The 57,671-nt window shown below is 49.7% G+C and carries 51 protein-coding genes and 1 tRNA gene (2 of these 52 cut by a window edge); 28 read left to right on the top strand and 24 right to left on the bottom strand.

The genetic code is table 11. From position 1 onward, the window contains the following. From sodB to PHH59_RS05190, 3 genes are all read left to right on the top strand, one after another. Nucleotides 1–551, top strand: the 3' portion of a protein-coding gene (gene sodB / locus PHH59_RS05200) for a superoxide dismutase [Fe] (protein WP_300012261.1). It extends 31 nt beyond the left edge of the window; only the last 551 of its 582 coding nucleotides appear in the window; its start codon lies off the left edge, out of view; it ends in the stop codon at nucleotides 549–551. A 70-nt stretch (nucleotides 552–621) separates the two neighbouring features. Further along, nucleotides 622–1,317 (top strand): SDR family oxidoreductase, encoded by a 696-nt coding sequence (locus PHH59_RS05195; protein WP_300012259.1) that lies wholly within the window; start codon nucleotides 622–624, stop codon nucleotides 1,315–1,317. A gap of 5 nt (nucleotides 1,318–1,322) precedes the next feature. After that, a complete protein-coding gene (locus PHH59_RS05190) occupies nucleotides 1,323–1,823 on the top strand; it encodes a DUF3455 domain-containing protein (RefSeq protein WP_300012257.1) in 501 nt (166 codons plus the stop codon). A 5-nt stretch (nucleotides 1,824–1,828) separates the two neighbouring features. On the opposite strand, the gene PHH59_RS05185 is transcribed toward PHH59_RS05190, so the two are convergent. The 4 genes from PHH59_RS05185 to wrbA form a co-directional block, all read right to left on the bottom strand. Further along, nucleotides 1,829–1,984 carry a ketopantoate reductase C-terminal domain-containing protein gene (locus PHH59_RS05185; RefSeq protein WP_300012255.1) on the bottom strand — a complete coding sequence of 52 codons (156 nt, stop codon included), beginning with the start codon at nucleotides 1,982–1,984 and terminating at the stop codon, nucleotides 1,829–1,831. Between the two features lie 67 nt (nucleotides 1,985–2,051). Next, entirely contained in the window at nucleotides 2,052–2,753 is a 702-nt protein-coding gene (gene hda, locus PHH59_RS05180; protein WP_300012253.1) for a DnaA regulatory inactivator Hda, read from the bottom strand. A 2-nt stretch (nucleotides 2,754–2,755) separates the two neighbouring features. Beyond that, nucleotides 2,756–3,109, bottom strand: coding sequence for a DUF2069 domain-containing protein (locus PHH59_RS05175; protein ID WP_300012251.1), 354 nt, complete (start codon nucleotides 3,107–3,109; stop codon nucleotides 2,756–2,758). Between the two features lie 18 nt (nucleotides 3,110–3,127). Then, nucleotides 3,128–3,721 carry an NAD(P)H:quinone oxidoreductase gene (gene wrbA, locus PHH59_RS05170; protein ID WP_300012249.1) on the bottom strand — a complete coding sequence of 198 codons (594 nt, stop codon included), beginning with the start codon at nucleotides 3,719–3,721 and terminating at the stop codon, nucleotides 3,128–3,130. Between the two features lie 204 nt (nucleotides 3,722–3,925). Between wrbA and ubiA the strand changes: the two genes are divergently transcribed. The 4 genes from ubiA to PHH59_RS05150 all read left to right on the top strand — a co-directional run bounded on the left by ubiA (nucleotide 3,926) and on the right by PHH59_RS05150 (nucleotide 8,614). Beyond that, entirely contained in the window at nucleotides 3,926–4,777 is an 852-nt protein-coding gene (ubiA, locus tag PHH59_RS05165; protein WP_300012247.1) for a 4-hydroxybenzoate octaprenyltransferase, read from the top strand. 18 nt (nucleotides 4,778–4,795) lie between these two features. After that, nucleotides 4,796–5,365, top strand: a complete 570-nt coding sequence (locus tag PHH59_RS05160) for a Uma2 family endonuclease (RefSeq protein WP_300012245.1) — start codon at nucleotides 4,796–4,798, stop codon at nucleotides 5,363–5,365. A 265-nt stretch (nucleotides 5,366–5,630) separates the two neighbouring features. Next, nucleotides 5,631–6,992, top strand: a complete 1,362-nt coding sequence (gene trkA, locus PHH59_RS05155; RefSeq protein WP_300012243.1) for a Trk system potassium transporter TrkA — start codon at nucleotides 5,631–5,633, stop codon at nucleotides 6,990–6,992. A gap of 164 nt (nucleotides 6,993–7,156) precedes the next feature. Next, nucleotides 7,157–8,614: a potassium transporter TrkG gene (locus PHH59_RS05150; protein ID WP_300012241.1), complete on the top strand. Its 1,458-nt coding sequence runs from the start codon at nucleotides 7,157–7,159 to the stop codon at nucleotides 8,612–8,614. Nucleotides 8,615–8,646: 32 nt separating this feature from the next. Here PHH59_RS05150 and xseA read toward each other — a convergent pair whose 3' ends face one another. Further along, nucleotides 8,647–10,020, bottom strand: coding sequence for an exodeoxyribonuclease VII large subunit (gene xseA / locus PHH59_RS05145; protein WP_300012239.1), 1,374 nt, complete (start codon nucleotides 10,018–10,020; stop codon nucleotides 8,647–8,649). 299 nt (nucleotides 10,021–10,319) lie between these two features. Between xseA and PHH59_RS05140 the strand changes: the two genes are divergently transcribed. The 5 genes from PHH59_RS05140 to thrC all read left to right on the top strand — a co-directional run bounded on the left by PHH59_RS05140 (nucleotide 10,320) and on the right by thrC (nucleotide 13,764). Further along, nucleotides 10,320–10,532 (top strand): DUF1289 domain-containing protein, encoded by a 213-nt coding sequence (locus PHH59_RS05140; protein ID WP_300012237.1) that lies wholly within the window; start codon nucleotides 10,320–10,322, stop codon nucleotides 10,530–10,532. A 114-nt stretch (nucleotides 10,533–10,646) separates the two neighbouring features. Then, nucleotides 10,647–11,957, top strand: coding sequence for a homoserine dehydrogenase (locus PHH59_RS05135; protein ID WP_300012235.1), 1,311 nt, complete (start codon nucleotides 10,647–10,649; stop codon nucleotides 11,955–11,957). A 30-nt stretch (nucleotides 11,958–11,987) separates the two neighbouring features. Next, nucleotides 11,988–12,212 carry a hypothetical protein gene (locus tag PHH59_RS05130; protein ID WP_019867197.1) on the top strand — a complete coding sequence of 75 codons (225 nt, stop codon included), beginning with the start codon at nucleotides 11,988–11,990 and terminating at the stop codon, nucleotides 12,210–12,212. A 239-nt stretch (nucleotides 12,213–12,451) separates the two neighbouring features. After that, nucleotides 12,452–12,610 (top strand): PIN domain-containing protein, encoded by a 159-nt coding sequence (locus tag PHH59_RS16905; protein ID WP_366145465.1) that lies wholly within the window; start codon nucleotides 12,452–12,454, stop codon nucleotides 12,608–12,610. 68 nt (nucleotides 12,611–12,678) lie between these two features. Beyond that, nucleotides 12,679–13,764 (top strand): threonine synthase, encoded by a 1,086-nt coding sequence (gene thrC / locus PHH59_RS05125; protein ID WP_300247392.1) that lies wholly within the window; start codon nucleotides 12,679–12,681, stop codon nucleotides 13,762–13,764. Between the two features lie 74 nt (nucleotides 13,765–13,838). Here the strand turns inward: thrC and PHH59_RS05120 are convergent, their stop codons facing one another. After that, nucleotides 13,839–14,201: a hypothetical protein gene (locus tag PHH59_RS05120; protein ID WP_300012229.1), complete on the bottom strand. Its 363-nt coding sequence runs from the start codon at nucleotides 14,199–14,201 to the stop codon at nucleotides 13,839–13,841. 91 nt (nucleotides 14,202–14,292) lie between these two features. Then, nucleotides 14,293–14,829, bottom strand: coding sequence for a cob(I)yrinic acid a,c-diamide adenosyltransferase (cobO, locus tag PHH59_RS05115; protein WP_300012227.1), 537 nt, complete (start codon nucleotides 14,827–14,829; stop codon nucleotides 14,293–14,295). Nucleotides 14,830–15,106: 277 nt separating this feature from the next. Between cobO and hemL the strand changes: the two genes are divergently transcribed. Further along, nucleotides 15,107–16,387, top strand: a complete 1,281-nt coding sequence (hemL, locus tag PHH59_RS05110) for a glutamate-1-semialdehyde 2,1-aminomutase (RefSeq protein ID WP_300012225.1) — start codon at nucleotides 15,107–15,109, stop codon at nucleotides 16,385–16,387. Nucleotides 16,388–16,544: 157 nt separating this feature from the next. After that, entirely contained in the window at nucleotides 16,545–16,991 is a 447-nt protein-coding gene (locus tag PHH59_RS05105) for an HIT domain-containing protein (protein WP_300012223.1), read from the top strand. 7 nt (nucleotides 16,992–16,998) lie between these two features. On the opposite strand, the gene PHH59_RS05100 is transcribed toward PHH59_RS05105, so the two are convergent. The 3 genes from PHH59_RS05100 to PHH59_RS05090 form a co-directional block, all read right to left on the bottom strand. Further along, nucleotides 16,999–17,331, bottom strand: coding sequence for a BrnA antitoxin family protein (locus tag PHH59_RS05100; protein WP_300012221.1), 333 nt, complete (start codon nucleotides 17,329–17,331; stop codon nucleotides 16,999–17,001). Further along, nucleotides 17,294–17,566 (bottom strand): BrnT family toxin, encoded by a 273-nt coding sequence (locus PHH59_RS05095; protein ID WP_300012219.1) that lies wholly within the window; start codon nucleotides 17,564–17,566, stop codon nucleotides 17,294–17,296. Before PHH59_RS05095 ends, PHH59_RS05100 begins: the two co-directional genes overlap by 38 nt. A gap of 210 nt (nucleotides 17,567–17,776) precedes the next feature. After that, entirely contained in the window at nucleotides 17,777–18,655 is an 879-nt protein-coding gene (locus PHH59_RS05090; RefSeq protein WP_300012216.1) for a carbohydrate kinase, read from the bottom strand. A 201-nt stretch (nucleotides 18,656–18,856) separates the two neighbouring features. Here PHH59_RS05090 and recA point away from each other — a divergent pair, with 201 nt between their 5' ends. From recA to dcm, 5 genes are read left to right on the top strand one after another with little or no spacing between them, the layout of a single operon-like run. After that, nucleotides 18,857–19,903, top strand: a complete 1,047-nt coding sequence (gene recA / locus PHH59_RS05085; RefSeq protein WP_300012214.1) for a recombinase RecA — start codon at nucleotides 18,857–18,859, stop codon at nucleotides 19,901–19,903. A 2-nt stretch (nucleotides 19,904–19,905) separates the two neighbouring features. Beyond that, complete coding sequence (locus tag PHH59_RS05080; protein WP_300012212.1) at nucleotides 19,906–20,379, top strand: regulatory protein RecX; 474 nt, start codon at nucleotides 19,906–19,908, stop codon at nucleotides 20,377–20,379. Nucleotides 20,380–20,393: 14 nt separating this feature from the next. Beyond that, on the top strand, nucleotides 20,394–23,003 hold the full coding sequence (alaS, locus tag PHH59_RS05075) for an alanine--tRNA ligase (protein ID WP_300012210.1): 2,610 nt from the start codon (nucleotides 20,394–20,396) through the stop codon (nucleotides 23,001–23,003). A 1-nt stretch (nucleotide 23,004) separates the two neighbouring features. Continuing rightward, complete coding sequence (locus tag PHH59_RS05070) at nucleotides 23,005–24,135, top strand: hypothetical protein (RefSeq protein ID WP_300012208.1); 1,131 nt, start codon at nucleotides 23,005–23,007, stop codon at nucleotides 24,133–24,135. Further along, a complete protein-coding gene (dcm, locus tag PHH59_RS05065) occupies nucleotides 24,132–25,202 on the top strand; it encodes a DNA (cytosine-5-)-methyltransferase (RefSeq protein WP_300012206.1) in 1,071 nt (356 codons plus the stop codon). Before PHH59_RS05070 ends, dcm begins: the two co-directional genes overlap by 4 nt. A 394-nt stretch (nucleotides 25,203–25,596) precedes the next feature. On the opposite strand, the gene glgA is transcribed toward dcm, so the two are convergent. Then, a complete protein-coding gene (glgA, locus tag PHH59_RS05060; RefSeq protein WP_300012204.1) occupies nucleotides 25,597–27,033 on the bottom strand; it encodes a glycogen synthase GlgA in 1,437 nt (478 codons plus the stop codon). Between the two features lie 141 nt (nucleotides 27,034–27,174). After that, entirely contained in the window at nucleotides 27,175–29,349 is a 2,175-nt protein-coding gene (gene glgB / locus PHH59_RS05055) for a 1,4-alpha-glucan branching protein GlgB (protein WP_300012201.1), read from the bottom strand. A gap of 91 nt (nucleotides 29,350–29,440) precedes the next feature. On the opposite strand from glgB, the gene glgC reads away from it, so the two are divergent. The 5 genes from glgC (at nucleotide 29,441) to PHH59_RS05030 (ending at nucleotide 35,960) form a co-directional block, all read left to right on the top strand. After that, the gene (gene glgC / locus PHH59_RS05050; protein ID WP_300012198.1) at nucleotides 29,441–30,721 is read left to right on the top strand and encodes a glucose-1-phosphate adenylyltransferase; all 1,281 of its coding nucleotides are present in this window, start codon (nucleotides 29,441–29,443) and stop codon (nucleotides 30,719–30,721) included. Between the two features lie 346 nt (nucleotides 30,722–31,067). After that, on the top strand, nucleotides 31,068–32,717 hold the full coding sequence (locus tag PHH59_RS05045; protein ID WP_300012394.1) for a glycoside hydrolase family 57 protein: 1,650 nt from the start codon (nucleotides 31,068–31,070) through the stop codon (nucleotides 32,715–32,717). Between the two features lie 30 nt (nucleotides 32,718–32,747). Then, a complete protein-coding gene (gene malQ, locus PHH59_RS05040) occupies nucleotides 32,748–34,235 on the top strand; it encodes a 4-alpha-glucanotransferase (RefSeq protein ID WP_300012195.1) in 1,488 nt (495 codons plus the stop codon). 30 nt (nucleotides 34,236–34,265) lie between these two features. After that, entirely contained in the window at nucleotides 34,266–35,003 is a 738-nt protein-coding gene (gene cmoA, locus PHH59_RS05035; protein ID WP_300012192.1) for a carboxy-S-adenosyl-L-methionine synthase CmoA, read from the top strand. 300 nt (nucleotides 35,004–35,303) lie between these two features. Then, nucleotides 35,304–35,960 carry a pyridoxamine 5'-phosphate oxidase family protein gene (locus PHH59_RS05030; RefSeq protein WP_300012189.1) on the top strand — a complete coding sequence of 219 codons (657 nt, stop codon included), beginning with the start codon at nucleotides 35,304–35,306 and terminating at the stop codon, nucleotides 35,958–35,960. A gap of 76 nt (nucleotides 35,961–36,036) precedes the next feature. Here PHH59_RS05030 and PHH59_RS05025 read toward each other — a convergent pair whose 3' ends face one another. The 3 genes from PHH59_RS05025 to PHH59_RS05015 form a co-directional block, all read right to left on the bottom strand. Continuing rightward, a complete protein-coding gene (locus PHH59_RS05025) occupies nucleotides 36,037–37,350 on the bottom strand; it encodes a TRZ/ATZ family hydrolase (RefSeq protein WP_300012186.1) in 1,314 nt (437 codons plus the stop codon). A 341-nt stretch (nucleotides 37,351–37,691) separates the two neighbouring features. Next, nucleotides 37,692–38,387 carry an NAD-binding protein gene (locus PHH59_RS05020; protein ID WP_300012183.1) on the bottom strand — a complete coding sequence of 232 codons (696 nt, stop codon included), beginning with the start codon at nucleotides 38,385–38,387 and terminating at the stop codon, nucleotides 37,692–37,694. After that, nucleotides 38,384–39,979 carry a potassium channel protein gene (locus PHH59_RS05015; protein WP_300012180.1) on the bottom strand — a complete coding sequence of 532 codons (1,596 nt, stop codon included), beginning with the start codon at nucleotides 39,977–39,979 and terminating at the stop codon, nucleotides 38,384–38,386. Before PHH59_RS05015 ends, PHH59_RS05020 begins: the two co-directional genes overlap by 4 nt. 660 nt (nucleotides 39,980–40,639) lie before the next feature. On the opposite strand from PHH59_RS05015, the gene PHH59_RS05010 reads away from it, so the two are divergent. Then, the gene (locus PHH59_RS05010) at nucleotides 40,640–42,049 is read left to right on the top strand and encodes an FAD/NAD(P)-binding protein (protein WP_300012177.1); all 1,410 of its coding nucleotides are present in this window, start codon (nucleotides 40,640–40,642) and stop codon (nucleotides 42,047–42,049) included. Between the two features lie 259 nt (nucleotides 42,050–42,308). Here PHH59_RS05010 and rep read toward each other — a convergent pair whose 3' ends face one another. Continuing rightward, nucleotides 42,309–44,315 (bottom strand): DNA helicase Rep, encoded by a 2,007-nt coding sequence (rep, locus tag PHH59_RS05005; protein WP_300012175.1) that lies wholly within the window; start codon nucleotides 44,313–44,315, stop codon nucleotides 42,309–42,311. Between the two features lie 361 nt (nucleotides 44,316–44,676). On the opposite strand from rep, the gene PHH59_RS05000 reads away from it, so the two are divergent. Beyond that, nucleotides 44,677–48,819, top strand: a complete 4,143-nt coding sequence (locus PHH59_RS05000; RefSeq protein ID WP_300012172.1) for a bacteriohemerythrin — start codon at nucleotides 44,677–44,679, stop codon at nucleotides 48,817–48,819. A gap of 205 nt (nucleotides 48,820–49,024) precedes the next feature. On the opposite strand, the gene PHH59_RS04995 is transcribed toward PHH59_RS05000, so the two are convergent. After that, nucleotides 49,025–49,834, bottom strand: a complete 810-nt coding sequence (locus PHH59_RS04995; RefSeq protein ID WP_300012169.1) for a symmetrical bis(5'-nucleosyl)-tetraphosphatase — start codon at nucleotides 49,832–49,834, stop codon at nucleotides 49,025–49,027. 373 nt (nucleotides 49,835–50,207) lie between these two features. Between PHH59_RS04995 and PHH59_RS04990 the strand changes: the two genes are divergently transcribed. Then, entirely contained in the window at nucleotides 50,208–50,834 is a 627-nt protein-coding gene (locus PHH59_RS04990; RefSeq protein ID WP_300012166.1) for a class I SAM-dependent methyltransferase, read from the top strand. A gap of 4 nt (nucleotides 50,835–50,838) precedes the next feature. Here PHH59_RS04990 and PHH59_RS04985 read toward each other — a convergent pair whose 3' ends face one another. From PHH59_RS04985 to PHH59_RS04970, 4 genes are read right to left on the bottom strand one after another with little or no spacing between them, the layout of a single operon-like run. Beyond that, the gene (locus PHH59_RS04985) at nucleotides 50,839–51,426 is read right to left on the bottom strand and encodes an alpha-ketoglutarate-dependent dioxygenase AlkB (protein WP_300012163.1); all 588 of its coding nucleotides are present in this window, start codon (nucleotides 51,424–51,426) and stop codon (nucleotides 50,839–50,841) included. A gap of 12 nt (nucleotides 51,427–51,438) precedes the next feature. Then, on the bottom strand, nucleotides 51,439–51,834 hold the full coding sequence (locus tag PHH59_RS04980) for a hemerythrin domain-containing protein (RefSeq protein WP_300012159.1): 396 nt from the start codon (nucleotides 51,832–51,834) through the stop codon (nucleotides 51,439–51,441). A 45-nt stretch (nucleotides 51,835–51,879) separates the two neighbouring features. Further along, entirely contained in the window at nucleotides 51,880–52,500 is a 621-nt protein-coding gene (locus PHH59_RS04975) for a glutathione S-transferase (protein WP_300012156.1), read from the bottom strand. A 29-nt stretch (nucleotides 52,501–52,529) separates the two neighbouring features. Next, a complete protein-coding gene (locus tag PHH59_RS04970; RefSeq protein WP_300012153.1) occupies nucleotides 52,530–52,991 on the bottom strand; it encodes an amine oxidase in 462 nt (153 codons plus the stop codon). Nucleotides 52,992–53,709: 718 nt separating this feature from the next. On the opposite strand from PHH59_RS04970, the gene PHH59_RS04965 reads away from it, so the two are divergent. Next, nucleotides 53,710–53,786, top strand: a tRNA-Arg gene (locus tag PHH59_RS04965). A gap of 28 nt (nucleotides 53,787–53,814) precedes the next feature. On the opposite strand, the gene PHH59_RS04960 is transcribed toward PHH59_RS04965, so the two are convergent. From PHH59_RS04960 to recJ, 3 genes are all read right to left on the bottom strand, one after another. Then, the gene (locus PHH59_RS04960) at nucleotides 53,815–53,964 is read right to left on the bottom strand and encodes a recombinase family protein (RefSeq protein ID WP_300012149.1); all 150 of its coding nucleotides are present in this window, start codon (nucleotides 53,962–53,964) and stop codon (nucleotides 53,815–53,817) included. Nucleotides 53,965–54,043: 79 nt separating this feature from the next. Continuing rightward, nucleotides 54,044–55,684, bottom strand: a complete 1,641-nt coding sequence (locus PHH59_RS04955) for an NAD+ synthase (RefSeq protein WP_300012146.1) — start codon at nucleotides 55,682–55,684, stop codon at nucleotides 54,044–54,046. 330 nt (nucleotides 55,685–56,014) lie between these two features. Then, nucleotides 56,015–57,671: the 3' portion of a single-stranded-DNA-specific exonuclease RecJ gene (gene recJ / locus PHH59_RS04950; RefSeq protein WP_300012391.1), read on the bottom strand. 89 nt of this gene lie beyond the right edge of the window; 1,657 of the gene's 1,746 nt are visible here — the last part of the coding sequence; its start codon lies off the right edge, out of view; it ends in the stop codon at nucleotides 56,015–56,017.

The raw sequence follows: 57,671 nt of genomic DNA, 5'->3' as shown, positions 1-57,671 counted from the left end.
CAAACAATAGATTGGTCCCTTACATCTCCGAAGAAACTTTGGAATTCCATTATGGTAAACATCACCAAACTTATGTGACTAACTTGAACAATTTGGTTCCTGGCACCGAATTTGAAGGGATGTCTTTGGAAGAAATCGTTACGAAATCTTCAGGCCCTATCTTCAACAATGCCGCCCAAGTTTGGAACCACACTTTTTACTGGAATAGCTTGGCTCCTAACGCAGGTGGCGAACCTACCGGTGCTTTGGCTGATGCGATTAACGCCACTTTTGGTTCTTTTGAGAAATTTAAAGAAGAATTTACTAAATGCGCCGTCGGAACGTTTGGTTCAGGTTGGGCTTGGTTGGTCAAAAATGCTGACGGCGGTTTGGCATTGGTCAGCACCAGCAACGCTGGCTGCCCATTGGCTACGGGCCAAACACCTTTGTTGACTTGCGACGTTTGGGAACACGCTTATTACATTGATTACCGCAATGCCCGTCCAAAATACTTGGAAGCTTTCTGGGCCTTGGTCAACTGGGAATTTGCGGCGGCCAATTTCGCGGCTTAAGCTATTTTGGGTTTGTCAGGCCAAGCCTTCTGTGTCTTTGATGCAGAAGGCTTTTTTATGGGAGAGAAAGATGGGTATTGTTTTAATAACTGGAGCGAACCGGGGGTTAGGTTTGGAGTTTTGCCGCCAATATGCGGCGGATGGTTGGCAGGTGATCGCTTGTTGCCGTCATCCGGCACAGGCGGAAGCCTTACAAACCTTAGCGGGGCAGTATGGCAACATCCAATTGGAAACACTGGATGTTATGGATTTTGGGTCGATAGAGTATTTGTCGGCAAAATTGGCGGATAGCCGCATTGATGTGTTGCTGAACAATGCCGGCGTTTATCATGACAACAAGACTAACGGTTTCGGCCAGTTAGATTATCCGCTGTGGTTGCAATCGTTTGTCATCAACACCCAAGCCCCAGTGAAAATGGCGGAGGCGTTTTTGCCGCAATTACAACGTGGCGGGCAAAAATTAATCGCCAATGTCAGCAGTTTGATGGGCAGTATGACTGACAACACCAGTGGCGGCAGTCTTTTTTACCGCTCCAGCAAAGCCGCGCTGAATGCGGCGATGAAAAGTTTGGCGATTGAATTAAAGCCGCAGGCCATCGGTGTGTTGACATTGCATCCAGGTTGGGTCAAAACCGACATGGGCGGTCCCAATGCCCTGATTGAAGCGGAAGAAAGCATCAGCGGAATGCGTAAAGTGATGGCGGGATTTACACTGCAACAATCCGGTGATTTTCTTAAATATGACGGAACCTTGATGCCTTGGTGATTAACATGCTGAAAAAAATACTGATTTTATCGATTTTGCTGCAAACGGCGGCTTATGCCAATTGTAAAATTCCTGAGCCGATTAAAGCACCCGAAGGTCAGCAGGCATTTTTATCGGTGCACGCGCAAGGCGAGCAGATTTATCAATGCACACTTAATCAAAACAAGTACGCCTGGGAAGCAAAAGCACCTGATGCGCTGTTGTTTGATGATCATGGGCAAGTGGTCGGCAAACATTACGCCGGGCCGATTTGGGAATATAAAGCGGGTAGCCACGTGGTTGGGCGGGTAGTCAAAAAGCTTGATGTCTCCGATAAGGCGATTGCTTGGTTATTGGTCGAGGTTGTCTCGCATAAGGGCAAGGATTTTTTTGCCGATGCGAAATTTATTAACCGCATCAACACCCAAGGCGGCCTGCCACCCACATCTGGATGCGATGGAAACCATCTTGGCAATGAAAAGCGCGTGGCTTATAAAGCGGATTATGTGTTTTTTAAAGGGCGTTAGTTAATTTACGAATTTTGCAATTTTAAATTCCGCAATTTCAATAGCGCATAAACCGTTGCCCAATATGGGCAACCAACCTTAAGCCGTGTAGCCGTCCGTAGCGCGTTACCGACGATGGCTTCTATTTCCATCGTCTGGACGAGTTCATAATCCGGCAACATGCTTTTGCCAACAATGCGCCGTAGAACGTGCCTATCGCCCCGGCTCCGACAATCAAAACTTTCAAGCTCATGCCGTATGTTCGAGAATCTTTTTGACGAAGGGCAGGGTGAGTTTGCGTTTGGCGGCTAAGGAGGCGCGGTCCAATGTGTCCAACAAATTCCAAAGCGAAGCCAAGTCCCGGTGGTAATGGGTCAGCAAAAAACGTCCTGCCTGCGGGGAGATTTCAAAACCCATTTGTTTGGCTTTAAATATCAATGCCTTGATGCTGTCGTCTTCAGATAGGTGGTTGAGTTTGAGCGTCAAGCCCCAATTCAGGCGGGTTTGCAAATCGGGCAAAATAATCGCGATAGTCGGCGGCGCATAACTGGCGGACAAGATCAGTTTGTGATTGTGGCTGCGATGCAAGTTAAAAAAATTGAAAAATGCCTGTTCCCAAACAGGGTCACCGGCGATGTGTTCAATGTTGTCTACGCAAACCAGATCAAACTGATCCAATCCGGTCAAAATGGCGGGGTCTGGTAAGCTGGTTGGGGAATTCAGGGAAAAATAAAACGCATCCATTGGGTATTGGTGTGCTTGGTGGCAGCAGGCTTGCAACAAATGGCTTTTGCCTAATCCGCTTTCACCCCAGATGAAGATTTGTTGTTCGCCGGTGCCGTCCAGGCATTGTTGCAGGTGCGCTATGATTTCTTGGTTGCCGCCCGCAAAAAAATCCATGAAAGTCTGATTGGCCCGAAATTCAAAATTAACGGGAAGTTGTTCTGCCATAATCAGTCGGGTTTTGTCGCGAAGCGTAAATAAAGCGTCGTGCCGAGAAACAACATCAGGCTAAAGATGACTTCCAACACGGCGTACAGGCGTTCGTCACCATTGCTGTAGGCTTCGGTGGAACCGTGGATAAAATAGAACAAGCTGATATAGCCCATCCATGTGCAGCTTTTGCGATGCCGTGCCAATAAACCGCGCATGGGTATCAATAAAGGGGTGACCGTTGCAAGCAACACCAAGGCGACGGGAAATTGGCTGGATGGAACCAGCACGGTAGGCCACAACATCAACAAGGCGAATAGGCCGAAAAAGCCGGTGAGGGCGGTGGCGTAAAAATAACTGGCGTTGGGTTTCATGAAGTGGTGGACGGATATTTAGGAAGTTTTCAAAGCCTGTGCCGTTTTCGCCAGTCGTAACCCTAAGGCTTTGCACAAGTCTTTTTCGTGGTCAGTCAAACCGGTGTCTTCCAAAGCCACATGGCTAGGGCCATAAGGTGTGCCGCCTGATGTGGTTTCACGCAACGCGGCTTCGGTGTAGGGCAGGCCCATCAGCAACATACCGTGATGCAACAAGGGCAACATCATGCTTAACAAGGTGCTTTCCTGCCCGCCGTGCATACTGCCGGTGGATGTAAACACGCCCGCTGGTTTGCCGACCAATTCCCCAGAAAACCACAATGCGGTCGTACCATCCCAAAAATATTTCAACGGGGCCGCCATGTTGCCAAAATGCGTCGGGCTGCCTAAAGCCAAACCATCACAATTACGCAAATCATCCAAACTTGCGTAAATCGCACCATGTTCAGGGATGCTGTCGGCGGTTTTTTCACATATTGTTGATATATCCGGCACCGTCCTAAGCACCGCTTCCGTACCGACGACAGATTCCACGCCCCGCGCGATATGGTTTGCCATCACCGCCGTCGTGCCGTGGCGGGAAAAGTAAAGGATTAGGATTTTGCATGTCATGGTAACGGCCTGTTTGCAGTCAGTAGGGATGGGGGGGTGCAGCTAGCAGGTTTGGCTACGCACCCTTGCCAGAACACTCATCGTTATACACATCTCGGAGTAGGCCGGAATAAACTTGTGTATAACGATGAGTGCCAGAACAAGGGCTATAATAGCATTTTTACTTACACTCACACGCTGAAAAACTATCAGCAGGTTTTCCGAATGATCATCAAAAAACTAAGACAATACGCAATCCTGGCCCGCTTGCACGGCCCGATTGGCATTCTGATCCTGCTATGGCCGACCTTGTGGGCCTTATGGCTTGCAGGCCACGGCAAACCGGATATTTTGGTGTTTGTCGTGTTCGTACTGGGTGTGGTGCTGATGCGTTCGGCAGGTTGTGTCATCAATGATTACGCCGACCGCAATTTTGACCCGCAGGTTGAACGTACCAAACAGCGCCCTATTGCTACGGGGGAGATTAAGCCCAAAGAGGCATTGGTTTTGTTTGCCGTGTTGTGCCTGATCGCGTTTGCATTGGTGTTGCTGATGAATACGTACACGATTTTGCTGTCGTTTGCGGGGGCGTTCCTCGCCGCCAGTTACCCGTTCATGAAACGCTACACGCAATTGCCGCAAGCGTATTTGGGTATGGCCTTCGGTTGGGCCGTACCGATGGCGTTTGCCGCACAAACCAACGCGATTCCTTTAGTCGCCTGGTTATTGTACATGGCGGTGATGTTATGGGCCTTGGTGTATGACACGATGTATGCAATGGTCGATAAGGATGATGATTTAAAAATCGGGGTCAAATCCACCGCTATCCTGTTCGGCGAGTATGACCGCCATATCATAGCCGTGTTGCAAGCTGTCATTTTGGGTCTGCTGGTAGTGGTGGGGCAATTGGAACAATTACATTGGCCTTATTACTTGGGCTTAGGTGTTGCCGCCGGATTGTCGGCGTACCAGCAAAAATTGATTTTCCATCGTGACAAAGCTTCATGTTTCCAAGCTTTTTTGAATAACAATTGGTATGGCATGGCGGTTTTTGTCGGTTTGGCAATGGCTTATTAGCTTTGATTGGGGGGTAAAATGAGCGCATTAGAAAAACTGGCGCGGATCAGCGAGCAAGATTACTTGGCATTTGAACTGACGGCGGAGTGCCGCCATGAGTATGTTGATGGGTATATTTATGCAATGGCGGGTGCGTCTGAACGCCATAACCGCGTAAGTATGAACCTGGGTTTTCATCTACGGGCGGCGGCGAGGGGTGGCCGTTGCGGGGTGTTTTTAAATGATATGAAGCTGAGCATAGAACAGGGCAGGACTTATTATTACCCCGATGTCATGCTGGTTTGCAATCCTGACGATAACGGGCAGCTATTTAAAGAACAGCCGTGCTTGCTTGCCGAAGTGCTGTCATCCGGCACCGCCGCCATTGATAGGCGTGAAAAACTGATGGCGTATCAAAAAATCCCTAGCCTACGTTACTACCTGATTGTTGCCAGTGATCGGCAACACGTCGATTATTACGTCCGTGACAGCAACGGCGATTGGCAAACGGCGATATTGGAAGCCGATGAAATCTTGGTGGTGGATTGTGATGCCTATCATGCCAAATTGTCGCTAGCCGATATTTATGAAGATGTGGTGTTTGATTGATCGGGAGGTTATTTTCAAGCAAACCATTAGGAATGTGCATGGAATAAATTCGTAGATTAAGACCTTTCAGGTTTTGAAAACCTGAAAGGTCTGGCGGGTAATTGTCAAAACTATTTCATGCCCATTCCTTAGCGTGAATAGTTCACAAGCAAATTGAAACAAAGGCTTATTACCGCTATAATTCGCCGATTTTTTGTGACGGCATTCTCAAAAATTCGGCGGTCGCCCCTGCGGTTCCGCAATGGTCTACAAAAAGGATAACCCATTGAAAATATTGATTCTTGGTGCCGGCGTTACCGGTTCATCGGTGGCGGAAGCACTGGCGAGCGAAGAAAATGACATTGTAGTCGTTGATTTTAAACCCGAATTGCTGGAAGCATTAAAAGAACGGGTGGATATAGCCACAGTCACCGGCAATGCGGCCCACCCCAGCGTCCTCGAACAGGCTGGCGTCCATAACACCGATATTGTCATCGCCGTAACCGACCGCGACGAAACCAATATGCTGGCATGCCTGATCATCAACACGCTTTATAAACGCCCCAAAACCATCGCCCGCGTCCGGGCCCTCGATTACCTCACCCATCCCAATTTATTTTGCCCTACCGGCATTCCTGTCGATTTTGTCATCAGTCCCGAACAGATTGTTATGGAGTCGATACGCAATCTGATCGATTTTCCTGGGGTATTGCACATTTCCGATTTTGCCGGTGGTTTAGTGCGGCTGTTCTCAGTAAAAGTGGTTGCGGGCGGTTTTCTGACCGGCAAGAAAATCAGGGCGTTAAAAGAGCGTTTCGTGGACGGGAAAATTCGTGTCGCCGCCATTTTCAGGCAAGGAGTTCCTGTGGTTGTCAATGGCGAAGCGGTGATTGAAACGGATGACGAGGTATTTTTTGTCGCCCCCCGTAAAGAAGTCCGGCGCGTTTTGAAAGAACTCAATAAAATGGAAGCGCCGTTAAAACGTATCATCATCGCCGGTGGCGGGCACGTCGGCAAACGTTTGGCCTTGGCCCTGGAGAAAGACCATGAAGTCAAAATCATTGAAAAAGACAGCCGCCGCGCCAAAAAAATAGCCAACGACCTTAAAAATACGACGGTGATCTTGGGCGATTGTGCGGATGAAGCGTTATTGATCGAGGAATCCATAGACTCGACCGATTTGTTTTGTGCGATCACCAACAATGACGGGGTCAATATCATTTCCGCATCGTTGGCAAAAAGTTTGGGCGCACGCAAGGCCATTTGTTTGCTGAACCACGTCTCGTACAGCAAATTATTGCCTGGAACCGGCATAGACGTTGCCGTGCTGCCCAACCAGGAAACCCTGGGCAGCATCCTCAAACATGTGCGCCGTGGCGATGTGGCGCAAGTCAATTCTTTGTGCGGCGGTACCGCCGAAGCCATTGAAGCGATTGCCCATCATAATAACGGGGACAATTCCGTGGTCGGGCGGCAAGTCAAAAGTATCAATTTGCCTGAAGGCATCGTCATGGGGGCGTTGATACGTAACCAGCAAGTCATTTCCGTCCATTATGACACCCTGTTTGAAGAAAACGACCATGTCGTGATGTTTGCGATTGATAAAAAACTGGTTTCCAGCATTGAAAAAACCTTTCAACCTATCTGAACCCTATCTATTGATTGGATGTATTAATCGTCTCATAAGTCCGCGCACAATATAGTGAGATTACTGTACGCGGACTTATGAGACGATTAATACAAATCAGCGGTTTTCCGGCTACCCGTGCCGGCCAGCCTATCGCAATTTAATGCCACATGCCCAACACAGCTATGAACAGCCTACCTACCATTTTTCATGTTTTCGGCGTGGTGACGATGGGCTTTAGTGCCTTGATGGCGACTTGCCTGTTCACGTCACTGGCTTTTGATGACGGTGCCACCTTGGCATTTTTTCAAGGCACCGCCATCACGTTGTTGATGGGGTTTTTGATGTTTTTTGTCACCAAGAACGCCCCGAAAAAAATCTCCAAACAAGCGGGTTTTTTGTTGGTGACCTTGTGCTGGACAATGGCTTCCGTATTTTGCACCCTACCACTGATATTGCAATTGCCCGGGCTTAAATTTATCGATGCTTATTTTGAAGTGATTTCGGCGCTGACCACGACCGGTGCGACCGTGTTGAACGGTTTGGATCATTTGCCGATGGCGGTCAATTTATGGCGGCATGAGCTGACCTGGTTCGGCGGTATCGGCATCATCGTTTTTGCCGTCGCGGTGCTGCCGATTTTGGGTGTGGGCGGGATGCAGTTGCTCAAATCGGAATCGCCCGGTTCCGTGAAAGAATCCGACCTGCCGCCGCGTATCGCCCAAGCCGCCAAGTCTTTATGGGGGGCTTATGTGGTCATCACCATCTTCTGCATTTTTTCCTTACATATTGTCGGCATGACGTGGTTCGACGCGGTTTGCCATGCTTTTGCCGCGATGAGTTTGGGCGGTTTTTCTACGCACGACGCCAATGTTGGTTATTTTAATTCTTTGCCCATTGAATTGGTGCTGACTTTTTTCCAATTGCTGGCGGCAATGAATTTTGCCACGCATTTTTTGGCCTTGCGTAAACGCTCCTTTTCGCCGTACAAAAAAGACGTGGAAGTGTGGGGTATGTTAATCGCCGTGCTGGGCAGTTGTGTGTTGGCGGCGGGGGTGCTGTGGCATAACAACACATATCCTGATTTTTGGCTGTGCTTGCGCCATGCCACGTTCAATCTGGTGACGGTGGCGACCACCTCCGGTTTTATGACCCAGGATTTTAACCAGTGGCCGATTTTTGTACCGATGTGGATGTTGTTTTTAAGCAGTATTTCTGTGTCCACCGGTTCTACCGGCGGGGGCATCCGCATGATCCGCACGATTATCCTGATGAAGCAGGCACGTTTGGAAATGTTTAAATTCATCCACCCTAACGCGGTCAAGCCATTAAAAATCGGCGGCAATGTGGTTCACGATAACATCGTCACGTCGGTGACAGGGTTCATTTTCCTCTATTTCATCTGCATTGTGATTTTGGTGTTCCTGTTGTTGTTCAGTGGCTTGGATTTCATCACTTCCTTCACCGCTATTGTCGCCTGTTTCAATAACGCAGGCCCAGGCCTTAATCTCGTCGGCCCTGCCAGCAATTACAGTGTCTTGACTGATTTCCAGACCAGTGTTTGCACTTTTGCCATGCTCTTAGGTCGGGTGCAAATTTTCTCCATCGTCATTTTGTTTGTGCCGGAGTTTTGGCGCAAATAATAAATTTTAAAGGACTTGGCACGGCAACGTGTCTACATCGGCTCAACCGACAAAACCTCGCTGCACACCGCACCTTGCCCAAAGCGCAGCGTCAGTTTATCGCCCACCTGCACCTGTGCGCTGGAACGCACGACACGCCCGGAAACTGCCTCTGTCGCCAAAGCATAGCCGCGGTGTAACGTCGCCAATGGACTTACCGCATGTAAAGTCTGGCTATTCGCCGCCAGTCGCTGCTTAAGCCGTGCCAGTTCATGGTGCATGACATTTTCCAAACGCTGTTGCAAAAATCCTTGTTGTTGTTGAAGTTGGCTGATTTTTACAGCCGGATGATGCCGCCATAAACGCGCGGCTTTTGCTTCCAGCCAATGTTGATGATGGCGTAGCTTGGCCTGCATAACTTGGCTGAGCCGCAACTCCAATTCATCCAAACGCTGGGCATTGCTGGCGAGTTTTTGACCTGGATGTTGCTGTTGCAAACGTTGTTTTAACCAAGCTAATGTTTGTTGCTGTTGCCCGATTCTGCGCCGGATTAGCTGTTGTATGCGCTGATCAAAATCAATGAACCGTGCCAGCCAGACTTGTCCGTCGGGAGCGGCGTATTCGGCGGCGGCGGACGGCGTCGGGGCGCGGACATCGGCGACAAAATCGGCGATGGTGAAATCGGTTTCATGACCGACGGCGGAGATCACGGGAAGCGCACTGGCAAAAATCGCCCGTGCGACCACTTCTTCATTAAATGCCCACAGATCTTCCAGCGAACCGCCGCCACGCCCTATGATCAGCACATCACAATGCCCGTGGCCATTGGCTGCGGCTATGGCTTGGGCAATTTCGTGCTTGGCATTGTCGCCCTGCACGGCAACCGGATAAATGATGACGTCAACCGCCGGAAACCGCCGCTTCAGCACCGTCAAAATATCCCTGACCGCCGCGCCGCTGGGCGAAGTGACCACGCCAATGCAATCGGGCAGGGCGGGCAAGGTTTTTTTATGCAGGGCATCAAACAAACCTTCTTCCGCCAATTTGCGTTTCAGTTCGGCAAACGCCTGTTGCAACTCGCCTTCGCCCGCCGCTTCAATACTTTCGACTACCAACTGGTAATCGCCACGCGGTTCGTACAAACTGACCTGGGCTTTCACCCGCACTTGTTTGCCGTTTTCCGGCTTGACTTTGAGACCGCGTTGGGAGTTTTTGAACATCGCACAACGCACCTGGGCCTGCGCGTCTTTCAGGGAAAAATACAGGTGACCGGAAGAAGGTGCGCTTAAGTTGGAAATTTCCCCGGAGACCCAGACCGACCAAAAATGCTCGCTGAGCAATTGTCCGGCGGCGCGGTTAAGTTGGGATACGGTGAAAGTGCCAGGAGTTGTGGTTGTGGTTGTGGTTGTGGTTGTGGTGTAAGCCATTGTCTTTTTTGGAAGTATTAGGTCAATCGGTAAGTTTATCATGTAGCATGATGACTTGTTTTGGCAAGAATCTTTAAGCTTAGGAATGTGCATGGAATAAATTCGCGGATCAAGACCTGTCAGGTTTCTTGTGCCCCAGGGGTATCAAAACCAGACAGGTCTGACGAGCCGGTGCGGAAATTATTTCATGTCCGTCCCTTAGCCAGCAATTTAATCACAACGTTATGGGACACATAGTTTCAAAAACCCATCATGCCTGTTATCTTGTCAACCTACATTAAACCTAGCAGAGAATCCCCATGAAATTTACTCCCTGTGCTGATCAATGCACTTATGATGGAACCCATTGCCAAGGCTGTGGACGTTCGCATGTAGAAATCGCCGGCACCAAAAAACTGGTCGCGTCTTTTGTCGAGTTTATCAAGGCGCAAGATTACGAAAATAGCGACGAGTTTATTGATATGGTCAGCAAGAAAGTACGCAAGAAGTTATTGCAAAATCCGTCTGATTAATAGCGGCCGCCAGCAAGCTTTTCAGGTTTGGGAAACCTGAAAAGCCGCATCTTAAGCTTGTGACTTGCGCCTTATGAAATATAATGGTGGCTTTTAGCTGAAGGGGAGTTTGCTTTGAAACCGATAAAAGTGGGTGTGTTGGGCTTGGGTACTGTCGGTGGCGGTACGGTCAATATCTTAAAGCGTAATGCCGCAGAAATCGCCCGCCGTGCCGGACGGGAAATTATCATCACCCGCGCTTCCGCCAGGGATTTGCACAAGCCGCGTATCTGCGACACGCAAGACCTACAAGTCACCACCGACCCGTTTGAAATCATCAATGACCCCGACATCGACATTATCGTGGAAACCATCGGCGGGGCAGGGATAGTCAAAGACATGATCCTGACCGCCATCGCCAACGGCAAGCACATCGTCACCGCCAATAAATCGTTGATCGCCACCCAGGGCAACGAGATTTTCGCCAAAGCCAGCGAGAAAGGCGTGATAGTCGCGTTTGAGGCGGCGGTGGCGGGCGGCATACCGATCATCAAAGCCATACGCGAAGGCTTGAGCGGCAACCAAATCCAATGGCTGGCGGGCATCATCAACGGCACGGGCAATTTCATCCTCACTGAAATGCGCGACAAAGGCCGCGATTTTGGCGATGTGCTGGCGGAAGCGCAATTTTTGGGTTACGCCGAAGCCGACCCCACGTTTGATGTGGAAGGCATTGATGCGGCGCATAAACTGACCATCTTGGCTTCGATTGCGTTTGGCATCCCTTTGCAATTCGAGAAAGTCTTCACCGAAGGCATCACCCAAATCACCCGTACCGATGTCGAATACGCCGAACAACTGGGCTACCGGATCAAACATTTGGGCATCGCCAGAAAAACGCCCGAAGGCATCGAATTGCGCGTGCATCCGACCCTGATCCCCGAACGCAGGCTGATCGCCAATGTCAACGGCGTGATGAACGCCGTGCTGGTGAAAGGCGATGCGGTGGGCGCAACCTTGTATTACGGTGCCGGTGCAGGAGCCGAGCCGACGGGTTCATCCATTGTTGCCGATGTCATTGACGTGGTGCGGGCCTTGACTTCCGACCCTGAAAACCGTGTCCCGCATTTGGCGTTCCAAGCCGATGCCTTGGCGGATATTCCGGTGTTGCCCGCAGACCGCATCAAAACCTCGTACTATTTGCGCCTAAACGCCGAAGACAAGCCCGGCGTGTTGGCGGATGTCACCAAAATCCTTGCCGACCACAACATCAGCATTGAAGCGATGATCCAAAAAGAACCCCTAAAAGGCGAAACCGCCGTGCCGATCATCATGCTGACGCAAATCACGCTAGAGCAGGAAATGAATGCGGCGATTAGTGAGATTGAGGCTTTGCCTACTGTGAGCGGTAAGGTTAGCCGGATTCGGATGGAGACGTTGGGGTAAGCAACACTAACTTTCGGCTTGGAGAATATCATGCAGGCTCAAAAATTAACCCCGTTGCAACTGGAGTTATTAAAGCTGTTCAGCCACGAAATCACTAACCAGCAACTAGCCGATATAAAAAATTTGCTGGCAAATTATTTTGCCCAGCAAGCAACCCAGGAAATGGACAGGCTGTGGCAGGAAAAGGGCTGGAATGAAGGGACAATGATTGAATGGACAGATGAACATCTAAGAACACCTTATCATTCTTCATGAAAGTTGTAATAGACACCAACATCTTGTTGGTTTCTATCCCAAAACAATCGCCTTACCGCATTATTTTCGACCATCTGATTGCCCAAAAATACGATTAGCTTATCAGCAATGAGGTGCTGCATGAATATACCGAAATCATTGCCCGAAAAGCCAATGCCGTAGTTGCAAACAATATCGCTGAAATGTTGCTGACCTTATCAAACGTGCATAAACATGCCATTTATTACAAATGGTAATTAATCGACGCGGATAAAGACGACAACAAATTCGTTGATTGTGCGGTTGCGGGGAATGCCGATTTTTTGGTAAGCAATGATAGGCATTTCAATGTGTTAAAAACCATAGAGTTTCCAAAATTACAAGTCTTTACCATTTTTGAATTTATAGAACGCCTTTAATTGGCCACTCAATCCAGAAATCAATAAAAATCTGGCAAATGTCCAGAGATAAAACCATAGGAACCACCATGACCCGCTACACCGGACTTATCGAACGCTACCGTGGCCGCCTGCCCGTCAACGCCAGCACCCGCATCATCAGCTTGGGCGAAGGCAACACGCCGTTGATCCAACTGCAAAACATCCCGCGCCTGATTGGCAAAGACGTGGACATTTACGTCAAATTTGAAGGCTTGAACCCGACCGGCTCGTTCAAAGACCGTGGCATGACGATGGCGGTGACCAAAGCCGTGGAAGCAGGCAGCCAAGCGATTATTTGCGCTTCAACAGGCAACACATCCGCTTCTGCTGCCGCTTATGCCGTCCGCGCTGGTATTAAAGCGTTCGTACTGATCCCTGAAGGCAAAATCGCTCTGGGCAAATTGGCGCAAACTTTGATGTACGATGCCAAAATCATCCAAATCAACGGCAATTTTGACAGGGGCATGGCCTTGGTCAAAGAAGTTGCCGAGCTGGCCCCCGTGACCATCGTCAACTCCATCAACCCCTTCCGTATTGAAGGCCAAAAAACCGCCGCGTTTGAAATTGTCGATGAATTGGGCTTTGCGCCGGATTTCCATTGTTTGCCAGTCGGCAACGCGGGCAACATCACCGCATACTGGAAAGGCTATACCGAATATGCACGTTATTCTTCGACGCATACCGCCGTGACCCGCAACTTGCCAGTCATGTGTGGTTATCAGGCCGCCGGGGCCGCGCCGTTTGTCGCCGGACACCCGATAGAGCATCCTGAAACAGTGGCGACCGCCATCCGCATCGGCAACCCGCAATCCTGGGATTTGGCGTGGAACGTGCAAAAAGAATCTGGCGGTTGGTTTGATAAATTCACCGACGAGCAAATTTTGGCGGCACAAAAAATGTTGTCGCAATTTGAAGGGGTGTTTTGTGAACCGGCTTCGGCGACTTCGTTGGCGGGTGCGCTACATGACATCAGCGTCGGCAAAATCCCTGAAGGTAGCCGCATCGTTTGTACGCTGACAGGCAACGGTATCAAAGACCCGGAAATTGCCATGCAGCAATGCGCCGATGCCCGGCCAGTGACGATTGAAGCCAGTTTGGATGCGGTCAAACGGGCGATTTTGGATAATTTATAAGTTGGCGGGATTAGCGGTAGGAGAGTGGGAGCCGCAATAGTTTGCGGCCCCCATTTTTGAGTTTAACGGTTTTTTTATTTTTTTATAATGACTTTATCGTCAATCACCAGCTCGGAGATTCCACCTAAAGCCGCTTTTAACGTGCAACTGGCATTTTTAAAACCGCCGGTCTTGCCGCCTTCCCCCACCCATTTCAAGGTGATGTAGCTATCTTTATCGCTAAGGGTTTCAGAGGGGAAAAACACCTGTTCACCGGTAATTTTCATGATTTCAGCCGGACATTTTTGGCTAGCCATAGTTTGTATAGCGGAGTAATTTCGGATCATGGACGCCGCTTCCATTTCTTCTTTAGATTGCTGCTTGTTGGTGCCGACCATAATAAAACCGGCAATAAATAACGCGGCAACCCCTAGTATGATTTTCATTGTTTCAGACATGCTTGTTTCCCCTTGTAGTTTTTTTGTTGGAATGGTGACGCCGTGTTATCGGCATGGAGTGGCATAAACCGGTGGCTTATGCCGGATAACGCTAAAATTCAATACCTTGCTCAGCCATAATGCCTTGTTCGTAAGCATGTTTGATCTTGCCCATTTCAGTGGCGGTGTTGGCAATTTCCAGCACTTCCGGCGCGGCGTTGCGTCCGGTCAAAATCAGATGCAGCCAAGGGGCTTTATGCCCACGGATAAAATCCGCAATTTCTTGCCCGGAAATCCAGTTATAACCGCAGCAATAATTGATTTCATCCAGCAAGACCACATCAAATTCTTGTGACAAGATTTTTTGTTTGCTGAATTCCCAAATTTCACGGCTAGTTTTAATGTCTTGTTCGGGGTTTTTGGTGTCCCAGGTGAAACCGTCGCCCAACGCATGCCATTCGATATTGTCAAAACGCGCGGCGGCCTTTTGTTCACCGGTTTGCCATCGGCCTTTGATGTATTGGATCACACAGATTTTCATATCCCAACCCGCCGCACGGAACACCATCCCTAATGCACTGGAAGATTTGCCTTTGCCTTCGCCGGTGTTGACCACCACCAATCCTTGCCGTTTTTCTCTGGGTTTCATCATCGTTTCCTTAAATATGTCTTTGCCCATTTTAACGCATCGGGTACTTTCAATCATGGTAAAGTTCGCTTATGCTGTTTTTCGTGTCTTTTTTAATTTCCACGAATAAAGCCTATTACCTAGCTATAAAATTCCTGATATTTTGTCCACGAAATACACGAAATACACGAAAAAGTTAGGTGGGTAACGTGGAGCGCGGTCATCTTGACCGCAACCAATGGCGAAAAAAAACATCCCCGCCAAACTTTCCTTAATCCTATTAACCCTTTGATATTCCATGACAGATAAAGACGTTTTATTTTCCGCCGCCAAACAAGTCATTCCAGGTGGCGTGAATTCGCCCGTGCGTTCCTTCGGTGGCGTTGGCGGCACACCCGTATTTATTGACCATGCCAGCGGCGCGTACATTTTCGATGCCGAAGGCAAGCAATACATTGATTATGTCGGTTCTTGGGGGCCGATGGTGCTAGGACATGCCCATCCTGACGTGATTGCGGCAGTGCAAGCGGCGGCGGCAAAGGGTTTGAGCTTTGGCGCACCCACGGAAATTGAAACGCAGATGGCGGAAAAAGTTTGCCAATTGCTGCCGTCCATTGATTTGGTACGCATGGTCAGTTCCGGCACGGAAGCGACGATGAGCGCGATCCGCTTGGCGCGGGGCTACACCGGACGTGACAAAATCGTCAAATTTGCGGGTTGCTATCACGGGCACGCCGATAGCTTGCTGGTAAAAGCCGGTTCCGGCGCGTTGACCTTTGGCGTACCCAGCTCCCCTGGCGTACCCGCATCGGTGGCGGCACATACCTTGACCTTACCTTACAATGATAGCGAGGCGGTGGAAAATCTGTTTGCCGAATGCGGTGCAGACATCGCCTGTATCATCGTCGAACCCGTTGCCGGGAATATGAACTGCATCCCGCCCGTGCCAGGATTTTTGGAAACCTTGCGGCAAGTTTGTGACGATTATCAAAGCGTGTTGATTTTTGATGAAGTGATGACCGGGTTTCGCGTCAGCTTGCAAGGTGCACAAGGTCTTTATGGTGTCACGCCAGATTTGACTACCTTGGGCAAGGTCATCGGCGGCGGTATGCCGGTCGGTGCATTTGGCGGCAAGCGTATGATTATGGAAAGCCTCGCGCCATTAGGCCCCGTGTATCAGGCAGGTACGTTGTCAGGTAATCCGGTGGCGATGGCGGCTGGCTTAAAAACCCTGGAACTTATCAGCGAACTTGGATTTTATGAGGCTTTGACGGCAAAAACCGAACGCTTGATGGCAGGATTGACCACCGCCGCCAAAGCCGCCGGAATCCCTTTCACCACCAACCAAGTCGGCGGCATGTTTGGTCTATTTTTCAGCGAAGACCAACACATCACCCGTTTCGCGCAAGTCATGGAATGCGACCAAAACCGTTTCAAACGCTTCTTCCACGCCATGTTGGCGCAAGGCGTGTATCTGGCCCCATCGGCGTTTGAAGCGGGGTTTGTTTCTATGGCACATACCGAAGCGGATTTGGATAATACTGTCGCGAAAGCGGCTGGTGTGTTTAAGCTGTTGTAAGCCCTAGTTAAATCAGAAAATTTAATGATTTATTGTCCACGAAAAGCACGAAAGACACGAAAATATAGCTATTTTCAGAAAAGTAAATTTTTCGTGCTTTTCACTTCGTGCTCAATGAGTCGTGTCTTTCGTGGACAAATCCATCAATTCAAACACTATGACAGCACCCTTCCAACTCCACCCACGCCTACAAGCAGACTGCATCCCCGTAGGCCATTTTGAACTCTGCCAATTGCTGCTGATGAACGATAGCCAATACCCTTGGTTCATCCTTGTGCCGCAAGTGGACGGTTTGCGTGAGCTTTACGAGCTGAGCAAAGCCCAGCAGCACTTGTTTACCGGAGAATCGAATTATCTGGCGGAACAACTGGCGATTTTGTACCAGGCCGACAAAATGAATATCGCCGCTATCGGCAACCTAGTTCCGCAACTGCATATCCACCATATCGTCCGTTATCAAACCGATAAGGCGTGGCCTGCGCCTGTGTGGGGAAAATTTGCCGCGATACCTTATGGTGATGCAAAAATACACGAAATACTCCAGCAAGTAAGAACAGCATTGGTTACAAAGCTTACGCCAATAAAAAACTGCCTTCCGTTTTAGCGAAGGCTTAAACCATGTGTTCCCGTATCCACTCTTTTAAAACTTCATTCATGCGAGTTTGCCACCCTTTACCCGTGCTACGAAAATAAGCCAATATTTCAGCATCAAAACGAATGGCGACTTGTTCTTTAACGGGTAATTTATTTGCACTACGCTTACGTTTTATTATTTCGGTATGTAATTCAGCTCCAGAATGACTGACAAACGCTTGCGCCCAATCGGCTTCACTGGTGCGTGGGCTGTCAATGTCATGGATAATCTCTTCATCCGTTAAAGATTTGACTTTATCCCAATCTGTTAAATTAGCCGTTGTAATGTTGCCAATAGATGCGTTGTTCATGTTTTTCAGCCTTACGGATGGAAATAATATGTTCGTGTTCGCCGCGCGGAGTATGGACAATAAAGACAACCGTGTCACCCCATAACCCCAATGTTTGAAAACGCATTTCGCCGTAGTTTTCGCTTATGTCTTCGCGGGTTAAGGTGACTCCGGCAAAAACAACGTCGCAACCGACAAAATCAAGATAGTGTTTTTTAAGGTTAAGTTGCCGTTTGTCTTCATTGTAAGTAATCATAGTCAAATTGTATATACAATTTATAGCATAAGCAATGAAAAATCACCTTTGTTTATGCTAAGAGTTGATTTTGTTAATTAAAATAGATTTTGTCCGGCTAAGTAATGATGAATAAGTTTTTCAGTATAAAACGACTGCGCGTCCTTTGAGGACGGGCAGTCGTAGCCATAGGACTTTTGCACATGCACTTAATAAAAAAGCACTCAGTAACTATAACTGCCACTGCACAATAAACGGCACATAAAACCCCATATCCTGCACGGTCGCGCCTTTTTGCGTCACCAGAGCCGAGGCAAAATCTTGCGCCCTGCGTAAGGTCAAGGCTAAAGGCCATTGGTGTTGCAAACCCAATAACAACACGCTGGCGAAAGCATCGCCTGCACCGACGGTATCAATAACCTCGGCAAGTGCGTTGGGCGTGACTTCCAGATACCCGCCGTTTTCCGTCAATGCCACCGCGCCCAATTCGCCCCTAGTGACAATCAACCCCGTTAATTGATACGCATCCAAAAAAACTTGCAAAGTTTCTTTTAGCGTGGCTTTGGGTTTGGCAAGTTGGCGCAATTCATCGTCATTGAGCTTGACCCAATCGGCGGCTTTTAAGCACTCCGCCACTTGCCCGACACACCACCACGGGGCGCGTAAATTGACATCCAGAAACACCATTCCGTCATGTTGCGCCAGCATTTTTGCCAAGGTTTGCGCGGAAGTAGGATGCCGCAATGCCAATGTGCCATGATAAATTAACGATGATTGAATTGGCTGGCTAGGAGCGGCGAGATAATCATAAGCTTGCTGGTCGAGAATCTCATAAGCGGGTTCGCCAGCATTGATGGTGATTTGCACCACGCCGGTCGGATGGGTTTCATCGGTTTGCAACTGCGTGGTGTCCATACCCCAAGCCAACATGTCGGCACGGATTTGTCCACCCAGCGCATCGGCACCGACGCGGCTGATAAAACAAGGCCGTTGACCAAAGGCTTGCAAATGCCAGGCGACATTAAACGGTGCGCCGCCTAAAACCGCTTGCCCGTCAGGGAATTGGTCAAACAGTACCTCGCCAAACAAGGTGATAGGGTCTTGTTTCATGGGATTTCCTCCTAGGCAAAGCACGTCAATCTACTGGGAATCTTCGGACTTGTACAGGCGCAAAATCTCACGCAGCAAGCATAATCAGCACTACCCGAAGCCCTATCCCTATGTAATAATAAACGGCTTTGATTTTGCGATATTTCTTTAGTCACACTCCCCGTTTCTTGCGGGTCTAACGCACACATAAGGGCATTAATAATGGATGAGAACAAAAAGAAAGCGCTCGGCGCGGCTTTGATGCAAATTGAAAAACAATTTGGTAAAGGTTCGGTCATGCGCATGGGCGATGTCGCGGCTTCGCGTGATATAGAAGTGGTTTCTACTGGCTCATTGGGATTGGATATTGCCCTAGGCTGCGGTGGTTTGCCACGCGGTCGGGTGGTGGAAATTTACGGCCCGGAATCTTCGGGTAAAACCACGCTGACGCTGCAAGTGATTGCGGAAATCCAAAAACTCGGTGGCACAGCGGCGTTTGTCGATGCGGAACACGCGCTAGATCCTGGTTATGCCGAAAAGCTCGGTGTCAATGTCGATGATTTGCTGGTCTCCCAACCCGACACGGGGGAACAAGCACTGGAAATCACCGACATGCTGGTGCGCTCCGGTGCGGTGGACATTGTAGTTATTGACTCCGTTGCGGCCTTGACCCCAAAAGCTGAAATCGAAGGCGATATGGGCGATTCGCACATGGGTTTGCAAGCTCGCTTAATGTCGCAAGCCTTGCGCAAACTCACCGCCAATATCAAACGCGCCAACACGCTGGTGATTTTCATCAACCAAATCCGTATGAAAATCGGCGTGATGTTTGGTAGCCCGGAAACCACCACAGGCGGTAATGCGCTGAAATTCTACGCCTCGGTGCGTTTGGACATCCGCCGCATCGGTTCGATTAAAAAAGGCGATGATATTATCGGTAACGAAACCCGCGTCAAAGTCGTCAAAAACAAAGTCGCCCCGCCGTTTAAAGAAGCCGAATTTGAGATTTTGTACGGCGAAGGCATTTCCTTTGTCGGCGAATTGGTGGATTTGGGCGTGAAATATGGCTTCATCCAAAAATCCGGTTCCTGGTACGCTTACGGCAGTGAAAAAATCGGTCAAGGCAAAGACAACGTCAAACAATACCTGAAAGAACATCCCGAAAAAGCCTTGGAAATCGAGCAAAAAATCCGTGCCGAAGCCTTTGCCAAACCGATTCCCGTGATTGACGCAGACATAGTTGAAGAGCCGTTTGTTGACGACGAGTAACCATGTCGGCAGAGGAAACCACCAAAACCATCAAGGCGTATTGTTTACGGTTGCTGGCGAGGCGCGAACACAGCCGCAAAGAATTGCTCAACAAATGTTCGCTGAAGGGTTTCCAAAAAATCGACGTTCTGCCGGTGCTGGATGAATTGGCCGAAAAAGGCTGGCAAGACGATGCCCGTTACGCCGAGAGCTACGCACGGCAACGCATCCAAAAAGGTTATGGGCCGATTGCCGTGCAGTACGAACTCAGCCAGAACGGTGTCCAAACCGACACCATCGAACCGCTTCTGCACAGCGTTGCCGACAATTGGCTAGACGTGCTGGAGCAGGTATACCATAAAAAATACGCCCATGATCGGCGCTTGAGCCGCCAAGAATGGGCAAAACGTAGTCGATTTTTACTGCAACGTGGTTTTCCCGCCGACCTGGTCAGCGCGTTGTTCACCCATTTAGCCATCCGTTTCCCTAAGTTTTAGACAATACTACTATCATGAAAAAAATGACTAGCGCCGCTTTACGCGCCGCATTCCTGGACTTTTTCCGTCAACGTGGACATGCCATCGAGCCATCCAGTTCGCTAGTGCCGGGCAACGATCCGACTTTGCTGTTCACCAACGCAGGCATGGTGCAGTTTAAGGATGTATTTTTAGGCCGTGAACACAAGCCTTTCACGACCGCCGCGACCAGCCAACGCTGTGTACGCGCAGGCGGCAAGCACAACGACTTGGAAAACGTCGGCTACACGGCACGGCATCACACGTTTTTTGAAATGCTCGGCAATTTCAGTTTTGGTGATTATTTCAAAAAAGAAGCTATCGAATACGCGTGGGAATTTCTCACCAAAGCAATGGAAATCCCCGCCGAAAAACTCTGGGTGACGGTGTACGCAGAAGACAAAGAAGCCGAAGCGATATGGTTGAAAGAAATTGGCGTAGACCCGAACCGCTTCTCACGCATCGCCACCAAAGACAATTTCTGGTCTATGGGCGATGTCGGCCCCTGTGGCCCATGTACGGAAATTTTCTACGATCACGGCGAACACATTTTCGGCGGCCCTCCAGGTTCGCCAGATGAAGACGGCGACCGTTATATCGAAATTTGGAATCTCGTGTTCATGCAGTACGACCGTTCTGCTGATGGCACTATGACGCCGCTGCCAAAACCTTCAGTCGATACGGGCATGGGTTTGGAACGTATCTCGGCGATCTTGCAGGGCGTGCATAGTAATTACGAAATCGACTTGTTCCAAAAACTGCTCACCGCCGCCGCCGCGTTGGCGCTTACCGATGATTTGACGAATAGCTCCTTGCGCGTGATTGCCGACCACATCCGTTCCTGCGCGTTCTTGATTACCGATGGCGTGATGCCATCCAACGAAGGCCGTGGCTATGTCTTGCGCCGTATCATCCGCCGAGCGATACGACACGGCTACCGTTTAGGCATACTCGATATTTTCTTCTACAAACTGGTCGCGCCTTTGGTTGAAGAAATGGGTGCGGCTTACCCTGAACTCGCCGCCGCACAAGAACAAGTTGAGCGCATCTTGAAAAAAGAAGAAGAACGTTTTGCCGAAACGTTAGGGCAGGGCATGAAAATTCTCGAAGCCTGTGTCGCCAAATTGGAAGGCACGGTCATTCCCGGCGAAACCGTGTTCCAGCTTTACGACACCTATGGTTTCCCCGTCGATTTGACCGCCGATTTTGCCCGCGAACACAATCTCAGCGTCGATTATGACGGCTTTGAGCAAGATATGGCGGCACAACGCGACCGCGCCCGTTCCGCCAGCAGTTTCGGTGCGGATTACGACCAAGACATCAAACTCGACAGCCAAACCGAATTCACAGGCTACGGAAACTTGGATGACGAGGTGCATATCATCGCTCTTTTTCAACACGGCCAGCCCGTCGAAAGTTTAGAAGCAGGTGACGAAGGCGTGGTGGTGTTGGACAAAACCCCGTTCTATGCCGAATCAGGCGGACAAATCGGTGACTGTGGCGAATTGAAAACTGACGCGGGCGTGTTTGCCGTTGCCGACACCCAAAAACAAGGCGGCACGTTGTTTCTGCATAAAGGCAAAGTCGTCTCCGGCGAGTTGAAAGTCGGGGACTTGTGCCATGCCAAAGTCAGTGCCGAAGAGCGCAAAGCCACCGAACTGAACCATTCCGCCACGCATTTATTACACGCTGCTCTGCGCCAAACCTTGGGCGATCACGTCGCGCAAAAAGGCTCGTTGGTTAATCCTGAACGTTTACGTTTCGACTTCTCGCATTTTGAACCGGTCACGCCTGAGCAAATTAGCGTTTTAGAAAAAGGGGTGAATGAACAAATCCGCTTGAACCAGCCCGTGTCCGCCGAAGTGATGGCAAAAGACGACGCGGTCAAAGCGGGTGCAATGGCTTTGTTCGGCGAAAAATACGGCGACGAAGTGCGGGTGTTGAAAATCGGCGCATTCTCCACCGAACTCTGCGGCGGCACCCACGTTGAACGCGCAGGCGACATCGGTTGCTTCAAAATCATCAGCGAAACGGGCGTAGCGGCAGGTGTGCGCCGGATTGAAGCCGTCACAGGTGCAGGCTGCATGGCATGGCTAGGCGAGCGCGAACAGGTGCTAAACACCATCGCCGGATTGCTAAAAAGCGCGCCGGACAAAGCCGCAGAAAAAGTCGAACAATTACTGGCAAAAAGCCGCGATTTAGAAAAACAACTCGAACGCCTCAACGCCAAACTCGCCAGTTCGCAAGGCGACGATCTCGCCGGGCTAGCCGTTGAAGTGGCTGGCACGAAAGTATTGGCGGTCAAACTCGAAGGCATAGAAGCCAAAGCCTTACGCGACCTCGCCGACCAATTAAAAAACAAACTCGGCAGCGCGGTGGTGGTGTTGGCAGTCGTCGAAGGCGACAAAGTCAGCTTGGTTGCGGGCGTGAGTAAAGACCGGATGGGGCAGGTGAAAGCAGGTGATTTGGTCAATTTTGTCGCCCAACAAGTTGGCGGCAAAGGCGGCGGCAGGCCGGATATGGCAATGGCCGGGGGGAATGATCCTAGTGGGTTGGATCTGGCTTTGGCTGGGGTTTTGGGTTGGGTGCAGGAAAAAGGCAAATAAATTGGCTAATAAAACTGAAAAAACCATTGGTCACTTGCCGCTTATTGAATATCCGTGGGCTGGCGAAATAGACCGATTGTTGGAATCGGTCAGCAGAAAAGAACCATCATTTCGGGCATTCCTTTTTGATGCCGTCATGTCTATGGCTTACGTTGATGCCACAGCAGGATTGGAAAAAAACATTGAATACTGTGATAACGCTATTGGTGGATATAACGCACATATTGGTTTTATTAATCTATGTTCTCAGTGTTATGAAAATAACTCATGGCAATATCAAAAAGCGGTAAAGCCAGAGTCGGGTGCGCTGGGTAAACTCAGTAGTGAGTTGATTTTAAAATTTATCCAGCATTTCTCTGACAACTTTGAGCAGGTATGCGTTATTGGCGGTAGTGATTACGCTGATGCGTTGATTATTCATAAAAATGGCCTAAAAATTTTGGCTGAAGTCAAATCTGCACCGCTTATCACTTATCCCTTACTGATTAAAATTAACCAACTTGATGCTGTTAAGCATCATCATAAAATCACCCTTACATCTTCTCAGTTAAAAACCTGTGACTCCGCCTTATATCTTCATAACAACTGTATTATTCCATTAGGGAAAACAGGAGGAGAAAACTGGCCTTTTAAGCCATTTGTAGATTTCATGGTGGACAATAAAAATGCAGATGCCATCGAACAACAATTTCAAACGTGGTTAGCAGCAAGAGAAGCGTACATCACCAAAAATCGCCAATCCAAAATTTATCATTTAACTAATGCTTGCGGTAGCCCTCCTTTGGAAGCGAAAAAGCATCATGGTTGGCCTCACAAACAGGTTATTAGCGATAGTAAAACCAGTGCAGGAATGGATAGGACGGATGACATTAAAAAAGGCATTTATCAAACCTTAAAAATAGGTCTTACGCATAAGGGCGAGAACGATTTTAAAACAGCGATTATTTCCAACCTTCCTGCTTATCGGCACAACGATGATTATTTGTCGCCCCTTATACCCATGCTTTGGGGAATGGAAACAGATTTAAAAACAATTGATGGCCAGCAAGTTATTTTTAGGGAAGATTTACGTTATGTGTTTGATTACATAATTACTTTAGAAAATCCATTGCTTCGTGAGTTAGTCGTATGAAATCAGTACCCAACCACGAAACCAGAGTGTATTCAGGGATTGTGCTTGAGCGTATCAAGCACTTGCCATCTGGCGGAAAAATGGGCGATTTGCCTACCCATCTCCAACACAAGAGTTTTATCCGCACGGGCGATAAAAAAACGGGCGGCCCGAATATGCGGTTGTTGCGCTTGGAAATGGACAAACCCGCTTTAACCGTCACGGCCTATATTTACAACAAATTCGTCCATCCTTACGAAGACCGTTATTTAACGCCACGAGAAGCGGCTTGTCTTCAAGATTTTCCAATTGATTATGAATTTAAAGGCACGTTGGGGCAGGTTCAAAAACAGATAGGTAATGCAGTACCTGTAAAACTAGCAAAAGCGATTGCGTCAGAAGTTGCGAATTACTTTACAAAGCAAAATGATGGTGGTGATAAGTTGATTGCTTCGTATTTTTGCGGCGCGGGTGGCTTAGATTTGGGTTTTGAACAGGCTAGCAACAAATCGGTGCAGTTTAAAACCCTGTTTGCAACCGATATTGAACCGTGGTCAGCAGCGACTATAAACGCAAATCGGCTTAGCTGGAATTTTCATCAGGCCGATATTAGAGAACTTAATCCAGAAATGATTAAACAGGTGTTAGGTAAAGCTCCAGATGTCATTATTGGTGGGCCGCCGTGCCAACCCTTTAGTGTCGCGGGCAAACAAAAAGCAACTGATGACCCTTTGGGAACGCTTTACCGGGATTATATCCGGCACATTGGAGATTTAAAGCCGGAAATCGTCATCATGGAAAATGTTTACGGTTTGGCGCAAGTAAAATCAGCGGATATGGTGCAAGAAATAATCAATTCATTTGAACAAATCGGCTACGCGGTCACCTATCGTGAGCTGATGGCGGCGGACTATGGAACGCCGCAAAGACGGCGGCGGTTGTTTTTTGTGGCAGCAAAAAAGCTGAAATTCTTTAAATTTCCAGAACCTACCCATAGTGAATTTAACACGCTTTTTGATTTGCCCCCCTACGAAGGTGCTGGCAATGCGTTGATGAAACTGCCGCCAGCAATAATAAAGTTTGGGTAACAAGGTGTAAGTTAATAGGCTGAATTTCATCCACTGATTGGATTATCTGACAAATCTAAGCCCGCTTTTAACCATGCCCATATCCATCCAACTAAACCCAGCGAGGTAGCCCGTAAGGAGCAAAGCGGATTACGGGATTTTCCAAAACCAACAAGCTGTATTTAATCGCAATGTTTCAATACGGGGTTTAGAGATGTGCGGTATCGAACCCCCGTATTCCGCTACCGCTGCATACGGGCTACCTCGCTATATTCTATATCCAGGCCCAATACTTAATGGCCGTGACACCCTGATGTTGGAACTATGCCTATCCCGGCTTGAATGATGTCCCAACGATCAACAGTCAGATTGCAACCACTACCAAAATTGGTTATTGGAGTAGTCGGCAACCCGCTTAACTAATGCTCTCATACAACCGCAAATACTCTTCCGCACTACGCCGCCAGGTGAAATCTTTGCACATGGCGTTCGCTTGCATTTTTCGCCATTGTTCAGTATTGCGATACAACAACAACGTCCGTTTGATGGCTTCGAGCAATGAGCCTGAATTGGCGTCATTGAAGACGATGCCGCTGGCGGAGCCGTTGGCTAGGGTTTCCCAGGAGGTGTCGATGACGGTATCCGCCAAGCCGCCGGTTTTTCTGACGATGGGAATAGTGCCGTAGCGTTGGCTGTACATTTGGTTTAAGCCGCAGGGTTCAAAGCGCGAAGGCATTAGAAAAATATCCGCCCCGGCTTCAATCAGATGCGCCAGGCTTTCATCGTAGCCCAGGGTGACGGCGATTTTGTCAGGATGGGCTTCCGCCCAAGTTTGCAGGCGTTGTTCAACCACTTTGTCACCACTGCCCAGCAAGACAAACTGCATGTCCATCGACAACATTTCCGGCAGGCAATCCAGCACCATGTCTATGCCTTTTTGTTCGACCAAGCGGCTGATCAGCCCCAATACAGGGATGCTGTCATTAACAGGCAATTGCATGCGCTGTTGCAATTCGGTTTTGTTGCGGGTTTTGTCATGGAGGGAATCCACATTGAAACGTTGTGGAATGTAGCCATCGGTTTCAGGATTCCACTGGTCGGTATCAATGCCGTTGATAATGCCGACCAGGGCGTTATTGCGGTAACGCAACAATCCTTCCAGGCCGTAACCAAAAGCCGAAGTCTGGATTTCCTGGGCATAAGTCGGGCTGACCGTGGTGATGCAATCGGCAAAGGCCAGCCCGCCTTTGATAAACGAGAGCAGATTATGAAATTCCAAGCCATCCGGGTTCCATAATTGTCCGGGAATATTCAGGGTGACCATGCGGCTGGCGGGAAACAGCCCTTGATAGGCCAGATTATGTACGGTAAACACCGTCGCGGGACGGTCTTTTTCTAAAGACAAAAGGGCGGGGACTAAACCCGTTTGCCAGTCGTTACAATGCACGATGTCGGCTTTCCAATTCTGGCCGATTTTGTCCATCGCACAAATAACGGCGATGCGGCAAAACAGGGAGAAGCGTTCGGCATTGTTGGGCCAAGGATTGCCTTGTCCGTCCGTGTAAGGATTGCCCGGAAAATTATAGAATTCGGGGCAATCCACCAGCCAGACGGGAATGGAACTGTCCGGCAGACGGGTCTCCAAGATATTGATTTGCCGGTTGTCCGCCCGCAGGGAAAACACGGTGTGGACATCGCCGCTAAGATTAAGCGCCTGGTAATTGGGCATGATCAGGCGCACATCTTGGGATAATTCCGCGAAGGCTTTGGGCAAGCTACCCGACACATCGGCAAGTCCTCCGGTTTTAATTAAAGGATGCGCCTCGCTGGTGACAAACAGTATTTTTTTCATTATGGCTTCCAAGGAATGAGCATTAAATGACGTGAGCAACTTTGATTTTTAAAATCCCCCGTTCCCCCTTTGCCAAAGGGGGGCATGTCCGGGATGATATTTTTTATGTGTGCCCTAATGCTTTTGTTTATTGTGACCGGTTTAGAGCTTTAAGATCACGCCTCCTAATGGCGGTATGGTCAGGTTCAGCGAGTGGGGCAGGTTCATCCACGGTTTGGGTTCTGACGTCACTACGCCGTTACCCGCGTTGGTGCCCGCATAATAAGTCGAATCGGAATTAAAAATTTCTGTGTAAACGCCTTCTTGAGGTACGCCTATGCGGTAATTTTGGCGGGTGACTGGTGTAAAGTTCAAGACGATGCACAATTCCTCATCGCCGCTTTTACGCCGGAAACTGATGATGGATTGCTGGACGTCGTGGCAATCTATCCATTCAAAGCCCAGATAATCAAAGTCATGCTGGTATAAGGCAGGTTGGGATTTATATAGCAGATTCAAGTCCTTGACCATTGTTTGTATGCCTTGGTGGTATTCATATTCCAACACATACCAATCCAGGACTTTGTTGAAGCTCCATTCCGTGCCCTGACCGAATTCACAGCCCATGAATAGCAGTTTTTTGCCTGGGTAAGTGTACATCAGCGTGTACAGCAGGCGCAGGTTGGCAAAGCGTTGCCATTCATCGCCAGGCATTTTATTCAATAAGGAACCCTTGCCATGCACGACTTCGTCATGGGAGAACGGCAGGGTGAAGTTTTCGGTGAACGCATACAGCAAGCCAAACGTGAGCTGGTCATGATGGTGCATACGATGGATGGGATCCAGGCTCATATAAGCCAGCGTATCGTGCATCCAGCCCATATTCCATTTCATCGAGAAACCTAAGCCGCCCGTCCAGGTAGGGCGGGTGACTTGCGGCCAAGCCGTGGACTCTTCGGCCATGACCACGACACCCGGATGCTGTTCGTGCATGACGGCGTTCAGTTCCCTGATAAAGTCGATGGCTTCCAGATTTTCGTTGCCGCCGTATTTGTTGGGCACCCAATCATTGTGTTTGCGGGAATAATCCAAATACAGCATGGATGCGACCGCATCGACGCGCAGACCGTCGAGATGAAATTCTTCCAGCCAGAACATCGCACTGGCAAGCAGGAAATTCTTGACCTCATTACGGCCATAATTGTAGATCAGCGTCCCCCAATCGCGGTGTTCGCCTTTGCGCGGGTCTTCGTGTTCATACAGGGCACTGCCGTCGAAACGGGCGAGGGCAAACGCATCTTTCGGAAAATGTGCGGGGACCCAGTCAAGGATGATGCCGATGCCGTTTTGATGGCAGTGATCGATGAAATAACGGAAATCATCGGGTGTGCCGTGGCGGCTAGTCGGGGCGAAATAGCCGGTGGTTTGATAACCCCAAGACGCATCCAGTGGATGTTCAGTGATAGGCAATAATTCGATGTGGGTGAAACCCATAGTTTTGACGTAATCCACCAGTTGATCCGCCAACAGCCGGTAGTTCAAGAAATTTCCCTGTTCATCGCGTTGCCAGGAACCCAAATGCACTTCATAGATTGCCATAGGTTCATGCAGCCAGTCATAAGCGGCACGGTCGGTCAACCACTGGGCATCGTTCCAGGGATAGTTGCTTGTATTGACGACAATCGACGACGTGCTGGGACGGAACTCAAACTGTTGTCCGTAAGGGTCTGTTTTCAACAGTAACTGATGGGTCTTGGCATTCAGGATTTCAAACTTGTACAGACACCCAGGAGTCAAGCCGGGAATAAAAATTTCCCAAATACCGCTGTCGCCCAGGCTGCACATGGGATTGCAACGCCCATCCCAACGGTTGAAGTCACCAACGACACTGACCCGGCCGGCATTGGGGGCCCACACGGCAAACAACACACCATCAAGTCCGTCTATAGTTTGTTGGTGTCCGCCCAGTTTTTGGTAAATATGCCAGTGCTTGCCCTGACCAAACAGATGCTGGTCAAATTCCGGCAGTTGTGGGTCAAACGTGTAAGGGTCGTAATTTTCGTGAGATTCGCCGTCTTTGTCTTGCCAAGACAAAAGGTAATGCGTCGGCAGTTCGTCCTGCTTGTCGATGTATTCAAAAAAGTCCGTACCCGTTATTCTTTCAAGGCTGGCACCGTTGTCGACAAAGCTTACCGTTTCCGCATAAGGGATATAAACTTTGATGATTATTTGGTTATTAACGGTATGACGGCCGAGTACGGAAAACGGGTCATGATGTTTGGCGGCTATAATTTTTATTGAATCAGCGTCAAGTGCACTATTGGGTTGCTTTTTCACTTTGCTTTGCCTCGATTTAGTAGAATAATGGTCAGGCAAATGTTACCAAATTAAAACAATAATTGTGAATCTATTCCACTTGGAGATGAAAATGTCGGCATCCAGTCCCAAAAAGCACGATCTTAACGTCCAGCATTTAACCCGAAATACGATTGCCTTGATTCTTGCGGGTGGACGTGGTTCACGGTTGATGAACATGACCGATTGGCGGGCCAAGCCAGCCGTACCGTTTGGCGGCAAATTCCGCATCATTGATTTTCCGCTTTCCAACTGTGTCAATTCGGGCATACGCAAAATAGGCGTGTTGACGCAATATAAAGCGGATTCGTTGATCCGGCATATCCAGCAAGGTTGGGGCTTTTTACGCGGCGAATTCGGCGAATATGTCGATTTGATGCCCGCCCAGCAACGCCATGACGAAGATTCCTGGTACAAAGGCACGGCGGATGCCATTTTCCAAAATATCGACATCCTCCGTACCCGCAAGCCCGAATATATCCTGGTGTTGGCAGGCGACCATATTTACAAGATGGATTATGGTTCAATGCTGGCCGACCATGTCGAAAAAAACGCCGATTTGACCATCGGTTGCATTGAAGTTTCCCTGGCGGACGCCACGGCATTCGGAGTCATGGATGTTGATGCCAACCGCCGTGTCCGTGCCTTCGTCGAAAAGCCGGAAAAGCCTCCGGTCATGCCAGGCCGCACCGACACGGCCTTGGCGTCGATGGGCATTTATATTTTTAACGCCAGCTTTTTGTTTGAGCAATTGCTGAAAGATGCCGACACCAAAGGTTCGTCACACGATTTTGGTAAGGACATCATTCCATCCGTGATTGATAAATACGTGGTCAATGCCTATCCATTCCTGGATTTGCAAAGCGGTGAGCAAAGCTACTGGCGGGATGTTGGCACCATTGACGCGTACTGGTCGGCCAATATGGAACTGATTGGTGTCAACCCTAATTTGAACTTGTATGACAACACCTGGCCAATCTGGACGTACCAGGCGCAAACACCGCCCGCTAAATTTGTCTTTGACGATGATGACCGCCGTGGTCAGGCGGTGGACTCTATGGTGTCGGGGGGATGTATCGTGTCGGGTGCCAAAATCAGGCATTCTTTGTTGTTCACCAATGTCCGGGTCAATTCTTATTGCACCTTGCAAGATACTATCGTGTTGCCGGATGTGAATATAGCCCGCCATTGCCATATCACCAAGGCGATTATCGAAAGGGGTTGCGAAATTCCTGAGGGGACTATCATCGGCGAAGATCGGGAAGCGGATGAAAAACGCTTTCACGTCAGTGCCGGCGGGGTGGTGCTGGTCACTCCCGACATGCTGGGGCAACGTCTGCATTATGTCAGATGAACCGCAATTTAAGCTCCTCACTATAGCCGATTAAAAATCCCTTTCAGAAAGAAAACGGAGATAACATCCGCCACTAAAAACCCTCTCTCATCGGGCATAGGTATCTACACAAGTCTTGAACACCGTCATTCCGGCAATCCTTCGGAATGATGACCAATAAAACTTGTGTAGATACCTATGCTCATCGAGGGAGGGACTTAAATGTAACTACGATCCCAACAAAGAACACGATATTTGTTATATTCCCGTAAACTTTGTGTCCTTGATGGTTACCCCATGCTTGGCAGCGTGACAGCCAACATTTTTTAACAGGATAAGCCTTGTGAAATTAGTATTATGCTGGCACATGCACCAGCCCGAATATCGAGATTTGCAAACCGGCGAATTTAAATTGCCGTGGACTTATCTGCATGTGATTAAAGACTATGTGGACATGGTGGCCCATCTTGAAGCCGTCCCTAGGGCCAAAGCAGTGGTCAACTTCGCGCCTATCCTGCTGGAGCAGATTGAAGAATACGCCAAGCAAGTGCAAGCCTATCTGCATGACCGCGTGACCATGACCGACCCGTTATTGGCGGCATTGGTTGATGTCAGCATTCCGGCGGATTCTGAAGAGCGTTTAAAATTGATCAGGGAGTGTTTGCGGGCCAACCGTGAGCGGCAAGTCAACCGCTATCCGGCTTATAAAAAATTGGCGGAAATGGCGGATTGGCTGGAGCATCACTATGAAGCCTTGCAATATATCAATTCACAGTACCTCAGCGACCTGCTGGTTTGGTACCATCTGGCCTGGATGGGCGAAACAGTGAAATTGTCCGATAGCCGGGTCAGGCATCTGCTCGACAAAGGTTCGGGTTATTCCTTACATGACCGGAACGAGATAGTCGAAATCATCGGCGATTTGCTGGCGAATATTATCTGCCGCTATAAAGTGCTGGTGAAAAAAGGCCAGCTTGAATTGTCGGTAAGTCCTTATGCCCATCCGATCATGCCGTTGTTGCTGGATTTACAGACCACTCAAGAAGCGATGCCTAACGCACCTATGCCGGAATTATTAGAATATCCTGGCGGGGCTGAGCGGGTGGCTTACCATCTTGATAAAGGCGTCCAGGTTTTTAAACGCTTTTTTGGTTTTAAACCTAAAGGATGCTGGCCTTCCGAAGGCAGTGTTAGTGCCGGGACGTTAAAAATTCTTGGCGATTTTGGTTTTGAATGGACGGCTAGCGGCGGCACTGTCCTGCGCAATAGTTTAAATCTGCCTGAAAATGAAAAGCCATTAAGCGTCCATTATCCATTTAAACTAAAAAAAACCAATATCGCCTGTTTTTTTCGGGATGATGGTTTATCCGATTTGATCGGGTTTGAATATTCAAAATGGCATGCCGATGATGCGGTCGCCGATTTGATCCAGCATTTGGAAAATATTGCCGCCAATGAAGCGGCTGATACGGTGGTGTCCATCATTATGGACGGTGAAAACGCTTGGGAATATTTTCCCGAAAACGGCTATCATTTCCTCAGCGCCTTATACAAACGGCTCGCGCTACATCCGGCGATTGAATTGACGACGTTTTCCGACTGCCTGAAAAACAAAGTCCCCGTCAAACCGTTGTCACGGCTGATTGCCGGCAGTTGGGTCTATGGCTCGTTTTCAACGTGGATTGGTGATGCCGATAAAAATCGTGGCTGGGATATGCTAGGGGACGCCAAAGCCGTTTTTGACCAAGCCATAGCGGCCAAACGCTTGTCCGCCAAACAACTTAAGGCAGCCGAAATCCAGTTGGCGGTTTGTGAAGGTTCCGATTGGTTCTGGTGGTTCGGCGATTATAATCCTGGTGAAGCCGTCAGTAATTTTGAAAAACAGTTCCGCCTGAATTTAGCCAATCTGTACCGGCTGTTAGGCACCCCACCTCCCTCTTATCTGGCATTGTCATTCACCCAGGGTTCCGGTGCTCCGGCAATGGGCGGGGCGATGCGGCCAGGTATAGAACTATAACTTTACCCACAGTAATTCGGACCAGTTACCTTGAAACCTTCAGAAAATGATCTTTTGAACAAACGCCGTGCCGGGATTCTCCTGCATGTTACTTCATTACCTGGTCCAAACCGCACGGGGGATTTGGGGCAAGACGCCTATTATTTTGTGGATTTTCTCCACAAAGCCGGAGTCACCGTGTGGCAGACCTTGCCACTGGGCATGACCCATGCCGATGGCTCGCCTTATCAGTGTTTGTCTGCCCATGCCGGCAATCCAGACTTGATCAATATTGACTGGCTAATAACTCAAGGCTGGCTACAACTAACCGATAAATGCCAGGACTGCCAGGGAAGCGAGAAATTTAACAAAAGTTGCCTTATCAATAAGGCATATCAAGGGTTTTTAAAACGCGCAAACCAGACGGATAAAGATGATTTTGCCAAATTCTGCCAGGACAAAGCCTTCTGGCTAGATGATTTCGCCCTGTTTCTGGCGCTGAGAGTTGAATTTAACAATCAAAGCTGGAGCCAATGGCCTGGCCACCTAAAGGAAAGGGATAGCAAGGCTATTAAAGAAGCCAGGTGCCGCCTAGTCCACGCCATTGATTCGATCAAATTTGAACAATATGTCTTTTTCCGCCAATGGATGGCATTGAAAGCCTATGCCAACGCAAAGGGCGTGTTGTTGTTTGGCGATATTCCCATTTTTGTCTCTTACGACAGTGCCGATGTCTGGGCGAACCGTGATGTTTTCAAACTCAATGATAACGGTGACATGTTGGTGGTTGCCGGTGTGCCGCCGGATTATTTCTCGGAAACTGGACAACGTTGGGGGAATCCGCATTACAACTGGACATTTTTGAAAAAAACCGGCTTTAATTGGTGGTTGGAACGTATGCACACCCAACTGGAGCAATTTGACATCCTCCGTATCGACCATTTCCGGGGGCTGGAAGCGGCTTGGGAAATCCCCGCCCATGAACCCACCGCAAAACAGGGTGAATGGGTCAAAGCCCCAGGCAAGGCATTGTTGAATGCGATCAAGGCCGACTTGGGTGCAATTCCGCTGGTTGCCGAAGATTTGGGGATTATCACCAATGAAGTCATTGAATTACGGGATGAATTCCATCTGCCCGGCATGAAGATCCTGCATTTTGCTTTTGGTGGCGGGCCGGATAACCCGTATCTGCCCAATAATTACGAAAAAAACTGCGTGGTTTACACCGGAACGCACGATAACGACACCAGCTTAGGTTGGGTTGGGCAATTGAGTGAAAATGAGAAAAAACATGTTTACGAATACTTGGGCAATCCGGTGGCAAGCCTGCAATGCGCGTTAATCCAAGCCGCCCTGGCATCAGTCGCCAACCTTGCCATCATCCCCATGCAAGATATTCTGGAATTGGGTTCCGAGCACCGCATGAACACCCCGGGTACAACAGTTGGTAACTGGCAATGGCGTTTCCAGTGGGAGCAATTGACAACCGAACGCGCCGCACGGCTCGCCCACCTGGTTGAATTGTTCAACCGTAATTAACCGCAATCGGGCACAGGCCTTTCCGGTTTTATGACCGTCCCAGACAAATTATTCCAACACATCACCCGCGTCGAAGATTTTGCCTTTGATGGGCGCGTCGCCAAGGTCTTTGATGACATGGTGTCGCGTAGCGTCCCGTTTTATAACGAAATCCAACGCCTGCAAGCCGATCTCATCATGGATTTCCTGCCTGAAGAATCGGGGGTTGTCTGTGATTTGGGCTGCTCGACCGGAACCACGCTTGAACATCTCACCCGGCACCCCAGATGTCCAAACAAGGCTTTGTTCATGGGTTTTGACAATTCCGAACCCATGCTCGATAAAGCCAGAAGCAAACTATCGGTGCCAATCGCTTCTGGTCAGGTGGAATTACGGCTAGGTGATTTGAGTTGCCTTAACGCATTGCCGGAGTGCCATGTCGTTATCCTCAACTGGGCCTTGCAATTTGTCCGGCCAATGGATAGGGAAGGGCTGCTGAAAACCATTTTCCAAGCCCTCAAACCTGGCGGCATCTTATTGTTATCAGAGAAAATACTCGCCCAAGATCCATTGCTGAACCGTTTGTATATCGACCATTACCTACGCTTTAAAAAATCGCAAAGCGGCTATAGCGATGAAGAAAACCAGCGCAAACGCGAAGCCTTGGAAAATGTGTTGATCCCATATCGGCTTGATGAAAACATGGCGTTGTTGGAACGCGCCGGATTTACGCATAACGACACGTATTTCCAGTGGTTTAATTTTGTTTGCATGATTGCGCTTAGGTGATTTCCTGCAATGAATTTACCAAAAATCTGTCCACGAAAGCCAACAGTAGGCGCATTACGACTGCATGGATGCCACCACAAGGGTGGTCTGTGGACAGAGGTAGAGCAATGCCCCTCAAGGGGGTCTATGGACAGAGCAGCGTAGCGGTGTGCCGAGGCGACACAAAAAACACGAAAAAACGTCGCCAAGTTATTTTTTCATTTTCGTGGACTTTAGTTTTTCTACGAAAATTAACGGCGACATAGCCTTTATTTGTCTCCAGCTAACCCATCCATCCATCAACCCATCAGGGCAAAAACCATGAGCGAACTCTACGGCGACCAACATTTGGCAATGCAAGACCAATTCGACACCCGCAATCTCGCTGAGCGTGTCGGGCAAATCATTGTGCAAGCTGAGCTGGACGAGTTGCACAAAGGCTTTATTGAAACCCGCGACATGCTGTTCCTGACCACGGTTGACCATCGTGGCTACCCTACTTGCTCGTACAAAGGCGGTGTGCCTGGGTTCGTGAAAGTGTTGGACAGCAAGACCATCGTGTTTCCCAGCTACAACGGCAACGGCATGTTTTTGTCTATGGGCAATATGACTACCCACGATAAGATCGGTCTGTTGTTTATTGATTTCACGACCCCGCACCGTGTCCGGGTGCATGGCATAGCCAGTGTTGACCGCAATGACCCGCTATTGGGCGAGTTCCACGAAGCCGAGTTGATTGTGCGTGTCACCATCACCGAAGTGTTTGTCAATTGTCCGCGCTACATCCATCAATATCAACGCGTGGCAACGTCCAAATATGCCCCGCAACGGCAATGCCCAACCCCGCCGCCGCAATGGAAACGCATCGATGCAATCCAGGATGTTTTGCCCAAAGCAGAGCAAGCGATAGTCGAAAACTTTGGTGGCACGATTACGCCGGAAGAATATGGGGCTTTATTGATGAAAGGCGAGGGTTGAGGGGAGCGCGTATCTCTGGGGCATAAAGGGTCAAGATGACCGCGCTCCAAAAACCGAAAACGTGACCGTTTGAAGTCTACCCCGCCAACCGCTGTTGCCACATGGCAATCTTGCTTTTCAACGCTTCAACATCCAGCGTCACCAATTGCCGTTGCTTTAACAAACGCTTGCCCGCCACCCAAACATCGGTCACTTGCTGGCGGCTGGCGGCGTAGACAATTTGTGAGATCGGGCAATACACTGGCTGGGTTTCCAAATGGCTTAAGTCGATGGCGACCACATCGGCGGCTTTGCCTAGGCTTAACGAGCCGATTTCATCCGCCAGGCCCAAGGCCCTCGCGCCGTTAATCGTCGCCATTTGCAAGGCGGTCATCGCCGGTATGGCACTGGCGTCACCCGCTACCGCCTTGCCCAACAAGGCCGCCGTGCGCATTTCGCCGAGCATATCCAAATCATTATTGCTCGCCGCGCCATCTGTGCCTAAGGCGACATTGACACCCGCCGCCAAACACCTGGCGACCGGACAAAATCCGCTGGCGAGTTTCAGGTTGGATTCGGGGCAATGCACGATATGCGCCCCTGTTTCCGCCAGTAACGCGATTTCGGCATCGGTCAATTGCGTCGCATGGACGGCGATTAAAGCGGGATTGAGCAAACCCAGCCCATGCAAACGCTGTAAAGGCCGCATACCGCTTTCGTTTAGTGCCTGCTCGACTTCGTGTTGGGTTTCATGGACATGGATGTGGATCGGTTTGTCCAGTTCGTCAGCCAAGCTGACGACTTGCTGCAAGGGGGTGTCAGACACCGTGTACGGCGCGTGCGGGGCAAAGGTCGTGGTGATTAACGCTTGCCCGCGCAGTTCGTCATGCAGGGCCAAACCCTTGGCGATATAAGCGTCGCTATCCTTTGCCCAAACCGTCGGAAAATCAAACACAATCAGGCCGATACTGGCGCGGATGCCGTGTTGTATCGCTTGTTGCGCGGTGATGTTGGGGAAAAAATACATGTCATTGAAACACGTCGTGCCGCTGGCAATCATCTCGGCAATTGCCAAGTCCGTGCCGTCCTTGACAAATTCTTCACTCATCCATTGCTGTTCCAAAGGCCAGATGTGGTTTTGCAACCAATCCATCAGTTGCAAATCATCGGCTATGCCACGCATCAAACTCATCGCCGCGTGGGTGTGGCTGTTGATAAAGCCTGGCAGCAGGGCATGGTCGGGCAGGTTTTCAGTCGTTGCCGCCTGATATTGGCTATTGGCTAGACTGGTGGGCAGCAAGTCAATAATCCTACCGTCATGGATGACTAGGCTATGGTGTTCCAAGGTGACGGAGGCGGGTTCAACGGGGATGATCCAACGGGCGTGGATGACGGTATCGACTGGCTGCATGTGGGGTTCCTGAGTTTAATAGCGGATGTTACGCATTGTCCACGAAAAGCACGAAACTTTCAAAGAGATGCCGAACTGTAGGCCATCACCCAAGGTGAATGGCCAGATCAACACAACATTCTGATTTTTTTCGTGTCTTTCGTGGACTGGCTGCGGTTTTTAGGTTTAATGCCACCCTTGCAACGCTAAACGTTGTGTACGCGGCGACATGCCCGTGATGAATTTTCGTGTTTTTCGTGTTTTTCGCTTCGCGCTCTTCGGGTCGTGGAAAACTATCATGAGCTTAGAGAACCCGTTCCGGCTTTCGTTAAATGTGGGCGGCCTTATTTTGGGACATAGCGTTAATTAACCCGTCCAACTTCATCTTTAAACGCTTGAATATCCGCCGTCGTGCCCAGCACCACCAATACATCGCCAACCGCCAACGAATAGGCCTGTTCGCCTATGGCAAGAAACAGTTCCCCGCTCAATTCACTTTTCACCACGCCTAGCAAAATCAGATTATGTTTTTCGCTCAATTTTAGGGTGCAGACCAGGCAGTCCTCGAAATACGAATCCGGGGGAATCTCGACTTCAGCCATGTTTAAATCATGCTGACCAAATACGGTGTTGTCGAGTATCGTGGAAATTTCTGGGCGGGTCAGTATGTCGTGGGCTTTGCGTCCACAAATTTCATGCGGGTCGATGATTTTATCCGCGCCGGCAGCCAGCAATTTGTCGGCGGATTCGGGATCATCAACGATGGCGATAATGATCAAGCCAGGATCCAAGGCACGGGCGGAAATGGTCAGGAACACATTATCCGAATCCGTGGGGAAAAAACAGAAAATAGTGTTGATATAGGTGCCGACACCGATTTCTTTCAGCGCATCATCATTTTTGAAATCAATAACCTGGCTAATAAAGCCTTGCGCGGACATTAATGCCGTTTGCTGTTCGTCCTGACCGATGAAAATCTGTTGATAATGGCAATCACGCAAGCGGGTCATGACGGCGATGGATAGGGTGCTGTATCCAAATACGGCGATGTGTTTCATGGTCTGCGCTGGCTACCTTTAAACTGGTTACGGAAATGATCAATACTGACATCACGCCCCATCAGCACCAACAAATCGCCTTCCTGTAAAATAAAATGCGGGTCGGGATTAAAATAAAATTGCTGGTCATTGACATCATAGCGGTTTTTTCTATGCCGATGATGTGCGGCATGGCTGCTGATAACGCCGATGAGGATCAATTTACGTTGTTCAAAATCCAATGCGGCGATGCTCTTGTCAATCAAAGCAGAACCATGAAGCACCGCAACGGCTTCCATAAGCAACTGTTTTTCCTTGCGTAATATGCCTTGGATCGCTTCAAACGCAACGGGTTGGCCGACATATTCCGCCGCCACCATCGCGGCAATGGCAAAGGGCTGGATGATGTCGTTGGCACCCGCCTGATAGAGTTTTTTGACATTATCCGGCTGATTGGCCCGGGAAATAATGCGGATAGTCGGGTTTAAATAGCGGCTGCTCAACGTGATGTAGACATTGATGACATCATTGCCGGTGGTGCACAGCACCGAGGTCGCGCCATTGTTGATTCCGGCGTTCAATAGCACGTTATTTTTACTGGCGTCGGCGTGGATGACCAAATACCCCAAACGTTTGGCTTCGAGCACGTTTTTCTCATCAATATCGATGACGACAAAATGCTTGCGGTCTTTCGCAAGCAATTTGGCGATATGCTCACCAACGCGACCAAAGCCGCAAATGATCACAAAATGGGCATGGCGTTTGAGTTCAGTGTAAGTCCGGTTTTCCTGCATCGAGCGCATTTTGTCATTAAAACCGGAAACTAAAATGGAGGTCAGGAACGAGAACACCCCCAAGCCGCTTAAAATCAACATCATTGCCACCAACCGCCCGCCGGTGCTGTGCGGGGTGATGTCACCGTAACCGACGGTGGACACCGTGACTATCGTAAAATACGCGGCATCGAACAAGTTGTTGACTTGAGTATTTGCCGTCGGTTTTTCAAACAAATAAATTGCCGTACTGCCAATCAGCACGATAAAACCCAAAAATATCATCAGCGTGAACAACTCAAACCGTTTGCTGGATAAAACCTCGGTGAACAATTTAATGCTATTAAAATACCGTAGTAGCTTAAACAGCCTGAAAATCAAGAAGATGCGTAGTATCCTCAATGATCGGTAACTCGGTAAAATCGCCAGTAAGTCGATGATGGCTAAAGGCGACAGCATGTAGTCAATTTTTCTGCCGATGACCATGCGCATGGCTTTGCCAAACCGGAAAGGGATTTTGAGATATTGGGTTTGTTCGTGGTACTCGATAATGATTTTGTGGCTGTCATTGTAAAGCCAGCCGCGCAGCACATATTCAAGGGCGAATACCAGCACGATAGCGCGTTCAAAGACTATCTCCAGGTTCGTGGGCGGTGTATCGACTTCATAAATCAATAAAATCACGCTGAACATCACCAAACAGATCATGAACATGTCAAAATGGGCTTTCATACGGCTGTTGGTATTTTCCAGCAAATCGTAAAAGAACCGTTTGGTGTTTTGATAAGCCCGCGAAGACTCTAAAAAATAAGCACAATAAACAAGTAGTCGGGCTAACATCATATCCATACCAGCGATGAATTTAGGGATTCGATCGCCTGATCGAAATATTAATTGATGTTACGCATTGTCCACGAAAAACACGAAAAGCACGAAAAAAACTCACTAACGCCTTCGTGGGCAAACAAGCGGCAACTTGAAATGGTCTCCCTAGCCTTTTTCCGCTTTGTAACGCAAGCCGGAACGGGTTTGTTCCCCGTTCCGTTCGGTTTTTGGGCGAGGTCATCCTGACCGCGCCCCTTCTCACTAAAAACCGAAAACGTGACCGTTTGAAGTATATAGCGATTTTGAAACCTTAAGGACGAGGTTTTGAAACCCCATCCCGCTTTGTTATCACCGAAATAGCCTACAGTGGCAAACAAGTGTCCGATCTATAGGAATGGGCAAAAAATGTTTCTGTACCAACAGGCAATCAGCAGTTGATTGTTGCAATTTAAGCATAGAAACCATCCTCGCATCACCGCATAAGCCCATCAAAAGGCGGCCACCGCCTAATAACGTTAGAAAATCAAAAGGAATTAAATACATACACTGCCATTGCCAGCACTTTGGTATGTATCGTGCTTAAACGCGACGAAGTGGCGACACTCACATCGGGCATTGCCACTTCAGTAACGCTAAGCCATTTAGCGATTGTGTCTTAAGCAAAAAGAGAATTTCATGAACAATGTCAATAAAATTGCCATCATTGGGGCAGGGTATAGCGGCACTATGGTCGCCGTACACCTGTTAAGGCAAGCTGTGTGTCCACTGGCGGTTTATTTGATCGAACCGAGTCCCCAACAGTTTTGCCGTGGTGTCGCTTACAGTGCCGACCAAGATTGCCATCTTTTGAATGTACCCGCTTTTAATATGAGCGCGTTTCCTGATGATCCCGGGCATTTTTATACTTGGGCAAAAGCACGGGAAAACGACCTGCTGAATCCGCCCTGGCTGGCTGAAATCAGTCCGGCATCGTTTTTGCCAAGACGGGTTTATGGCGATTATTTGGTGGATTTATTAGATAAAACGGTTTCTTCCACGCCTGATTATGTCCGTTTGGAACGAAAAATCGATAAGGCCATTGCGGTAACTATCAGCGATGGGCAGGTTAATGTCCATTTGCTGGGCGGAGGGATGCTGCACGTCCAAAAAGCCGTTTTAGCGATTGGCAATTTTCCGCCTAGCGACCCCTGGATCAGCAATCCGGCGTTTTATCAAAGCGGGCGGTATTTCAGCAATCCGTGGTTGCCGGGCTTGCTGCCCAAATTGCTCAACACAGATTCTTGTTTATTGGTAGGCAGTGGCCTGACGATGGTGGATTGGGCGGTTGCACTAAAAGTTGCGGGTTATCAAGGCATTATCAACACTATCTCAAGACGGGGCTTGCGTCCCCAAACCCACCGTTTGCCCAATGCAACACCCGCACCGATGCCAGTGGAAGCCATCCCGACAACGGTTAGGCAGTGGCTACAACAGTTGCGGCGGCTGAACCAAGAGGTAGGTCATGACTGGCGTACCGTCATTGATGGCTTAAGGCCGGTCAGCCAATCGGTATGGGCGGGCCTGCCGTTAATCGAGCAACAACGCTTCCTGCGCCATTTGCGTAGCTATTGGGATTGTCATCGCCATCGTTTAGCCCCCGTCATAGGTGAAACCTTGGAGGAATTGCTTGGCTCCTGGCAATTGCGTCCCCATGTGGGCCGGATCATTGCTTATCAGCCCAATTCAACGGGCGTGGATGTTTCAATCCGGTTGCGTGGCAAATCTGAACAGCAAACCCTCAACGTCAATGCCGTGGTGAATTGTTCGGGTTCCGAAAGCGATTACCGCAAACTGGCCTGTCCGTTAGTGAAAAACTTACTCGCCCAGGGTTTGGCGAGTCCTGATGATTTACGATTGGGTTTGAATGTATCCGAAAATAGCGCATTGATTGATGGCGATAAGCTGGCTTCGAACTATTTGTTCACCATAGGCCCGCCCCAAAAAGGCCATTATTGGGAAACCACCGCCGTACCGGAAATCCGTGGTCAAGCTGCAAAATTGGCGGGGTATTTATTGGCGCAAATTGAAAAGTCCGGTAGTGGTTGAGTTTAAACCGGCAAAATTAGGCCACCGCCCCTCTTTTTGCCATGCCACTATATTTAACATAATATACATTATGCGAAGCCTTTGGGGGGTTATTTTCGAGGTGCGGGAATGGTTCGGAAACCTCGAAAAAGCCGTAACAACCGCCTTCCGGCTTGCAAAAAGCGGTTGTTTAGGGTCAAGGATGGCAAGACCTAAAAAGCGAAGGCAAAAAAACCAGCCAGATGAAGGCGGAATTCCTTGGGCTTATAATTGAGCGGGTCTACGACAACATTGTTTTCAAACCCGCTAGGCTTGCTTTGCCACGCTCTTTAATCACTTCCGGCGGCAGTTGTTTTTTATTCACCCATTCCAGATCCGCTTCCGGCAATTCGTTTAAAAACCGACTAGGTTCGCATTCGCTGATTTCGCCGTAACGCTTGCGGTGGGTGCAGTAGCTGAACGTTAATGTACGTTGGGCGCGGGTGATGCCGACGTAGGCCAGGCGGCGTTCTTCTTCTATCGCGCCGCTTTCAACGCTGTTTTGGTGCGGCAAGATGTTTTCTTCCATGCCGATCAAAAACACATGCGGAAATTCCAGGCCCTTGGCAGCGTGTAGGGTCATCAGGCTGACCTGGTCGCTTATCTCTTCCTCCTGGTTGCGTTCCATGATGTCCATCAGCATGATTTTAGAGACGATTTCCGCTAACGGTTTTGCTCCGCCGTCTTTGCTGTCTTTGGCTGCTATGCGTTTTAGCCAGTCCACCAATTCAGAGACGTTTTTCATTTTGCGTTCTGCGGACTCTTTAGTCTTGCTGTTTTCGCGCAGCCACTGTTCGTAGCCGAGTTGGCCTATCATTTTTTCAATCACGACGAAGGTGTCGCCGCGCTCGATGTCTCCGGCGGTTTCCAGCACCCAATCCTTAAATTTGCCTAATCTTAACCGCGATTTTTCCGATAGCGATTGCATCAGGCCGAATTCGCTGCTGGCGGCGAACAGGCTGATGTGGCGTTCGTTGGCGTATGCGCCCAGTTTTTCCAAGGTGGTCGGGCCGATTTCGCGGCGCGGGGTGTTGATGATGCGCAAAAATGCCGCATCATCGTCGGGGTTGACGAACAGGCGCAAATAGCTCAACACGTCCTTGATTTCGGCGTAAGCAAAAAACGAGGTGCTGCCGCTGATGAAATAGGGGATGTTGTTTTCGCGGAAGGATTTTTCAAACAGCCGTGATTGGTGGTTGCCCCGGTACAGGATGGCGTAGTCTTGGTAACGGCTGCCGGTGCGGAATTTGTGGTGGATGATTTCCGAGACGATTTGGTGGGCTTCCGTCGCTTCGTCTTTGTGGCTTAGTACGCGCAACGGGTCGCCGTAGCCCAACTCGCTCCAGAGTTTTTTCTCGAAGGCGTGCGGGTTGTTGGCGATCAGGTGGTTAGCGACTTTTAAAATGCGTCCGGTCGAGCGGTAATTTTGTTCGAGCTTAATCACTTGCAGACGGGCAAAGTCTTTTTGCAACTGCGCCAAGTTTTCCGGTTGTGCGCCGCGCCAGGCGTAAATGGATTGGTCATCGTCGCCCACGACAGTAAACCGCCCTAACCTGCCCGCCAGCAATTTCACCAATTGGTATTGGGTGACGTTGGTGTCTTGATATTCGTCCACCAATAAATAGCGGATAAGGTTTTGCCACTTTTCCAGCACGGCAGGATGGGCTTGGAATAGCAACACGGGCATCAGGATCAGGTCGTCAAAATCCACGGCGTTGTAGGCTTTCAGGCTGCGGATGTAGTCGGCGTAGAGCAGCGCGGACGGCAGTTGTTCGGCGTTGGCCATCGACACGGCCTGTTCCGGCGTGATAAAGGCGTTTTTCCATTGCCCGATGTGCAGGGAATAACGGTCGAGATGGTCACTATCGTGATTGTTGCTGTGGTTAATCAGGGTTTTTAACAGCGTGTGTTTGTCTTGTTCGTCAAACAAGGTGATTGCGGCTTTATAGCCTAAGGTTTTATGTTCGCGGCGCAAAATATCCAAACCTAATGAATGGAAGGTGGACACGCGCAAGCCACGGCTGGCTTGGCTGTCCAGCAATTTTGAGACGCGGCTTTGCATTTCCCGCGCGGCTTTGTTGGTAAAAGTGACGGCGGCGATATAGCGGGCGGGTGTGCCTTGTTTGACGAGGTAAGCTATTTTTTCGGTGATGACCCGCGTCTTGCCGCTACCCGCACCTGCCAATACCAGCAAAGGATGGTCTATGGTTTTGACGGCGGCTTGTTGTTGGGGATTGAGTTTGGACATGTAAACGGGGCTGGCAAAATTTAACGGGCTGACGGGCGACAAGTTCTACTGATACTTCAAGAAATGCGAATTTAGGTTTAAGAATAGACACAATCAGTTGCAGGATTTAATCTATAAGCTGTACAGAAAGCGTCATTCAAATTAGTCTAGGCCCAAAGTTATTATTGCCGAAGGCATAAACCTACGGGCAGCTAATTTGCTAATTGCCGCAGGCTGTTTTCTAGAACGGCGCCACCAGAAAAATTTGAAAAATTGTTTTCCCATTACAAAGGCAAATGTTGATGTTGGTATACCTTAATTTTAAGGATAGCCCATACGCAAGTATGCGTTCATTTGGTTATGATCATATAGGGAGATGACAATGACTTCAATTGATATATTTCCGTGGAATGACAATTTCGATACGGGATTGCCGAAGGTTGACGGACAACACCGCAAGCTCGTCCAATTATTGAATTTGTTGGCAAACCATGTTGCTTTCAAGGCCGACATCCCTTCAATCAATGCCGTTTTTGAGCAACTCGCCGACTACGCTGTTTACCACTTCCAAACCGAAGAATCCATTTGGCACCAATATGTTCCCGATGACCCTTTGGAGACCGCCCATAAGTCCGTCCATGACAGCTTTATAGAGACCGTAGCTAAGCTAAAAGCTGAAGAAAGCACAAAACCAAGGAATGAGGTGAGCGAAGAAATCCTTACCTTCCTCACCCATTGGTTGGCTGCACATATCCTCGAAAGTGACCGTTATTTGACCCATGTGGTGCTGGCGATGCAATCAGGGATGCCACTGGAGCTTGCCAAACAGTATGCCAAGGAACAAATGGGCGGCTTAACTAAGGTGTTGATCAGCATCATACTTTCCGCTTATGAAACCGTCACGTCCAATACCTTAAACCTGATGTGCGAAATGGCACGGCGCGGGCGCGAAGAAGACGCCCTGCGCCGTAAGCAGGAACTGATGCTCTCGTTGCTGGACACCAGCCCGATTGCCATCCGTATTGCCGCCTTATTCGGAGATGAGGTGTTGTTTGCCAACGCCCGCTATGCAAAACTGATCAACGCAGAAATCAACCAGGTGATCGGGGCCAATCCGAAGCAGTTTTATGCCCATCCGCAAGACTACGAAGAGGTCCTTTATCAAATCGGCCAAGGCCAGGCCGTCACCGACAAACTGGTGGAGCTGTCGATCCCTGGGGTGGGGACGGTTTGGACACTCGCCACCTATTTGAAAATCGACTATGAAAATGAGCCATCCGTACTGGGTTGGTTCTATGATGTGACCGGTATCCGGGAGACGGAAGATACGTTGAGAAAACTCTCGCTGGCGGTGGAGCAAAGCCCCGGTTCCATCGTAATCACCGACCTTGATGCCAACATCGAATTTGTCAACGAAGCCTTCGTTAGGGAAACAGGCTACAGCCGCGCCGAGGCTATCGGGCAAAATCCAAGGCTATTGCAATCGGGTAAAACTCCCCGCAAAACCTACGAGAACATGTGGGAGCTGTTAGGCCGTGACGAAAGCTGGAAAGGCGAGTTTATCAATAGGCGCAAAGACGGCAGCGAATATACTGAAATGGCGTTGATTTCGCCAATACATCAACCAGACGGGCGCACCACGCATTATCTTGCCATTAAAGATGATATTACCGAGCGCAAGCTCCTTGAACGTCAACTGGCGGACCAGCTCGCGTTCACCCAGGCGGTGATAGATGCCGAAGTGGATGGCATAGCCGTTTGTCATGGCATTGCCGAACCGCCATATACCCGATTCACGGTGTGGAACCGGAGCATGGAGGCACTCACCGGTTTTACGCTAGAGGAGATTAACCGCCTAGGATGGTACCAGACGGTTTATATTGATCCGCAAGTCCAAGACCGGGCTAAACAACGCATGGAGCGTGTGCGCCAAGGTGACCATATCCGTGGTGAAGAGTGGGTTATCACGCGGAAAAATGGCGAAAAGCGGATCACCCAAATCTTCACCAACATTTGTGCCAATGATGCCCAAGGTGTGCATGTGCTGGCGGTCATACACGACATTACCGAGCGCAAGCAAGCGGAAATTGCACTGCATGATTCCAACCAACAATTGTCCTCATTGCTCAACTCAATGGCGGAAGGGGCTTACGGTGTCGACACCCAGGGCAATTGCCGGTTCGTGAACCGCTCATTCTTACGGATTTTGGGTTATGAAAACGCTGACGAGGTCATCGGTACGCATATCCATGAACTTATCCACCATTCGCATCCCGCCGCAGAATGCCGGATGTATGCCGCTTATCGCCGCAATGAGGCAATTTATGTGGCGGATGAAGTGTTCTGGCGTAAGGACGGTTCCGCCATACCTGTGGAATATTGGTCGCAACCGATCATCACCGACGGCGTTATGACAGGAGCGATTGCCACTTTCGTCGATATTACCGGGCGCAAGCAAATTGAGGCCAGGCTCATCGAGAGCGAATCGCGTCTACGCGCCATCATTGATAACGAGCCTGAATGCATCAAAATTGTCGATGCCCAGGGTTTTGTGGTGATGATGAATCCGGCAGGCTTGGCAATGGTTGAGGCGGACAAGTTACAACAGGTCATTGGCAAGCCGGTGCTGAATATCATCGCCCCCAAATACCGCAAGGCTTATATAGAATTGCAGCGGCGTGTTTTGGCTGGTGAGTCCATGCAAATGCAATATGAAATACTGGGACTGAAAGGCTGTTGCCGTTGGCTGGATACCCATGCCGTGCCGATGGAAGAAGCCGATGGCAATGTGGTGCTGCTCGCCGTCACCCGCGACATTACCGACCGCAAGAAGGCCGAACAGCAGCTACGCATCGCCGCGACAGTTTTTGAATCCCAAGAAGGCATGATGGTCACCGATACCAGCAATATTATCCTCCAGGTGAACAAGGCGTTTACTGATATTACGGGGTATAGTGCGGAAGACATTGTGGGCAAAGACCCGCGTATTCTCCAATCGGGACGTGAAGACCAGACGTTTTTTGCCGCCATGTGGGAGGGCATTGATAAAACAGGTTCATGGGCCGGTGAAATCTGGAACCGCCGCAAAAATGGGGATATTTATCCCCAATACCTCACCATCACGGCGGTAAAAGACCAAGAGGGGATGGTCACCCATCATGTGGGCACACTGACCGACATCACATTAAGGAAGTCCGCCGAGGAAAAAATTGAGCGCCTGGCTTTCTACGACCCACTGACTAATTTACCAAACCGGCGGCTGCTTCAGGATCGTTTAAAATCGGCGTTGGCTTCCAGTTTCCGTAATGGTCGCAAGGGAGCCTTGCTGTTTATCGATTTGGACAATTTTAAAACCCTCAATGACACCTTGGGCCATGATATGGGGGATTTGCTGTTGCAGCAGGTTGCTGAACGCTTGATGTTATGTGTCCGTGAAGCGGATACGGTGGCGCGTCTGGGAGGGGATGAATTTGTGGTGATGCTGGAAGACTTAAGCACACATACCATCGAAGCGGCAAAACAGGCGGAAACCATCGGCAACAAAATTCTTGCCACCATCAACCAACCTTTCAGGCTCACTGCCCATCATTACCATAGCACACCCAGTATTGGCATCACCTTGTTCAACGGCCATGGACAATCCGTAAATAACTTGTTGAAACATGCCGATATTGCCATGTACCAAGCCAAAATGTCCGGCCGCAATGCCCTGCGTTTTTTTGACCAGAAGATGCAGGACGCCATCACCCGCAGGGTCTTGATGGAAGAGGATTTAAGGAAAGCCCTTCTGAACGGGCAATTCGAATTACATTACCAGATCCAGGTGGATGGCTCCTGGAGCCCGATGGGTGCGGAGGCATTGATCCGCTGGCCGCATCCGAAACTCGGTCTGGTGCCGCCTGCCGAATTCATCCCGTTAGCGGAGGAAACTGGCCTGATCCTGCCGATTGGGCAATGGGTGCTGGAAAGTGTGTGCGCCCAGCTCAAGGCATGGCAACAAGGGCCTTCCACATCGGGACTCGAACTGTCATTGAACGTCAGTGCCAAACAATTTTTTCAAGCGGATTTTGTCATGCAAGTACGGGCCGCGATACAGTTTTATGCCATCAACCCTAAATTGCTCAAACTGGAACTAACCGAGGGCATCTTGCTGGAGAATATTGAAGAGACCATCGCCACCATGAACACTTTGGGGGAAATGGGAGTGCAATTCTCGTTGGACGACTTCGGTACCGGTTATTCGTCGTTGCAATACCTGAAAAAATTGCCGATAAACCAGCTCAAGATTGACCAGTCATTCGTTCAAGACATTGGCTCCGACATCAACGGTCAAGTCATTGTACGCACCATCATTGCTATGGCGGCCAATATGAATGTCGGTGTCATTGCCGAAGGGGTGGAAACGGCAGGGCAACGGCAGTTCCTTTTTGAAAATGGTTGTATGAATTATCAAGGGTATCTGTTCGGCAAACCGCTGCCGATAGCACAGTTTGAGCGATTGATGTGGGAATGGGGACAAGGTTAGGAATGTGCATGAAATAATTTCCGCACCGGCTTGTCAGACCTGTCAGGTTTTCAAAACCTGACAGGTCTTGATCCGCGAATTTATTCCATGCACATTCCTTAGTGGGAGGGAGCGTACCGGGGCATAAAAGCATCCTGCCCGCCAGTTGCGGTCAAGAGAGCTATGCTCCAAAAGCCGAAAAGCTGACCGTCCCGTCAGTTGTCCCTTAAGAAAGGATGTATCCATCCCGCTCCACACAGATTTTTTCAGGTGCTGCCGACAGCTTTAATGCGGACAAGCCGCCTTGTGTGGGCAAAGGGTAAATGCCAGGGCAGTCAACATCTTCAAAATTAGCGTCATCGGCAAAAATGATATTCAAATTGGCGGTCATGCGTTCGGGCAAGCGGTACCACGGCAGTAGACTTTCGTCTTGTGTGCCTAGCGCACCGCTAGTGTGGAAATCCAGTTTGCCTTGCCCGTTGCAATATTTCATCAGGGTATAGGCATTGGTGATAAAACGCAGGCGTTTCCAGCCCCTGAGTTTGGCATGCCAACGCGATTGGTCTTGCACCAAATTTTCTAGCAAAGCCGCGTAATTGCCCTGGCTTAGCAGCGATTCAACTTCGTAGGCAAAGGTCAGGGCCTGGCTAAAAGTCCATTCGGCAGGGATGCCGGCATGGACTAGCGTAAAATTGAGTTTGGAGTCGTGATGGATTAACGCCCGCTTGCGCAGCCACTTTAACAGCTCGTCCCGATCCGGCGCCTTAAGGATTTCGTCCAAGGTGTCGCCAGCTTTTGCTTGGGTATAGCCTTCGGCAACCGCCAATAAATGCAATTCCTGATCGCCCAGCACCGTAACGGCTTTTTTCCCCAAGTCTTTGACAAACCTGAGCACGGCCAAGGATTCAGCCCCTTCGTTGACTAAATTGCCGGTAAACCATAAACGGTCGTTTTCAGGATCAAATTGAATTTTTTCCAGTAATTTTAAGAGTGCTTGGTAATTGCCTTTTACACTGCCGATGGCGTAGGTGGTCATAGAGGTTTAGTTTCCAAATGTAGGTGTTATCTAAACGGGCATCAATTTTAATGCCACATCCTAAAAGTATTGCCTGGTAGGGGCTAAAAGTGGCAGCCTTTGATGTTATCACTGGCTAAGCCCTTGATAGTTTGTACGGGTCAGGTGTTGGCAAATAACAAAATGGCTAATTCCTATCACGCCGAATCGGGCAGAATGCTGAATGGACTGTTATTTTGTAACAAACCCCTCTTCTTTTAGGCCGTATTGTCGCTAAGATAACCAGGAAAGTAGGCGTCTATCTGACGAACCACTATAATTTGTCCAGTGCCTACCTGTTACGGGCCTTATGGCTGGACATCGCAAAAACCGAAAACCTGACCGATTAAAGTATATGTGCAAAAACCTATCAGTTAATGTAGTCAAAATTACCCAGGAAACCATTGCCCATTATGAAGGCCATGCCCAATCGTTTTGGGAAGGGACTAAAGACCATGATGTATCGCAAAATATCGTTGCATTTTTAGGGGCTTGCCAACAAAATAAAGTGTTGGATATTCTGGATTTTGGTTGCGGGCCTGGCAGGGATGTGCAGTATTTCAAGGCGGTGGGCCATCGTCCGGTAGGTCTTGATGGTAGTGCTGCATTTTGCCAAATGGCCGCCGAACTGACAGGTTGTCCCATACTATGGCAAAATTTTTTGGAGCTGGATTTGCCGGAGCAGGCGTTTGACGGGATTTATGCCAATGCCTCATTGTTCCATGTGCCCCGCCCTCACCTGCCGGAGGTGCTGGACAAACTGCACCGTGCGTTACGAAGCGAGGGGATATTGTTCACATCCAATCCCCGTGGTGATGGCGAGTCCGTGCAGGGCCAGCGTTATGGAAACTATATGGAAATGGAAACCAGTGAACGCTTTCTTGCCACCGCCAACTTTGAAATACTGCATCACTATTACCGGCCACAAGGCCTGCCCCGCAACCAACAACCGTGGCTGGCTATCGTAAGTAAACGTAATTGACGTTTTAACCGAAAAAACCCTTGCTGACCGAAATCACTTTACGGAAAGTCAAATTGATCCTCCCTACGGTTACGTTGGGGTCGATTGGAACGCTATGTAACCAAAGATGCTGAAAATCCGGCTGCATCACCAATAAGCTGCCGCTACGCAACAAAACCTGCCCAAAATCCGAAGATTGTTTATGCCGGAATTGCAAAGGGCGTTCCTCCCCTAAGCTCAATGACGCGATCAAGGGTTGCCCGCCCAGCTCCGGTTCATTATCCGAATGCCAGCCGACATAATCCTCGCCGTTGCGGTACAAATTGACCAACACCGAATTAAATTGGAAATTCAAATACGATTCGACCCGCGCCCTGATTTCAGATAATAACGGTGTCCACGGGCGGGTTTCCAGCAGGTTGTTGCTATAGCTGTAGCGTATGCCGGGATCAGCATGCCAAGTCTGCAACCGGGGCAGGATAAATTGCCGCCCGGCGACAATATAACGGTTATCAGGCCAGTCTTGTCCGTGCAGTAACTGCTGATAAAGCCGTGCGCTTTCGGCGGCATCGAAAAAACCATCAATTAGTTCCAGTTCGGGGCAGCTAGGCATCCAGCGCTCCCATCAAACCGGGGGCTGTTTGTTAAGGTGCATAGCCAGCGCGGTGTCCATAGTCGTCACATGCAGCGCCAACCATTGCGGGAGCCTATCCCTGACAAACGAACGCCCAAATACCAGCAGCCCCTTGTCAACCCGCGATTTAAACTGTTTGAACTCCCCAAGCACCCGTTGATGTTCGCCTTTATGGTCAATTACCGCCGGAAAAGCGGATTGCGCCATCCATTGGTTTTCGCGCTCGAAATGCTGTTCGGTGTGTTCGTACAATTGTTGGAACAACGCGGGAAAATCCGCGTTATTGGCGGTATCGAGCGCGTTTAGCAATTCGATAAATTCTTCATGATCCTTATCAATCGGCCCGTAAGGTACGGTAAGAGATTCGGTTTTTTCTAGCAAAGCCATGTATGCCCCTTTCTGCATTCAAAAATGTGTCCAACAAAAAGCCTGTCAGGCTACACGATAACCTTCTTCCATCAACACCCGCCTGACCACCGGACGCGTCAGCATCAGGCGGTAGTGTGCCAAGCAATTATCCGGTAATGGGATGCCGGTCTTGTCCGCCCAAAATTCGACATAAAACAAGGCCGCATCGGCGATGCTGAATGCGCCCAGCGCGTAGCCTTGCGGCGGCAACATAGCGTTGACGACGGCAAACGCTTGGTTGACGATGCCCTGCCCCTGGGTTTTAACCGTATCAAAATCGGCGGCGTTGACGGCGAATTTGTCGGTGGTGAATATCCTCGCAAAACCCTGCCCGTGTATCGTGCCGACGGCATAAGCCATCAGCTCAATAGCCTGTGCGTCGCCATCGGGGTCGCCGGGCAGCAGCTTGGCTTTAGGATGGCTGCGGGCCAGCCAATAAGCGATAGCTTGGAATTCGGTCAATGCGCCGCCGTCGTTGCGCACCAGCGTCGGGATGGTGGCTTTGGGGTTGATGGCCAGATATTCCGGCGTGGTGTGGTCGCCCGCCATCAGGTTGACCAGATGCGCCTCAAAAACCAGATCAAGCTCTTCCAATAAAATATGGATGCCAGTCGAACAAGAACCTGGGGTCATATACAATTTCATGCGGTTTTCCTGTGGTGGTGGAGATGATATTATCGGCATTCCAGGACATAAGCATTCACATCGAGGGCAAAATCTTGCCACAGCCCGGCGATGCTACGTCTCACTTCATTGACGTAAGCCTGGTCGGGCTTGTGTTCGTCGGGGAAATTGGATAAAGCGCAGGAAGTGCGGTGTTTATCAACGACAAACAATAAGAATTCATCCACAAAGCCATCAAAAGCCGTCAATAATGCCTTGGTCAAATCCGATAAGCCCCGGTTCACGCCACTCAGAGCGCCATCAAGCGTCAGGGACTTCAAATACGCCAATGCGTCATCATAAGCCCGTTCCAAAACGACCAGCACATTGCGCTGGAAACAGCCGTCCCATTGTTGCCGCGAAAGGTCTTGGGCGAGCAATTGTCCATAGAGGTTTTGCAACTGCGGCTTTTGTCCGGCGATAAAGTCATGGAATTGGGCGATACTGTCGGCATTGATTTGTTCGTTCATCATTATGGTATCCCTAGATTTAATCAAAAACGGCCATGATAGTAGTCCACGAAAAACACGAAAAAAATGAGATAAATTTTCGTGTCGCCTCGGCACACCGCTACGCTGCTCTGTCCATAGACCCCCTTGAGGGGCATTGCTCTACCTCTGTCCACAGACCACCCTTGTGGTGGCATCCATGCAGTCGTAATGCGCCTACTGTTGGCTTTCGTGGAAAAATGCCTTAGCTTGATGCGTATGGGTAAGCCACCCCAAATTGGATCGTGGAAAAATTGCCGCCGTTTGGTTGCCGCATCGCGTTATCTGAAATAGACATTCAATAATAAGGCCAACTGCACAACAATCAGGCTATTGTGAAACTCAAAGCCACTAGGTCGGGGATTTGAGCAATTCTGTTAAACACTAATCAATGTCATAAACCCGACAAAATGGCTAAAAAATGCAATGATTCAACGCTAGAAATGGGTATTGGTTATGGATGCAACGGGTCGTGTCCGTCATTTCGGCACGGATTGCCATGTTAGGCTGAAAAAGATGTGGCGGAACCAGCGAATACGAATCCAGCCGATTTTTGAACGAATTGTCAGAAATGGATTGGGAATGGATGAACAGAAAACAACTGCCGCCGGAAGTGATGAAAGGACATGCTAAAGCGGGTCTGGCAAGTTGAAAGACAATGTTGTCGTAATTTTGGCGGGTAGCAGGTATAATATCCGGCTTCGCGCCCGTAGCTCAGCTGGATAGAGCGCAGCCCTCCGGAGGCTGAGGTCAGAGGTTCGAATCCTCTCGGGCGCGCCATTTCCCATATCCCCCGTTACGATAGTTTTTAAGATTCCCTTCTATTTTTGCCAGCAACCTTAGCCCAGTTAATCCCTGACTGTGTCCGTTCAAGCAACAGGTCGCATTCGAGTTCGGCTACGGCGGCGATAACTTGCAGGGTCATTTTTCCTGCTGGATTGCATAAGTATCTACACAAGTTTTGCAAGCACGGCCGGCCCCCGTCTGCCAATGGCTATTGGTCGCCCGTAGACTACGAATTGCAAGTGTAAGGCTGCTTAACTTGGTGTCCGGAAAAGTGTTGACGCATCACCTCCACGATACCCCGAAGTAATCGGATACCGCCTATCCCGCCCAAAGGCCCGTGAGCTAATTTTAATTCCTGGTGGTGACTGGCGGCGTTTGTATTCATTCCTGTCCACCAAACTGACCGCCCGCGCCACATCTTCCGGGCGGAATCCGGCGGCGATAATGTCTTCGGCGGATTGGTCCAACTCGACATAACGTTCCAAAATCGGGTCCAGCACCTCGTAAGGCGGCAACGAATCTTCGTCTTTTTGATCGGGGGCGAGTTCGGCGGACGGAGCGCGGGTAATGACGCGTTCCGGTATCACGGGCGAGATAGCATTTCGGTAATTTGCCAATTGATACACCAACAATTTCGGCACGTCCTTGATCGGCGCGAAACCGCCGGCCATATCGCCGTATAGCGTTGCATAACCGACGCTCATTTCACTTTTGTTGCCCGTGGTCAGCAACAGTTTGCCTTGTTTGTTGGACATCGCCATCAAAATTACGCCACGGCAACGGGCCTGGATATTCTCTTCGGTAGTGTCCTTGCGCGTTCCTGCAAACACGTCGGCGAGCATTCCGGTGAAGGCGTCCACGGCGGGTTCTATGGAAATGGTGTGGCGCCTGACACCTAAAGCATCGGCTTCCAGCTCCGCGTCGGTGATGCTGATGTCTTGCGTATAGCGTGATGGCATCAACACGGCTTCGACTTTGTCCGCGCCTAGCGCGTCCACCGCCACCGCCAACACCAAAGCCGAATCAATGCCGCCCGACAAACCCAATAGCGCACCGTCGAAGCCGTTTTTGCGGACATAATCCTTGATGCCCAGCACCAGAGCTTGGTACACACAGGCAATCGGGCTGTAGAGCGGCGCACAGATGCTGGTTTGTAATTGACCGTTGTCAAATTCAACCACGCTGGTTTGTTCGGCAAACTCGACGGCACGGAAGACGATTTCACCTTGGGCATCGGCAACAAAGGATGCGCCGTCAAAAATCAATTCATCTTGTCCACCGACTTGATTGACATACACCAAAGGAATGCCCGCCGCTTTCACTTGCCGACAAATCACCGCCTCACGCTGGTGGATTTTTCCCGCATTAAAAGGTGAGGCATTCAAGGTCAGGATAATCTCCGCGCCCGCTTCCCGGGTCGCCTCGATAATGCCCTCACGCCAGACATCTTCGCAAATTGTCAGGCCGATAAAGGTACCGTTAAATTCGAACACGCACGAATCGTTTCCGGGGACAAAATACCGTTGTTCATCAAATACACCGTAATTTGGCAAGGCTTGTTTGCGGTAACGCGCCAGAATCGCGCCTTGGTGCAACACCACCGCGCTGTTGTAAAGTTTGTCGCCGTCCAACTCAGGGAAACCCACCACCAGGGCAATGCCGGTGACGTGGTCGGCAAGGTGGTAGACCGCGTTGTTGGCGGCGGCGATAAAATCCGCGCGTAACAACAAATCTTCGGCGGGATAACCGATGATGCTCAGTTCGGGGAAAACGATGAGTCCGGCCTGTAATTCGTCACGCGCATAAATGGCGGCGGCGATGAGGTTTTCGACATTGGCGGCGATATTGCCGACCAGGAAATTAGTTTGGGCTAAGGCGATTTTTAAGGGCATGTGGGCTCTGTATGGTATTTTGGCGTCAAAATTTTCTAAAAACTTATCTTAAAACGTGTTTCGAGGGTTCGATAGCAAGGTTGGAAAACTAAAGTGTATATACTTTGAGCGGTAGAGTTTTCGGTTTTTGTCATCCACAGTAGGGTACGCTGTGCGTACCTTTTACATTGATTTTATGACGATTATTTAAGGTACGCGCAGCGTACCCTACCTTAAAAAACCGAAAACTTGACCGTTTGAAGTATAGGTCGGACGTAGGCACTACGAGCACCGCGCAACTCAACAATCGGTTCGCATGACAGCGTTGTAAAATATGTTCCAAGGCACATTTCAGGCAATTTTTTCCAAATAATTCAAAATAAACTGTACGCTACGTTGGCCCCTGAATTCATTGATGTCGAGCTTATAGGCGGCAACAATTTGCCTTACACCCAGCCATTGTTCCGGTTGGTCGATAAAAAATGCGATGGCGTCTATCAACAATTGGCCTTGCGGGACGCGTAACACCAGTTTGAGATGTTTCTGGCCCACAATACGCGCTTGCACCACGTCAAACTGGCCATGAAACACCGGTTCGGGGAAACCTTGCCCCCAGGTGGCGGCATTTTGCAACAATTCGGCAAGCTCTATCGTCATGTCCTGTTCGCTCAATTCACCATCTGATAGCACTTTTTGTTCAAGGTCAATTTGGCTTAAATGGCTACCGACTTGCAAATCAAACTCCAGCGCGAAGGCCGGATAATCGTGCATCGCCAGGGTCAAGCCCGCCGCCATCGCATGGCCGCCAAATTTGCTCAGGATTTTAGGGTGGGTGGCGGCAATGTCGCTCAACACATCCCGGATATGCACACCGGGGATGGAACGCGCCGAACCTTTGATCAAATCCTTGCCCGCCGGGGCGAAAGCAATCACCGGCCTATGTAATTGGTCTTTAATTCGCGAAGCCAGGATACCGATAACGCCTTGATGCCAATTCGCATCGAACAAACAAACCCCCGCCGGGGCATGGTGTCCATCGAGTTTTTTCATATCTGCCAATAACGCCATCGCTTCAAATTTCATCTGGCTTTCGATGTCGCGGCGGTCATTATTCAAATCATCCAACTGCATGGCGATGTCGGTCGCCAGTTTATCGTCATCCGTCAGCAAGCATTGGATGCCTAAGGACATATCGTCCATGCGTCCGGCGGCGTTTAAGCGCGGTCCCAAAGCAAAGCCCAAATCGGCTGGTGCCAGTGTAAGCGGATTTTTTCCGGCAATTTTGATCAAGGCTTGCAGACCGGGATGGCTATTGCCGGTGCGGATTCTCTGCAAGCCCTGATACACCAGTATCCGGTTGATGGCATCTAATGCGACCACATCAGCAACCGTCCCCAACGCCACATAATCGAGCAATTGTGCCAAGTTGGGTTCGGGTATTTGCCGCTGGGCAAACCAGCCGGTTTCCCGCAAGCGGCTACGCAAGGCCATCAGCACATAAAACATCACCCCGACACCCGCCAAGGCTTTGCCGGGGAATTTATCCTCCGGCAAATTAGGATTGACGATGGCGTCGGCATCTGGCAATTCCAGACCCGGCAAATGATGGTCGGTGATCAATACGGTAATACCGGCGGCTTTGGCGGCTTTAACCCCATCCAGACTGGAAATGCCGTTGTCTACCGTTATCAGCACATCGGGCTGTTGTTGTTTGACCAGTTCGACAATTTCCGGCGTCAAGCCATAGCCATACTCAAAACGGTTAGGCACGACAAATGACACGTGCCCTGCCCCCATCAATTGCAAGCCTTTGATGGCAACCGCGCAACTGGTCGCACCATCGGCATCAAAATCGGCGACAATCACTATGCGTTTTTGCCCTTGCAACGCAGTTATGAGCTGCGCCACCATCGTATCCATGCCGGACAGCAACCACGGCGAGGGCAGTTTGGCTAAGCTTCTGTCCAGGTCGCCGGTGGAAACCACGCCCCGCGAGGAGAAAATACGC

Source organism: Methylovulum sp., from assembly GCF_028687615.1.
GTDB lineage: Bacteria > Pseudomonadota > Gammaproteobacteria > Methylococcales > Methylomonadaceae > Methylovulum.
This window is presented reverse-complemented; position numbering and strand designations above follow the sequence as displayed.

Bases quoted from the DNA above. Each gene is read 5' to 3' on its own strand.
- PHH59_RS05195 (WP_300012259.1), top strand. From the start codon at position 622: ATGGGTATTGTTTTAATAACTGGAGCGAACCGGGGGTTAGGTTTGGAG.
- PHH59_RS05190 (WP_300012257.1), top strand. From the start codon at position 1,323: ATGCTGAAAAAAATACTGATTTTATCGATTTTGCTGCAAACGGCGGCT.
- PHH59_RS05185 (WP_300012255.1), bottom strand. From the start codon at position 1,984: ATGTTGCCGGATTATGAACTCGTCCAGACGATGGAAATAGAAGCCATC.
- hda (WP_300012253.1), bottom strand. From the start codon at position 2,753: ATGGCAGAACAACTTCCCGTTAATTTTGAATTTCGGGCCAATCAGACT.
- PHH59_RS05175 (WP_300012251.1), bottom strand. From the start codon at position 3,109: ATGAAACCCAACGCCAGTTATTTTTACGCCACCGCCCTCACCGGCTTT.
- wrbA (WP_300012249.1), bottom strand. From the start codon at position 3,721: ATGACATGCAAAATCCTAATCCTTTACTTTTCCCGCCACGGCACGACG.
- ubiA (WP_300012247.1), top strand. From the start codon at position 3,926: ATGATCATCAAAAAACTAAGACAATACGCAATCCTGGCCCGCTTGCAC.
- PHH59_RS05160 (WP_300012245.1), top strand. From the start codon at position 4,796: ATGAGCGCATTAGAAAAACTGGCGCGGATCAGCGAGCAAGATTACTTG.
- PHH59_RS05150 (WP_300012241.1), top strand. From the start codon at position 7,157: ATGAACAGCCTACCTACCATTTTTCATGTTTTCGGCGTGGTGACGATG.
- xseA (WP_300012239.1), bottom strand. From the start codon at position 10,020: ATGGCTTACACCACAACCACAACCACAACCACAACCACAACTCCTGGC.
- PHH59_RS05140 (WP_300012237.1), top strand. From the start codon at position 10,320: ATGAAATTTACTCCCTGTGCTGATCAATGCACTTATGATGGAACCCAT.
- PHH59_RS05130 (WP_019867197.1), top strand. From the start codon at position 11,988: ATGCAGGCTCAAAAATTAACCCCGTTGCAACTGGAGTTATTAAAGCTG.
- thrC (WP_300247392.1), top strand. From the start codon at position 12,679: ATGACCCGCTACACCGGACTTATCGAACGCTACCGTGGCCGCCTGCCC.
- PHH59_RS05120 (WP_300012229.1), bottom strand. From the start codon at position 14,201: ATGTCTGAAACAATGAAAATCATACTAGGGGTTGCCGCGTTATTTATT.
- cobO (WP_300012227.1), bottom strand. From the start codon at position 14,829: ATGAAACCCAGAGAAAAACGGCAAGGATTGGTGGTGGTCAACACCGGC.
- hemL (WP_300012225.1), top strand. From the start codon at position 15,107: ATGACAGATAAAGACGTTTTATTTTCCGCCGCCAAACAAGTCATTCCA.
- PHH59_RS05105 (WP_300012223.1), top strand. From the start codon at position 16,545: ATGACAGCACCCTTCCAACTCCACCCACGCCTACAAGCAGACTGCATC.
- PHH59_RS05100 (WP_300012221.1), bottom strand. From the start codon at position 17,331: ATGAACAACGCATCTATTGGCAACATTACAACGGCTAATTTAACAGAT.
- PHH59_RS05095 (WP_300012219.1), bottom strand. From the start codon at position 17,566: ATGATTACTTACAATGAAGACAAACGGCAACTTAACCTTAAAAAACAC.
- PHH59_RS05090 (WP_300012216.1), bottom strand. From the start codon at position 18,655: ATGAAACAAGACCCTATCACCTTGTTTGGCGAGGTACTGTTTGACCAA.
- recA (WP_300012214.1), top strand. From the start codon at position 18,857: ATGGATGAGAACAAAAAGAAAGCGCTCGGCGCGGCTTTGATGCAAATT.
- PHH59_RS05080 (WP_300012212.1), top strand. From the start codon at position 19,906: ATGTCGGCAGAGGAAACCACCAAAACCATCAAGGCGTATTGTTTACGG.
- alaS (WP_300012210.1), top strand. From the start codon at position 20,394: ATGAAAAAAATGACTAGCGCCGCTTTACGCGCCGCATTCCTGGACTTT.
- dcm (WP_300012206.1), top strand. From the start codon at position 24,132: ATGAAATCAGTACCCAACCACGAAACCAGAGTGTATTCAGGGATTGTG.
- glgA (WP_300012204.1), bottom strand. From the start codon at position 27,033: ATGAAAAAAATACTGTTTGTCACCAGCGAGGCGCATCCTTTAATTAAA.
- glgC (WP_300012198.1), top strand. From the start codon at position 29,441: ATGTCGGCATCCAGTCCCAAAAAGCACGATCTTAACGTCCAGCATTTA.
- PHH59_RS05045 (WP_300012394.1), top strand. From the start codon at position 31,068: ATGCACCAGCCCGAATATCGAGATTTGCAAACCGGCGAATTTAAATTG.
- cmoA (WP_300012192.1), top strand. From the start codon at position 34,266: ATGACCGTCCCAGACAAATTATTCCAACACATCACCCGCGTCGAAGAT.
- PHH59_RS05030 (WP_300012189.1), top strand. From the start codon at position 35,304: ATGAGCGAACTCTACGGCGACCAACATTTGGCAATGCAAGACCAATTC.
- PHH59_RS05025 (WP_300012186.1), bottom strand. From the start codon at position 37,350: ATGCAGCCAGTCGATACCGTCATCCACGCCCGTTGGATCATCCCCGTT.
- PHH59_RS05020 (WP_300012183.1), bottom strand. From the start codon at position 38,387: ATGAAACACATCGCCGTATTTGGATACAGCACCCTATCCATCGCCGTC.
- PHH59_RS05015 (WP_300012180.1), bottom strand. From the start codon at position 39,979: ATGTTAGCCCGACTACTTGTTTATTGTGCTTATTTTTTAGAGTCTTCG.
- PHH59_RS05010 (WP_300012177.1), top strand. From the start codon at position 40,640: ATGAACAATGTCAATAAAATTGCCATCATTGGGGCAGGGTATAGCGGC.
- rep (WP_300012175.1), bottom strand. From the start codon at position 44,315: ATGTCCAAACTCAATCCCCAACAACAAGCCGCCGTCAAAACCATAGAC.
- PHH59_RS05000 (WP_300012172.1), top strand. From the start codon at position 44,677: ATGACTTCAATTGATATATTTCCGTGGAATGACAATTTCGATACGGGA.
- PHH59_RS04995 (WP_300012169.1), bottom strand. From the start codon at position 49,834: ATGACCACCTACGCCATCGGCAGTGTAAAAGGCAATTACCAAGCACTC.
- PHH59_RS04990 (WP_300012166.1), top strand. From the start codon at position 50,208: ATGTGCAAAAACCTATCAGTTAATGTAGTCAAAATTACCCAGGAAACC.
- PHH59_RS04985 (WP_300012163.1), bottom strand. From the start codon at position 51,426: ATGCCTAGCTGCCCCGAACTGGAACTAATTGATGGTTTTTTCGATGCC.
- PHH59_RS04980 (WP_300012159.1), bottom strand. From the start codon at position 51,834: ATGGCTTTGCTAGAAAAAACCGAATCTCTTACCGTACCTTACGGGCCG.
- PHH59_RS04975 (WP_300012156.1), bottom strand. From the start codon at position 52,500: ATGAAATTGTATATGACCCCAGGTTCTTGTTCGACTGGCATCCATATT.
- PHH59_RS04970 (WP_300012153.1), bottom strand. From the start codon at position 52,991: ATGATGAACGAACAAATCAATGCCGACAGTATCGCCCAATTCCATGAC.
- PHH59_RS04955 (WP_300012146.1), bottom strand. From the start codon at position 55,684: ATGCCCTTAAAAATCGCCTTAGCCCAAACTAATTTCCTGGTCGGCAAT.